Genomic DNA, 57,671 nt, shown 5'->3' with positions numbered 1-57,671 from the left:
GTGTGCGATTTACGCCATCTGAGATGATGCAACACCATGTCGCGCACTGGACCGGCCTGAAGGCCGTCGTCACCGCGACGCAGCGAGAGCCTTTTACCTATCACTTCAAATCGAAATTCCATCTGCTGATTGCCGCAGAGCATGTCGAGCGCGAGGACGGCGAAACCGAGATCGAGGGCTTGCCGCGCTCGCGCCTGCGCAGCTTGAGCGGCAAGCTCACATTCGTTCCGGCCGGTCGCGAGCTCAACGGCTGGCAACAGCCCTTGGTGCCGGCACGGGTGGTTGCCTTCTACATCGACCCGCAGGAACTGAGGCTCGACGACGAACTGCACTTCGGCGAGATCGAGTTTCAGCCGCGGCTCTTCTTTGCCGATGCGGAACTTTGGCGCATCGCCATGAAACTGAAGGACGAGGTGCTCAAAGGCGAGAACGGCATGCGCCAATACAGCGAAGCGCTGGTGGTGCTGCTGGCGCACGAGCTCGTGCGTCTGAACAACAGCGGCGATACCGCGGCGCCGGTCGCGCGGGGCGGACTTGCCGGCTGGCAGCAGAAGCGCGTCGCCGACTATATCGAGGCGCATCTCGCTCAGAACGTGCCGCTGGCCGATCTCGCCTCGCTGGTCGACTTCAGCCCGTTCCACTTCGCGCGTGCGTTCAAGCGTTCGTTCGGCGTGCCGCCGCACCGGTATCACGTCAAGCGACGCATCGAGCGCGCCAAGGAGTTGCTGGCGTTGCCGACGAGTTCGGTGACCTCGGTGGGGTTGGCGGTCGGCTTTGCCGAAACGAGCTCCTTCTCAGCGGCGTTCCGCAAGGTCACGGGCCGCGCGCCGAGCGATTATCGCCGCGAGGTGATCGCGGCGACACGCGTCCGCATGTTGCCCGGGCAGCCGATGCCGGCCGACATGCGCGAGCCGCCGCAAGGCCTCAGCAACTGACCGCGCGCATGCGCAACGACATCCCGACTTTCCGCCCTCACTCGCAGTATTTGCAGGGCGGAAAGTCGCGGCTGTACACTGGCTGCTTGAGGAAGGTGGCCTTGTCGTAGGTCCAGAACTGGCTGACGGCGGGATAGGTCTTAATCACCGTGTTCCAGAGTTCGTCCTTGTCGTAACCGAACATCTTCTTCTTCTCGACCTTCTTGATGTAGATGTTCTCGATCGGGCTCTTGGTCGCAAGGTCGAGCTGCACCGGTCCGCGCACGGCGTCGAGCTTGATGCTGGCCATGGTCTTGATGAATTCGGTGGGGCCGGGGAACTGGCCTTTGTGCTTGGTCATGACCTCGTCGATCCATTGGGCGGTCGTGTAATTGCCCTCGGAATAATACGACGGCACCTTGCCGTACTTGGCGCGGTAGCGCTTGACGAAGTCCTCGTTCTTCGGCGTCTCGATCGCGGCGCTGTACATCAGCGCGGAAACGTCGCCGATCACTTCGTCGCCCATGAACGGCAGCACGAACTCATCGTAGCTGGTGCCGCCCGCGACGATCGGCTTCTTGTTGCCGGCGGCGCGCAGCTGCTTGGGGAATTGCAGCGACATCGGTCCGACCATCAGCGTGAAAATGGCATCGATGTCCGACTTCATGGTCGGGATGTACGGCCCGAAATCCTTGGTGCCGAGCGGCGTCCAGATCTTCTGTACGATCTTGCCGCCGCAGTCCTCGAACGTCTGCTGAAAGCCGCCGAGCTGTTCGTAGCCGAAGGCATAATCCGCGACGACCGCGCTGATGCGCTTGTAGCCCTGATCGCAGGCCCATTGACCGAGCGGATGATTGGGCAGCGAGGGTACCCAGTTCGAGAACGCGACGTAGGGGTATTTGTCGACCTGCCGCTGCGCGAGATCGTCGGCGGTGGACGACGTGCCGATATAAAGAACCTTTTCGGCTGTCGAGACCGGACCGAGCGCGTAGGCGCTGGAAGCGAGCAGGGCGCCGACCAGCATGTGCACCTTGTCTTGCAGGATGAGCTTCTTGGCCTTGGTGACGTCGATGTCGGGTTTGCCCTGGTCGTCCTCGACGATGAAGTTGACTTTGACGCCGCCGAGCATGCCGTTGTGCTCGTCCAGATACATCTGGAAGCCGTTGAGCATGTCGGTGCCGATGGCGGTGTAGATGCCGGTGCGTGGCGCGAGGAAGCCGATGCGGAGGTCTTCCGCTTGCGCGCGCGGTTGCGAAAGCGTCAGTGCGCCGCCGACGATGAGCAGCGCCAGCGCGGTCGATCGAGCTGTGGACATGGCCGTTTCCCCTGGATGAGGGCGGCGTCCATTCTGTCGCGGACGTCACGCCCGGTGCAGCACTTCCGAGATTGAGGCTAGCGCGAGTGACGCACGGGAGGAAAGCGCGTTCTTGCCAAATCGGCGAGAGCGTCGGCCCGCCGGAAACGAGGGGCGGCCGGCACATCCTCGCCGCGGCCCGCCGCGGCGATTGGCCGTGCGGTGGCGGCTTCGGCTGCAATGCGCGAATCCATGGCGCGGCCCTTTGACAACGATCAAAGCAGGTTGGCGGCGGTAGATTATGCATGTGCAACGGTTCTAGGATTGGCTGGAGATACGCGCGGTGAAACGTCTTGTTGGATATGGCGTTGCCGCCGTAGCTGTGTTGGGGCTCGCGTTCGCGGGATGGGCGAGCTTCTTGCGGCCTGTGACCGTCAAGGTGGCGCAGCCCGCGCGCGACGTTGCGGTGCAAGTGTTCGGCCTCGGTACGGTAGAGGCGCGCGTCTCATCCAAGATAGGTTTCAAGGTGGCCGGTGTTCTGATCGATTTGCGCGCCGATGTCGGCGACCGCGTCGACAAAGGAGCGGTGCTGGCCCGTCTTGACGATCGCGAGCAACAGGCGCGGGTGGCGCGTACGAAAGCGGCGACGCAGCAGACCGAAGCCACATTGCAGCGGGCGCTTGCCGGTCTCGAGAAGGCCAAGGCCAATTACGTTAATGCCAAGAACATCAACGAACGCCGGCAAAAGCTCGTGCAAACGAGCACCACCTCCGTGGAAGCGGCCGAGACCGCGAAGACCGCGGAAGAGGCCGCCTTGGCCGATGTGAATCTGGCGACGGGTGACGTCGCGGTGGCGCGCGCCTCGATCGGCGACGCCAAGGCGCAGTTACAGCAGGAGAGCGCCACGCTCGACTTCCACACGTTGACGGCGCCCTTCGACGCGATGGTGACGGCGCGATTGAAGGAACTCGGTTCCGCGCTCGGTATCGGCGAAGCTGTGTTCACACTGATTGATCCGAAGACAGTGTGGGTTCTGACTTATATCGACGAGAGCAAGGCCGGTGAGATCGCCGTCGGCCAGCCGGCCGAAATCGTGCTGCGCTCGCAGCCCAGCCGGCGTATCGCCGGCAAAGTTGCGCGCATCGAGCCGGAAAGCGATCGGGTCAACGAGGAGCGTCGCGTCGCGGTGGCGTTTGACGCCATTCCGGAGAACTTCAATCTCGGCGAACAGGCCGAGGTCTATATCACCACTGTGCGCCTGCCGCAGGCTTCGCTGGTGCCGGAGGCGGCAATCATCGGGCTAGGCAAGAATCGAGGCACGGTCTGGACCGTGGAAGACGGGGCCCTGCAACAGCGCGTCGTGACGCTCAGCCATCGGCTGCTCGATGGCCGCTTCGAGATCACCGGCGGTGTGCCGGTCGGCGGTGCCGTGGTTACCGAACTGCGCAGCGGGATGCGGGTCGGCCGCTCCGCCACGATTACGGATGGGCGAGCTAAATGAATCTCGCCTACCGCGACATCAAGCACAATCTCCTACGTTTCGTGCTGACCAATTTCGGCCTGAGCCTGCTGCTGGGCATCGTCATCATGATCACCGGCGTCTACGGCGGGCTGATCGACGACGCGCTCAAGCAGGCGCGCGCCGCGAATGCCGACCTCTGGGTCGTTGAGGCGGGGACCAATGGGCCTTTCGCGGAGTCTTCACGCATTCCCGGCGACACACGCGAGCTGGTCAGTCGTGTCTATGGCGTCGCGCGTGCAGGTTCCGTGACCTATCAGTCGGTGCAGACCGAGGTGAACGGCCGGCCCTTACGCATGTATCTCATTGGCTTCGAACCCGGACGCCCCGGCGGTCCGCACCGTCTCGTTGCCGGGCGCGAGATACTACGCAGTCATTACGAAATGGTCGCGGACCGCTCCACCGGGCTCAACCTCGGACAGGAGGTGGCGCTCGGCACGCGCGGCCACCAATTCACGGTGGTCGGGCTGATGCAGAACGAGGTCACGTCGTCAGGCGATCCGGTCGCCTATATCACGCTACGCGACGCTCAGCAGCTCCAGTTCGAACTGGCCCCGCCGGCGTCGCGGCGCGAGAAAGCGCGCGGGAGCAATGGCGAGACCAACGACCAGGTCAACGCCATCATCGCCAAAGTCTCGCCGAACGTGAAGGTCGACGAGGTCGCGGCTGCTTTGTCACGCTGGAAGCACCTCACCGCGTTGACGCAGGATCAGCAGGAGACGCTGCTCAGCAAATACGTCATCGAGCGAGCGCGCAAGCAACAGGGCCTGATCATGGTCCTTCTGGTGATCGTCTCGGCGGTGATCATCGCGCTCATCGTCTATACGCTGACCATGGATAAAGTCCGTTCGATCGCGACGCTCAAGTTCGTTGGTGCGCCAGACCGCACCATCGTCGGCCTCATCGTACAGCAAGCGCTGTCGATGGGCATTTTCAGCTATTTTGCAGGCCTCGCGCTGGTGCTCGTCTTCAAGCCCTATTTCCCGCGGCGGCTGGTGCTCGACCCCGAGAGCATCATCATCGTGTTCTTTATCACCATCGGCATCTGCCTTGCCGCCAGCACGATGGGTATTCGCCTTGCGCTGAAAGTGGATCCGGCCGAAGCGCTGGCCTCGTCGGGGTAGTGCATGGCCGAAGTCAACTTACAGCCCGTCGTCCGCGTTGAGCACCTGTCGAAGTCCTTCGGTGAAGGCACGGCGCGCGTCGAAGCGCTGCGCGACATCAATATGGAAGTGTTTCCGGGCCAGGTGGTCGGGCTGATGGGGCCGAGCGGCTCGGGTAAAACCACGCTGCTACACTGCATCGCTTGCATTCTGGAGCCGAGCAGTGGCCGTCTCACGCTCGATGGCGACACGGTTTATGACGGCCATTGGCTCAAAGCCGACTTGCGGCGGCTACGGCTCGACAAGATCGGGTTTATCTTCCAGTATCCAAACCTGCTGCCGTTTCTCGATGGCACCGATAATGTGGCGGTGGTGCTCGATCTTGCCGGCTATTCGTCGGGCGCCGCGCGCAAGCGCGCAATGGAATTGCTCGAATACCTGGAGGTCGGTCACCGCAAGCATGCTATGCCGCGGCAGCTCTCGGGTGGCGAGGCACAGCGCGTGGCGATCGCGCGTGCGCTTGCCAACAGGCCGCGTATCATCCTTGCCGACGAACCGACGGCGCCGCTCGATTCGGCGCGCGCGCGCATCGTGATGGATTTGTTGCGAAGGATCGCGGTTGACCAGCAAGCCGCGATCATCGTCGTCACCCATGACGAGATGATCCTCGACCGCTTCGACCATATTTTCCGGCTGCGCGACGGGCGGTTGGAAACAGAGGCCGCGCCGAAAGCGGCCGCGCTGCCCGTCTAGGCTCGCGCGGCCGCTATCGGTTACTTGATGAACGTGCCGTTGCGCAGCTCGCTCACCGCCTGCTGCAGCTCGGCCTGCGTGTTCATCACGATCGGGCCGTACCAGGCGACGGGCTCCTGGAGCGGCTTGCCGGACACCAGCAGGAAGCGGATGCCCTTGTCGCCGGCCTGCACCGTGACCTCGTCGCCGCGGTCGAACAGGATGAGCGAGCGATCGCCGGCCGGTTCGCGGAACACGATCTCCTCGCCGTCGATCTGCTTTTCGGTCAGCACGCCTTGCGGCTTCGAGGCGGAGGCGAACTTGCCGTCGCCTTCGAACACATAAGCGAAAGCGTGGCGTTCGACTTCGACCTTCAGCGTCTTGCGCTGTCCCGCCGGCACGAAGACGTCGAGATAGCGCGGGTCGGCGGCGACGCCCTCGACCGGACCTTTCTTGCCCCAGAACTCGCCGCAGACAATGCGCACACGCGTGCCGTCGTCGTCGACGATCTCGGGGATCTCGGCTGCTTTGACGTCCTGATAGCGCGGCGCGGTCATCTTCAGCGAAGAGGGCAGGTTCGCCCAGAGCTGGAAGCCGTGCATGCGGCCTTGGGCGTCGCCCTGCGGCATCTCCTGATGCATGATGCCGCGGCCGGCCGTCATCCATTGCACGTCGCCGGCGCCGAGCGCGCCGCGATTGCCGAGGCTGTCGCCATGCTCCACCGTGCCATGCAGCACATAGGTGATGGTTTCGATGCCGCGATGCGGATGCCATGGGAAGCCGGCGAGATAATCGTCCGGCCGGTCGTTGCGGAAATCGTCGAGCAGAAGGAACGGATCGGTCTCGGACGTCTCACCGAAGCCGAAGGCGCGGCGGAGTCTCACCCCCGCGCCCTCCATGGTCGGCTTCGACTGAACGATCCGCTTCACGGGTCGGATCGACATGAAAAAATCCTTTCGGGTACTTGTCGGTTATTTGGACTCTATTTCGCCGCGAGCTTGCCAGCGAAGCTGGCGAAGCTGTCGACATAGGCCTTGAGGAAGCCGGTGACGTTCTCGTCGGTGACGTTGCCGTCGGCATCGATGAGGTCGGGCTTGAACTGGATGTAGGCTTCGCCGCCCATCACATGCACGCCTTGCGTCCCAAGCACGGCGCGCAGCGCATGCTGCGCCAGCGCCGAGGAGATCGCGCCGCCCGAGGTGCCGATGACGGCGCCCGGCTTGCCCGGGAACGAGTTCTTGCCCCACGGCCGCGCCGCCCAGTCGAGCGCGTTCTTGAGCACGGTCGGGAAGGTGCGGCCGTATTCCGGCGTGACGAAGAGCAGCGCGTCGGACGCCTCGATGTCGCTCTTCAAACGCTGGGCCTGCGCCGGATAGGCGGCCTCGTCGTCGGGGTTGTACAGCGGCAGATCGTCAATCTGCAGGAATTTGACCTCGAAAGCATCGCTGCCCAGCTTCGCCAACGCGTTCGCCAGCTGCCGGTTGATGGATTCGCGGCGGTTCGAGCCAACGATGACGCCGAGCTTGAGTTTAGCCATGGGAGTGTTTACCTCTGGTCCGCTTAGGTTACGGTTTGTTACCAGGGCTAGATAAATGACTAGGCGAAAGAAGCAAGAAGGCACACCTGTGTTACCCGGTAAACTGCATGAGCCCGGCGACTGCCGCGCGATCAGCGAAGTGTTGTCGCGCGTCGGCGACAAGTGGACGGTGCTGGTGGTGTCGACGCTGGGGCAGGGGCCGAAGCGTTTCAACGAATTGCGCAAGGCGCTCGGCAGCATTTCGCAGCGCATGCTGACGTTGACGTTGCGCGCGCTGGAGCGCGACGGCCTCGTCACACGCACGGTCTATCCGACCATCCCGCCGCGCGTGGAATACGAGCTCACGTCGCTCGGCTGCTCGCTGCTCGATCCGGTCAACAGCCTGAGCACCTGGGCGCGCAAGAACCGGCCGGCGATGGAAGAAGCGCGACGGCGCTTCGACACGGCGGAAGGCAAGTCCGCGGCGTAAGCGTTACGCCGCCGTGACGCTTGCGCCGCGACGGTAGTCCAGGGCTCCGTGCTTGAGCGCGCGCATTGCCTTGGCGCCGAAGGCCGGGCGCGGTCGTAAAATATGGCGCTTATTTTCGCTGCTTTTTGGTGTGGTCGTTAAACACCGCGTCGTGCGCGGCCGGCGCTTGACAATAACCACGATCGAGCGCCTGCTAATAAAGAGCCCATCGTGGATAGAAAGGCAGCACTGCCGATCACAAGCGATCGCGCTTTGCAGTGAGCCTGCACAAAAAGCCTCAGCGACCGGACGATGGACTCGCGAGTGATCGCTGGCGCCGCGCTCCCGTGCGACGCAGGTGTTGCATTGTGCGAGGAGGCTCCGGTGGATACAGCGACGTCGCCGTCTTTCCTGTCGCCAGCTTCTTATGTGTCGACCGGCCGTCTGCCCGATCCCGACATGGTGCAGAAGCTCGTGTCGGATGCGCATGCGCGCTTCAAATCAAACACGGACGGCCAGAACTCGCAGGTTTATCCCGCGCTCGCGCGCGTGCCGTCGGATCTGTTCGGCATCTGCATCGCCGGCACGAACGGCAGTGTCTATTCGGCGGGCGACGTCGATTACGCATTTTCGATCATGAGTGTGTCGAAGCCGTTTGTGTTCGCATTGATCTGCGAGCAGATCGGACCGGAGGAGGCACGCAAGAAGATCGGCGCCAACGCGACCGGCTTCCCTTTCAATTCGCTCACGGCTGTCGAGAGGATGGGGGACGGTCGCACGAATCCGATGGTGAACGCCGGCGCGATCGCCACCACCAGCCTGGCGCCAGGCGAGACGGTCGCCGATCAATGGGATTTCCTCTACGAAGGCCTGTGCCGCTTCGCCGGACGGACCTTGCCGCTGAATGAGGAAGTCTATGCGTCCGCGTCGGCGACCAATTTCCGCAACCGCAGCATCGCCAGGCTCTTGCAGAGTCTTGATCGCATCTACTGCGATCCCGTGCGGGCGACCGATCTCTATACGCGCCAGTGCTCGCTGAACGTCAGCGCCACGGATCTGGCCGTCATGGGGGCGACGCTCGCCGATGGCGGCGTCAATCCGATCACCAGGGAACGCGTCGTCGACGCCTCGGTCTGCCATTACGCGCTCGTCGTGATGGCGACGTCGGGCTTGTACGAGACGTCGGGCGATTGGCTGTACGACATCGGCGTTCCCGGCAAGAGCGGCATCGGCGGCGGTATCGTCGCGGTGTCTCCCGGGAAAGGCGGACTGGGCACGTTCGCGCCGCGGCTCGATGCGGCCGGCAACAGTGTCAAAGGCCAACTCGCCGCCAAGTTCATCTCGCAGAGCGTGGGAATGGATCTCTTCGTCTCAGCCGCGGAAGGCTAGCGCGCCGCGGCTTTGCCGGCGCAAAGGTGGAGGTAAGGCATGTCGGTCCAAGTCATTCATACCGCCGGCGTCCGGTCCGAGCCGCACGCGTCCTGGGTGCCGATGATTGCCATCGCGCTCGGCCAGATGATCATGTCTTTCAATGTGGCGTCTCTGCCGGTCGCGCTGGGCGGGATGGTGAAGAGCTTCGGCGTGCCGCCGACTACGATCGCGACCGGCATCGTTGCCTATTCGATGCTGGTCGCCGGCTTCGTCATGCTCGGCGCCAAACTCTGCCAGCGTTATGGCGCGACGCGCGTCTTCCGCGCCGCCGTTGTCATGTTCTGCCTCTCGCAGATCGTGATGACCTTCAGTCCGAGCGCGGCCTTCATGATTTTCGCTCAGGCGCTGTGCGGCGCGGCCGGCGCGGTCATCGTGCCGTCGCTCGTGGCGCTGATTGCCGAGAACTATAAAGGACGGCAGCAGGCGACGGCCGTCGGCGCGTTGGGTTCGGCGCGCGCCGCCGCCGGCGTCCTGGCCTTCGTCATCGGCGGCATCCTCGGCACTTATGTCGGGTGGCGGCCGGTGTTCGGGATTCTGATCGCCGCATCGGCGATTGTTTTTCTTCTGAGCTTCCGCCTGAGGCCGGACGAGGGGCGGGAGGATGTGACGATTGACGGTGTCGGCGTCGTTCTCGCCGCCGCCGCCATCATCTGCATCAGCTTCGGCTTCAACAATCTGAACGGATGGGGGCTCGCGGTGGCGACGCCGAACGCGCCGTTCAGCCTCTTCGGCCTGTCGCCGGCGCCGGTGCTGATCGTGGTCGGCATCGTGCTCGGACAGGTGTTCCTGATGTGGACGCACAGGCGCCAGGCAGCGGGCAAGACGCCGCTTCTCGCGCTCGAGGTGATCGACTCTCCGGAAGAGCGCGCCGCCGTCTACGCGATGTTCTCCGTCGTCGCGCTGGAGGCCGCGCTCAACTTCTCGGTGCCGCTCTACATTCAGATCGTGCAGGGCCGCAGTCCGATCGCGACCGCGGTCGCGATGATGCCGTTCAATCTCACCGTGTTCGTCACCGCGATGCTCATCGTGAAGCTGTACGACAAGCTCACGCCGCGGCAGATAGGCCGCTACGGTTTCACGCTCTGCACGGTCGCGCTGTTGTGGCTCGCCTTCGTCGTGCACAACGACTGGAGCGAGGTGCCGGTGTTATTCGGATTGATCCTGTTCGGCATCGGGCAGGGCGCGCTCGTGACGCTGCTGTTCAACGTGCTGGTGACGGCGTCGCCGAAGGAGCTTGCTGGCGATGTCGGATCGCTGCGCGGCACGACCAACAATCTCGCGGCCGCGGTCGGGACGGCTGTCGCCGGCGCGCTCCTGGTCGGGCTCTTGAGCGCCATCGCGCTCGGCGGCATCGCCGCCAGTCCGAAACTCACGCCCGAACTGCAGGCGCAGGTCGACCTCGACAACATTAACTTCATCAGCAACGACCGCCTGCGCAGCGCGCTTGAACGCACCACGGCGACGCCGGAGCAGGTCAACGAGGCGGTCCGGGTCAACACCGAGGCGCGCTTGCGCGCGCTGAAGCTCGGCTTGCTGCTGATGGCGATGCTGTCGCTGGTGACCATCGTTCCGGCGGGACGCCTGCCGAACTACCGGCCCGGCGAGATTCCGGCCGATGAACCGAATGAGGCGAAAGGGCGCTGAGGGGCGAAACGCAAACATTGGATGGGCGACTGTGCAGGCGCCCGATGGACCGGCGAGCGCCCGTCAGAAACACCATGGCCGGCGCGTTTGCGCGTGGCATCGGATCTAACCCGGCAAGCGGCGCGGAGCCGGGCCGGCGACGCGGGTTTTGGTCGATCGTTTTTGAAGCAGAGGAGAAAGGTATGTCGGTCAACAATATGTCTGGAACGCCCATGGCCTCGCTTCGTGCGCCGGCGCCATGGGTTTGTGCAACGCTCGGCATCGTGATGATCGCCGCCGGCATTCTGGTGCTCGGCGATGTGGTCGTCGCGACGCTGTTCAGTGTGTTCTTCATCGGCGTCATGGCGATCATCGCCGGCGGCTTCGAGATCATCCACGCCTTCTGGACCAAGGGCTGGGGCGGCTTTGCCTGGCAGATCATCCTCGGCGTGCTGTATCTGGCATTCGGCCTCATGCTGGTGTCGCAGCCGGTGTCTAGCGCTTTGACGCTGACCTACATCTTCGGTCTGCTGCTGCTCGCCTCGGGCGCGCTCCGCATCGGGTTGTCCTTCACGAAGGCGGGCGGCCCCGATTGGATCATGCTGCTGTCCGGCGTGTTCGGCGCGCTTGCCGGCCTCGTCATCCTCAGCGGTTGGCCGGCTTCCGGCCTCTGGCTGCTCGGCGCGCTGCTTGGCGTCGACCTCATCATCCATGGGGTGGCCTGGCTGATCTTCGCCGTTCGGCCGGCGATGCAGACCGCCTGAATGGCGCTGCCGGCGACGGCAGCAGCGCTTCATTTTCGGACATCGCCGCGGCATCGGGCCGCCACGGATAGATATTGTTAAGCACGCGCGGCCAGTCACGCCGGTAGAGGTAGACTTGTACTTGTAACTGCGCTGTCATGCGGTGGTGCTAGGGCGACGGTTCGTTGGGTAGGGTGCCGTGCCGCGTTACTTTTTTCATTTCACCGACGGGCATCGTGTATTCGGTGATACGCAGGGTCAGGACCTGCCCGGGCTGCATGCCGCGCGTGCGCATGCCACGCGGCAGGTGCGCGATCTCAAAGCGGCAATGTGCGATCCTTACATTCAGGATCTCTCCGGCTGGAGCATGACCGTGAAGGATGCCGTGGGCCGGACGGTCTTCGTCATCGGCTTCGATCTGAAGCCGCGCGCGGACGTCGCGCTGCCGCATGCGGCGTCCGGCCAATCCGGCCGCTGATCGAGGCGACCGGGAGGGGACTTGGCACTCGCCCCGCGGCCGTCGGTGCGGTATAAGGCGGCCCATGCCAAAGTCCCTTGTCGTTTTCCTCTGCCTCGTTCTCACCGGCCTTTCGCTCGGCGCCTGCTCGAAATGCGATCCGTTCCCGTGGGAGAGCGGTCCGCAGTCGTGCCATTCCGGCAAGGTCAACTGACGACCGGCCCGGGCACCGCCGCGCCGGTGGCCGCCGAGAAAAAAACCTAAAAAAGAATCCTAATAGGATTGACAGCGTAACGCTGCTCAGGTATGTTTTCCGCATGCTCCCGAACTGGGCCCGAAGCTGCGGGCCGGTCAGGCGGCGCATCCCAACAGTTCAAACAGTTCAAGATGACGCGGTTCCGGCGCGGAACGGCAGTCCATCGCTCGCGTTGGTGTCGAGAGACCGCAACGGCGAGGAATGGACGTCATCATGCCCGAAGTCCGAGGCAACCGCATCGTTGAGAACAAGACCGAAGCGCGCCAGGGCGTCACCGGGCACAATGTCCGTTATGTACTGGTGGCCGGCACGCTCGGCGTGATCGTGCTGTTCGCGATCGTCTATATGGCGTTCTTCTCGGGCGGGTGACCGGCCGGGCGGAGCGTCGCCGTCGTTGTCGTTTATGAGTGCGGGCGTTCACGCTGCGCACGGGGCCTCCGACCATGTTCACACAACTGAAAGCCCTGCTCCGGTCGCCGGAGCGGAAAGCCTCGCGCGTGGGGCGTATCATCGCGCTTGATGGCGGCGGCAGGGTGCGGTGGACGCCGCGCGACTATGCCGCGCTCGCGCGCGAAGGCTACACGAAGAATGCCATCGTCTATCGCGCGGTGCGCCTCGTCGCCGAGAGCGTGGGTGGCCTCAGCTTCATGCTCCAAGACGGCGCGCGCGAACTGACCGTTCATCCGCTTCTCGATCTCATCGCCCGGCCCAACCCGCGCCAGGACGGCGCGGCGTTTCTCGAAAACGTCGCCTCGCATCTCCTGCTCGCCGGCAATGCCTATGTCGAGGCGGTGACGTTGCCGGCGCAGGACGCGCAAGAGGCGCCACACGTGCGTGAGCTGCACGCGTTGCGGCCCGATCGCATGAAGGTCGTGCCGGGGTCGGACGGCTGGCCGCAAGGTTATGAATACACCGTCGGCGGCGCCACGGTGCGCTTCGCGCAGGAGGCGCCGCTGCCGCCGATCCTGCAGCTGTCGCTGTTCAATCCGGTCGACGACTACTACGGCTTCTCGCCGATGGAAGCGGCAGCGGTGGCGGTCGACATGCACAACGCGGCCGCCCGGTGGAACAAGGCTCTGCTCGACAACGCGGCGCGGCCGTCGGGCGCGCTGGTCTATGCCGCCGGCGAGAACGACGTGCTCGCCGACCATCAGTTCGAACGGCTCAAGCGCGAGCTCGACACGCAGTATCAGGGCGCCGCCAATGCCGGCCGGCCGCTGATCCTGGAAGGCGGGCTCGATTGGAAGCCGATGTCGCTGACGCCGCACGACATGGACTTCATGGAAGCGCGGCACGCGGCGGCGCGCGAGATCGCGCTGGCGTTCGGCGTGCCGCCCATGCTGCTCGCGATGGCCTTGGGCTATGCCGACGCGGACGCGGCCATCAATCGATGGCGGTCGCCGCGCGCGCCTGTGGATGAATTCGCGTCGTTCGACGGCTTCGAGGCCTAGATGCTGTGGCGACAGCCGGGCGTCGAACTAGATATGAGCCTGTCGCCTGGGGACCGGGATAACCTCGGCTGCGGCGCTTGAAGAATCAAAACCGCGCGGCCCATATCGGCCCCCCTTGAGCCGGCGGCGCATTCAGGCTGGCTCGTCAGTGCTGAGGTGCTTGCTTTGTTACCGTCCATTCAGGCTCGCATTGCCACGGAACTCGGGGTCAAGGAAGCGCAAGTCGCGGCCGCGACCGAACTGCTCGACGGCGGTGCCACGGTGCCGTTCATCGCGCGCTATCGTAAGGAAGTCACCGGCTCGCTCGACGACGCGCAACTGCGCACGCTCGAAGAGCGGCTGCGTTATCTGCGCGAGTTGGAAGAGCGGCGCAAAGTCATCCTCGATTCCGTGCGCGAGCAGGGCAAGCTCGACGACAAGCTGGAAGCGGCGATCATGGCCGCCGACAGCAAAGGCCGCCTCGAAGATATCTATCTCCCTTACAAGCCGAAGCGCCGCACCAAGGCCGAGATCGCCAAGGAAGCGGGCCTCGAGCCGCTCGCCGATCTGTTGCTGACGGAGCCGCAGCACGATCCGGCGGCGAGCGCCGCGCCTTACGTGTCCGCCGAGAAGAATGTCGCCGACGTCGCGGCGGCGCTGGACGGCGCGCGCGCCATCCTCGTCGAGCGCTTTGCCGAGAACGCCGACCTCATCGGTGCGCTGCGCGAGGAGCTGTGGGCCAATGGCCGGCTCAAGTCGACGGTGCGCGAGGGCAAGAACGAAGCGGGCGCCAAGTTCAGCGACTACTTCGATTTCGCGGAAGCGTTCACCAAGCTGCCGTCGCACCGCGTGCTGGCGCTGTTCCGCGGCGAGCGCGAGGAAGTGCTGAGCATCACCGTCGAGCCGGACGATCCGGCGACGCGCAACGTTGTCAGCGCCTATGAGCTGCGCATCATGCGCAGCTACGGCATTTCGGATCAGGGCCGGCCGGGCGACAAATGGCTGGCCGAGACCGTGCGCTGGGCCTGGCGCACCAAGATCTTCGTGACCTTGTCGATCGATCTGCGGCTGCGGCTGTGGGGCGCGGCCGAAGAAGAAGCCGTGCGCGTCTTCGCCTCCAACCTGCGCGACCTGTTGCTGGCGGCGCCCGCCGGGGCGCGGCCGACGCTCGGCCTCGATCCCGGCTTCCGCACCGGCGTGAAAGTCGCCGTGGTCGACGCGACCGGCAAGGTCGTGGACACGACCGCGATCTATCCGCATGAGCCGCAACGGCGCTGGGATGAATCGCTGGCGATCCTGACGAACCTCGTGCGCAAGCATAAGGTGGAGCTGATCGCCATCGGCAACGGTACGGCCTCGCGCGAGACCGACAAGCTCGCCACCGAGCTCGTCAAGGGCCTCGCCGATCTCAAGCTGCACAAGATCGTCGTGTCGGAGGCGGGCGCGTCGGTCTATTCGGCGTCGGCTTATGCGTCGGAAGAACTGCCCGAACTCGACGTCACCTTGCGCGGCGCCGTGTCGATCGCGCGCCGCCTGCAGGATCCGCTCGCGGAATTGGTGAAGATCGATCCGAAGTCGATCGGCGTCGGGCAGTATCAGCACGATCTCAGCGAGTTCAAACTGTCGCGTTCGCTCGGCGCCGTGGTTGAAGACTGCGTGAACGGCGTTGGCGTGGATTTGAACACGGCGTCGGTGCCGCTGTTGTCGCGCGTGTCGGGCATCGGCCAGGGCCTCGCGCACAGCATCGTGTCTTATCGCAACGAGCACGGGCCGTTCCGCTCGCGCAAGGCGCTCAAGGACGTGCCGCGGCTCGGACCGAAGGCGTTCGAGCAATGCGCCGGCTTTCTGCGCATCACCGGTGGCGAGGATCCGCTCGACGCCTCGGCCGTGCACCCCGAATCTTATCCGCTGGTGCGCCGCATCCTCGAAGCCACCAAGAGCGACATCCATACGATGATCGGCAACGCCACCGCGCTGCGCGCGCTGTCGCCGAAGTCCTTCGTCGACGACAAATACGGATTGCCCACCGTCACGGACATCCTGCGCGAACTGGAGAAGCCGGGCCGCGACCCGCGCCCGGCCTTCAAGACGGCAGAGTTCAAGGAAGGGGTCGAGACGCTCAACGACCTCAAGCAGGGCATGGTCCTCGAGGGCGTGGTCACCAACGTCGCGGCCTTCGGCGCCTTCGTCGATATCGGCGTGCACCAGGACGGGCTCGTGCACGTTTCGGCGATGTCGAAGACCTTCGTGAAAGATCCCCGCGAGGTGGTGAAGCCGGGCGATATCGTGCGCGTGAAGGTGCTCGACGTCGACAAGCCGCGCAAGCGGATCAGCCTGACGTTGAGGCTCGACGACGAGGTCGGCAGCCAGGCCGCGCGCACGTCTGGCGCCAGCCGCGACGCGGTGCCAAAGCAACGCAGCTTCGGCGGGCAGGGTCAAAAGGCTGCCGCGCAGGGAGGGGCCCTGGCCGATGCGCTGCGGCGGGCGGGCCTCGGCACGCGGTAGCGACGTGTGTGGGGCGGGCGCGGGCGCGGTAATGTGACAGCGATTGGGCGATTCAACGCCGCTCGTTCAGACGACGTTCACCGGGGGCCGCCTATATCCCGCCACATGGTGGCCCTCCGCGCGCTCATGATTGCCGTTTGCCTGCTCGGCGCGACGCCGACGATGGCGGCCGAATCGTCGGCCTTCCGCGGCGCTTGCCTGACGAAAGCCGAACAGCGCGCCGCGGTCGCCGCGCACCGCGCGGTTCCCCTGGCCGAGGTGATCAAAGGGTTGCGCGCGAAAGGGCATCGCGGCGAGGTGGTGCGCGTCCGGCTCTGCCGGCGGGGCGAGGGGCTCGACTACGTGCTGACTCTCCTGGCCCGCAATGGCAAAGTGATCAGCCTGACCGTTGACGCGGCCAATGGCGAGCTTATGAACGGTCGTTGACCGGAGAAGACTGCTTTGCGCCTCCTCGTTGTCGAGGACGATCCAGACCTCAATCGCCAGCTCACGACCGCGCTCACCGAAGCCGGTTACGTGGTCGACCGTGCCTTCGATGGCGAGGAAGGCCACTATCTCGGCGAATCGGAACCCTACGACGCGGTGATTCTCGACATCGGGCTGCCGAAAATGGACGGCATCTCCGTGCTCGAGGCGTGGCGGCGGGCCGGCCGGGCGATGCCTGTGCTGATGCTGACCGCGCGCGACCGCTGGAGCGACAAGGTGCAGGGCTTCGACGCCGGCGCCGACGACTATGTGGCCAAGCCGTTCCATCTCGAGGAGGTGCTGGCGCGCGTGCGGGCGCTGCTGCGCCGCTCCGCCGGCCATGCCAAGAGCGAGTTCACGTGCGGTCCCGTGCGTCTCGACAGCCGCACCGGCCGCGTCTCGGTGGACGGCAATCCGGTGAAGCTCACCAGCCACGAATACCGGCTGCTGGCCTATCTGATGCATCACGCCGGCCGCGTCGTCTCGCGCACCGAATTGGTCGAGCACCTCTACGATCAGGATTTCGACCGCGATTCGAACACCATCGAGGTGTTCGTCGGCCGCATCCGCAAGAAGCTCGGCGTCGATATCATCCAGACGATGCGTGGGCTCGGCTACATGCTCGCGCCGCCCGGCGGTTGACGCATCGTCATGCGCGCCAACTCGCTCGCGCTACGCCTGTTTCTTTCGGCCTCGGCCTGGGCCGTCGTCATTCTCGCCATCACCGGCGTCATCCTGTCGTCGCTCTATCGCGACGGCGTCGAGCGCGCCTTCGATCGCAGGCTCGGCGTCTACCTGCGCACGCTGGTGGCCGATCTCGCTTCGCCCGAAGACACGAGCGGCAAGTTTCCGCAGTCGCTGGGCGAGCCGCTGTTCGAACTGCCGCTGTCGGGCTGGTACTGGCAGGTGACGCGGCTCGATCCCGGCAAGACCGATGTGCGCGCGTCGCGCTCGCTGTGGGACGGCGGCTTGCCGCATTTGCAGGATCTCGGCGTCACGCCGGGACCGGATGGCTCGCGCCAAGGCTATGTGTCGGGTCCGGAAGATCAGCGGCTGCGGCTCGTCGAGCGCAACATCGATCTCGGCGACGAGGGACACTATCTCGTTGCCGTTGCCGGCGACGCCGCCGAGATCGCCGACGAAACGCGGTCGTTCGATCAGGCGTTGATCGTGACGTTCACCTTGCTCGCGGTGGTGTTGTTGCTGACGACGATGTTCCAGGTGCGGTTCGGCCTCGCGCCGCTCAAGCGCATCACCACCGGCCTTGCCGCCATCCGCGCCGGCACCGCCGAACGCCTCGCCGGCACATTCCCCGAGGAAATCGCGCCGCTCGCGCGCGAGACCAACGCGTTGATCGAAGCCAACAAGGAAATCGTCGAGCGCGCGCGCACGCATGTCGGCAATCTGGCGCATGCCTTGAAGACGCCGCTGTCGGTGATGGTCAACGAGGCGAATGCGCGGCCCGGCGATCCTCTGGCGCAGAAAGTGCGCGAGCAGGCCGACATCATGCGCGACCAGGTAACGCGCCATCTCGAGCGTGCGCGGCTTGCCGCGCGCCTGACGGTGGTGGGCTCTGTGACCGACGTCGAGCCGGTCGTGACCGCGCTCGCCCGCACGATGGAGAAGATCTACCGCGACAAGAACCTGGCGATCGACGTGCGCGCCGATGCCGAGGCTCGCTTCCGCGGCGAACGCCACGACCTCGAAGAGATGGTCGGCAACCTCGTCGACAATGCCTGCAAGTGGGCGTCGTCGCGTGTGTCGATCGAAGTCGTGCGCGACGAGCCCGATCCGGCCAGCGAAGAGCGCCGCATCCGTGTCATCGTCGACGATGACGGCCGCGGCCTGTCGCCGTCGGAACGCGAGCAGGTGGCCAAGCGCGGCCGCCGTCTCGACGAGACCAAGCCCGGCTCCGGTCTCGGCCTGTCGATCGTGGTCGAACTCGCCGCGCTCTATCGTGGCGCGCTCAATCTCGGCAGCGCGCCGCTCGGCGGTCTGCGCGCGGAACTGGTGCTGCCGGCGGCGGGCTAGAGTCCGCGCATGCGCATCCAAAGGAAGACGGCGACGCTCGAGAAGAGGATGAGTCCCAGCGCGAAGGGATAGCCGTACGTCCAGTTCAGCTCCGGCATGCCCTTGAAGTTCATGCCGTAGATGCCGGCGATCACCATCGGCGGGGTCAGAACGGTTGCCACCAGCGTCAACACGTTCATCACCTTGTTCTGCAACAGCCCGATATAGCCGACGACGGCATCGAGCAGAAAGCCGGCGGTGGTCGAAAGATCGCTTTCCGCCTCGGCGATCGATTTGAGGTCGCGTTCGAAGGTGTCGAGGTTGGCGCTCAGCTTCTTGTCGAGCTCCTGCTCGCGCAGGAACGCGATCATGCGGCGGAAGCTGAGCACGCTGCGCCTGAGCTTCACCAGAATCTCGCGGCTTGGCCCAAGCGCGGTCAAAATGCTTTCGAGCTGGCGGTTGCGCAGACGCGGCGAAGCCTGCAACAGCCGTCGCCGCTTGGTCGTCAGGTGATGCTGGAAGACCAGCGTATTGATGCGATCGAGATCGTGGCCGACCTTGTCGAGGATGTTGTCGGTGTGATCGACGATCATGTCGAGAAGCATTGCGAAGATGTCGTCGCGCCCGGCGCGGTTGGACAGGGCGCCTTCGCATTCCTTGACCATGTCGGCGGCGCCCGGCGCGCCGCTCTCCGAGATCGTGATCAGGACATTCTTGGTGCGAACGAAAGTGATCTTGACGAGGTGCGGTTCGCCGTCCGGCGTCACCGACAGCAGGAGCCCGGTCAGCGTGACCTGCTGCTCGGTGACGCTGAAATGGCTGGAGACCTGGAATGGTTCGTAGTCGTTGACCGGTGAGGTCTCGATCCCGAGCGCGTGCTCGACCAGCGACTTCTCCTCTTCCGAGGCGTGGCGCAAATCGACCCAGGCGGCCTCGCGCAGAGCCGCGGCATCGACGACGCCATCGACTTCACGCAATGAGCCGTCGTTCACCGTATATGCCTTCAGCAAGTCGCTCATCCCTGAACTGTTGCGGCGGTCAACGCCAAAGCCGGGGATGGGGTTGCGGCGAGCCGCCGTTTTGCCTCAATCCTCCCTTCAAGCTAGACTTCAACAAAAGGAATTCCATCCTCTAAGGGGGCTCTCGATGCCGGTTCGTCTGTCCGCCACGCGGATCGCTGTTGCCTTGGGTTTGGCGGCTACGCTCACCGCTTGCGCCGGCAGCCCGGACGGAACAGGCCCGGGGCCGCGCGAGAACACCGGCACGCTGCTCGGCGCCGGCTCCGGCGCGCTGCTGGGCGCGGCCGTGGCGGGCGGCGGCACGGGCGACCGGCTGGCGGGCGCCGCCATCGGCGGTCTGCTGGGCGGCTTGATCGGCAACCGCATCGGCGCCTCGCTCGACGACGCCGACCGGCAGCGCGCTTATGCCGCGCAGATGGATGCGCTCGAGCGCAGCCCGTCGGGCACGGCGGTGTCGTGGCGCAATCCCGACTCCGGCCGCTACGGCACGGTGGTGCCGGGACCGGCCTATCAGCAATCCGGCCGCAACTGCCGGTCTTACACGCATACCATCTACATCGACGGCCGGCCGGAAACGGCGCGCGGCACGGCCTGCCGCAATCCGGACGGTTCCTGGACGCCGCTCGGCTGAGCGCATCGCCTTTCGACATCCTTAAAACGTTCTTAACGTCGCTGCGCTATCCAGGTCCCAGTTCATAACATCGGGACCTGGATGGGAATGGCGGGCGTCATGACGACCGTCGAACGGCTGCGGCGATTCCTGCGTGAGCTCACGCCACAGGCGCGCGCGCTTCTCATCAACGAGTTCGAGCGCAGCATGCTGCGCGGCGACGAAGTGATCGGCGCCGATCTCGTGCTCCAGGAATTACGCGCGATCGTGCGCGAGCAGCGCGAAGGCGCGCCGCGCATTTCCAACGCCGCGCGCTTGTTCTTCAAGCCGCTCGAGCCTTTCCTCGTCGACGATCGTCCCGATCACACGCATCCCGGACGCGTCGCGCGCGCCTCGCTCGAACTGCTGTGGACCTGGGTCGGCCGCGACCTGATGCCCGCGGCGATGCCGGCCTTTATCGAAGAGGTCAACAAGGCGTTGCTGGCGGACGACGATGCGCGGGCCGAGCAGTTGGCGCGCGCTTTCCAGGATCGCGCGGTCGCCGCGATCGACATCGCCTTCGCCGCCGCCGACGAGACCAAGACGCGCCGCCGGCTGAAAGCGCAGATCGGCACGCCGCGCGCGGAGGAAGACGCAACCGCGTTGAAATGCGTGCTGAAGGCGCGCGATGCACTGGCCGCGATGGCGGCCAACCTGCCGCTGCGCATCGGCAATCTCTCCGACGATCAGCTCAACGAATGCCGCAGCTGGACCGAGGCCGCGGCGGCGCGTCGCGACGGTTCGTTCCTTTATGCCTTGCTGCTCGTGCGGGCGCGTCTCACCGCGCCCTGGCAGTTAATCCGCTTCGGCGTCAGAGCGGCGGGCAGCGACACGGCCGCGCGTGTGGCGGAAACGCCCTACGGCATCACCGTGAATATCGTGCTCGCCGAACTTGATCGCATGGTCGGCGAATTGCGCAACGATCTGCGCAGCGGGCAGGGCGTCGCGGTGGGCGCGTCCTTGAAGGCGATCCACGACGCCGCGCGCGGTCTGCGCACGGAATTGGACCTGCCGGTCGACAGCACCTGGGGCCGCGCGCTCGCCGCGCAGCGCGCGCAGATTTCGGAATTGTTGCGCGCGGAGATCGAGTCGGTGCCGGGCCGCGTCCGCCGTCTCCTGCGCCCGCGGCCGTCGTCCGAAATCCGCGCGCAGTCGGCGGTCGATGCCGAGGAGGTGACCGAGGTCGAGGCGCTCGTCTCTTTCGTCGGCGACTGCCGCTATTTCGCCGGCGAACTCGCGATCAACGAGATGACGCAGCGGGCCTTCGGCGACCTGCAGTACTTCCTCGACACCAACACCCGTGCGCTGCTCGACGGGCTGCGGCACGCCGGCGCCGCCGACCTCGGTTTCCGCCAGTCGCAGGTCGATGCCGCGGTGCGGCTCTGTGCCAAGGTGTTCGGCAAGGACTATGCGGCCCTCCTGAGCAAGGCGGCCGAAGTCGCCGCGACAGCGGACCGCAAGACCGCCCGCGCCTGAGCCGGTCTGATCCGCTCAGGTGGCATTTGATCTTGCGCATTGCCGCCATCATTCGTCGTGATGTATGCCCCTGACGCGCCACGCCCCCCGGTGGCGGCGGCAGACCGATCGAAAGGCTCCATGACCCTCTGGCTGGCGTTTGCGCTGATGACGGCGGCGGCGATATTCGCCGTGCTGTGGCCGCTCTCCCGCCGCGTCGAGGCGCGGGGCGGCAGCGATCTGGCGGTTTATCGCGATCAACTCGACGAGATCGCCCGCGACCGGGCCGCCGGCCTGATCGGCGAGCGCGAAGCCGAGGCTGCCAAGGTCGAGGTGTCGCGGCGGCTGATTGCCGCAGCCGATGCGGCCGACATGGAACCGGCCGTGACCGGAACGGCGCCGCTCTGGCGGCGGCGTGCCACGGCCGTCGCGGCGCTCGTGCTCCTGCCGCTGGGGGCCGCGGCGTTTTATCTGTCTCTCGGGTCGCCGCAGATTCCGGGCGCGCCGCTCGCCGAGCGCATGGCGCAACAGGCGAACCAGAGCCGCTCCATCGCCAGCATGGTGTCGCAGGTCGAAGCGCATCTCGAGCGCAATCCGAACGACGCGCGCGGCTACGAGGTGCTGGCCCCAGTCTATATGCGGCTCGGCCGCTTTGCCGATGCGGTGACTGCGCGGCGCAAGGTGATCGCGCTGGCGGGTGACAGCGCGCAGCGCCAATCCGATCTCGGCGAAGCGCTGGCCGCGGCCTCGAACGGCATTGTGACGGAAGAGGCCAAGGCCGCGTTCGACCAAGCGCTGAAGCTGGACAGCAACGATTTGAAGGCGCGGTTCTTTCTCGGCATCGCCGCCGAGCAGGATGGCGACAAAACGAAGGCGGCGTCGATCTGGCGCGGCATGCTCGACGGCGCGCCGGCCGATGCGCCTTGGACGGCGATGGTGCGCGAGGCACTCGCGCGCGTGGGCGGCTCGGCGCCGGCAACCGCGCCCGGTCCGAGCACCGCCGACATCAATGCGGCCGCGGGCATGAACGAGCAGGATCGCGGCGAGATGGTGCGTGGCATGGTCGCGCGCCTTGCCGATCGCCTGAAGCAGAACGGCGACGATATCGACGGGTGGCAGCGGCTGATGCGCGCTTACATCGTGCTCGGTGAACGCGACAAGGCGCAGGCCGCGGCGGGCGACGCCAAGCGCGCCTTTGCCAGCGATCCGGAGAAGCTCAAGCGCATCGAGGATACGATCAAGGAAATGGGACTCGAAGGGTGAACGGGACCGCACCATGACGCGCAAGCAAAGGCGGTTGGTTCTGATCGGTGGGAGCGTCGGCGTGTTGGCGCTCGCGCTCGCGCTCGTCCTGTTCTCGCTGAGCGACTCCATCGTGTTCTTCAACTCGCCGACCGACATCGCCGAGAAGCATCCCTCGCCCGGAACCCGCATGCGCATCGGTGGGTTGGTGAAGCCGGGAAGCCTCGAACGCGGAAGCGACCTGCGCATCCGCTTTGCGGTGACGGACGGCAATCACGACGTTACCGTGCGCTATCAGGGCATCGTGCCCGACCTGTTCCGCGAAGGGCAGGGCGTGGTGGCGGAAGGCAAGCTCGAGCCGGATGGCACGATTGTCGCCGACACGGTGCTCGCCAAGCACGACGAGCGCTATATGCCGCGCGAGGTGGTCGACGCATTGAAGAAAAGCGGCCGCTGGAACGAAGGCGAGGGCCACATGCCGGCGAGTACGACGCAATGATCCCCGAACTCGGCCATTACGCACTGGTGCTGGCGCTGGCGCTGGCGGTGGTGCAAGCCTTCGTGCCGCTGATCGGCGCGCTCTATCGCGATGCGACGCTGATGCGGCTGGCGACGTCGACCGCACTGGCGCAGTTCGTGTTCGTTGCCGTCTCGTTCGGCGCGCTGACCGCCTGTTACGTCACGTCGGACTTCTCGGTGGCGAACGTCTTCGAGAACTCACACTCGATGATGCCGCTCGTCTACAAATTCACGAGCGTGTGGGGCAACCACGAAGGCTCGATGCTGCTGTGGGTGCTGATCCTGTCGCTGTTCGGCGCCGGCGTTGCGGCGTTCGGCGGCAATCTGCCGGTGCGCTTGAAGGCGCTGGTGCTGGCGGTGCAGTCCTGGATTGCCACGTCGTTCTATCTCTTCATCCTGCTCACCTCGAACCCGTTCCTGCGTTTGCCGCAGGCGCCGTTCGAGGGCCGCGATCTCAATCCGATCCTGCAGGACCCCGGCCTCGCCATCCATCCGCCGCTGCTCTATCTCGGCTATGTCGGCTTCTCGATCGCCTTTTCGTTCGCCATCGCGGCGCTGATCGAAGGCCGCATCGACGCCGCCTGGGCGCGCTGGGTGCGGCCGTGGACGCTTGCCGCGTGGATGGCGCTTACCGTCGGCATCGCCATGGGGTCGTACTGGGCCTATTACGAACTCGGCTGGGGCGGCTACTGGTTCTGGGATCCGGTGGAGAACGCATCGCTGATGCCCTGGCTCGCCGGCACCGCGCTGCTGCACTCCGCGGTGGTGATGGAAAAGCGCAACGCGCTGAAGATCTGGACGCTGCTGCTCGCCATCCTCGCCTTCTCGCTGTCGCTGATCGGCACCTTCCTGGTGCGTTCGGGCGTGCTCACGTCGGTGCACACCTTTGCCAACGATCCCTCGCGCGGCGTGTTCATCCTCGCCATTCTCGTTTTCTTCATCGGCGGCGGGCTGACCTTGTTTGCCTGGCGCGCGCCGCTGCTCAAGCAAGGCGGCCTGTTTGCGCCGATTTCGCGCGAAGGCGCGCTGGTCTTCAACAATCTCTTCCTGACCACGGCGTGCCTCACCGTCTTCGTCGGCACGCTTTATCCGCTCGCGCTCGAGGCGCTCACCGGTGAGAAAATCTCGGTTGGCGCGCCGTTCTTCAACCTGACCTTCGCGCCGCTGTTCGTGCCGTTGCTCATCGCCATGCCGTTCGGGCCGTTGCTCGCCTGGAAGCGTGGCGACGTCTACGGCGCGGCGCAGCGGCTGGTGGCCGCCTTCGGCGTGGCGCTGGTCGGCCTTGCCGCTACCTTCGTCGCGCATGGCGCGCACGGCGTGCTGGCGCCGTTCGGCATCGGCCTGGCGTTCTTCGTCATGGTCGGGGCCTTGGTCGATCTTGCCGAACGCACGGGCCTGTTCCGGCTGCCGCTCGCGACCGTCAAAGCCCGCGCGGCCGGTCTGCCGCGCTCGGCCTGGGGCACGGCGGTCGCGCATTTCGGTGTCGGCGTGACGGTGCTCGGCATCGTTTGCGTGACGTCTTGGGCGAGCGAGCGCATCGTCTCGCTCAAGCCGTCGCAGCACGTGTCGCTCGCCGGTTACGACGTGACCTTCGACGGCGTCGGGCAGCGCAACGGGCCGAACTTCCGCGAGATGGTCGCGCATTTCACGGTGCGCCGCGGCGGCGTCGTGATCGGCGCGATGGATCCGGCCAAGCGTACGTTCGCCACGCGCGCGATGAGCACGACCGAGGCGGCGCTGATGACGCGCGGCGTAAGCCAGCTTTATCTGTCGCTCGGCGACACCAACGAGGACGGCTCGGTCGCAGTCCGGCTTTATCACAAGCCGTTGGTGCTGCTGATCTGGCTCGGTGCCGTCGTGATGATGCTGGGCGGCGCGCTGTCGTTGTCGGACCGGCGCTTGCGCATCGGCGCGCCGAAGCCGGCGGCGAAGTCCGCGCTGCAGCCGGCGGAGTAGGGACATGCGGCGCCTGGCCACCATCGCTCTCGCGCTTGCGCTTGTCGTGCCGGCGGCGGCTTTCGCCGTGCAGCCGGACGAGATCCTGAAAGATCCGGCGCTCGAGGCGCGCGCGCGCGACCTGTCGCGCGAATTGCGCTGCATGGTTTGCCAGAACCAATCGATCGACGACTCCGATGCGCCGCTCGCGCGCGACTTGCGCCTGCTCGTGCGTCAGCGGCTGCAGGCCGGCGACAGCGATCAACAGGTGCTGGACTTCCTGGTCGCGCGGTACGGCGAGTTCGTGCTGCTGAAGCCGCGACTCGAGTGGCACACGCTGCTGCTGTGGGGACTGACGCCGGCGGCGCTGCTGGCCGGGGGATTCGCGCTGGTGCTGATGGCGCGCCGCCGCCGTGCGGTACCATTGCAAGCAACGCCATTGACCGCCGACGAAGAAAAGCGGCTTGCGACTTTGGTTGACCCGGCCGCGCCCGAGCGCTGATTGCGTAGGGTTTTCGCGGGTTTTTGCGCGTCCGTCGGGCCTATCTTACCAAACTTTAATGCCCCCGACAGGACGCTGTAAGGCATGAAGCTCCATCTTCGGATTCGAACAGAGCGCATCCCGCTCACGAACATCCGGAGATGGAGTTTTCGACATGCAGCCCAGCGACACTTCTGCACCTCAGAAGCGGCGCGCGTTTTCCGCCCGCAAGGCCATTCTTCTCGCCACCACCATCGCCGGGCTCGGCGCGGCGGCATTCGTGGCAACCCCCAACTTCGACCTGTCGATCGGTTACCCCGCTGCGCATGCGCAGAACCTGACCGAGCAGGCGCGTAAGACGCAGGCGCCGGTCGGCTTTGCCGACATCGTCGAGAAGGTCAAACCGGCGGTGATGTCCGTCCGCGTCAAGATCGACGGCGGCGACCAGACCACCGGGATGAACAGCAACGAAATTCCGCCCGGCGTGCGCGAGTTCTTCCGCCGCTTCGGTATGCCGGACATGCCGGAAGGCATGCCGCGCGGTCGCGGTGGCCGCCACCAGACCATCACCGGTCAGGGCTCGGGTTTCTTCATCTCGGCTGACGGTTACGCCGTGACCAACAACCACGTCGTCGACAAGGCCGAGAACGTCGAGGTCACCACCGACGACGGCAAGACCCACAAGGCCAAGGTCATCGGCACCGATCCGCGCACCGACCTCGCGCTGATCAAGGTCGAGGGTGGCCCGTTCCCCTATGTGAAGCTCGCTGACGGCACGCCGCGCATCGGCGACTGGGTGCTGGCGGTCGGCAATCCCTTCGGCCTCGGCGGCACCGTGACCGCCGGTATCGTCTCGGCGCGTGGCCGTGACATCGGCGCCGGCGCTTACGATGACTTCATTCAGATCGACGCGCCCGTGAACAAGGGCAACTCCGGCGGTCCGACCTTCGACACCGAAGGCAATGTCATCGGCGTGAACACCGCGATCTTCTCCCCCTCCGGCGGTTCTGTCGGCATCGCCTTCGCGATCCCGGCGAGCACCGTGAAGACCGTGGTCGAGCAACTCAAAGACCATGGCTCCGTGACGCGCGGTTGGATCGGCGTGCAGATCCAGCCGGTGACGCAGGACATCGCCGACAGCCTCGGCCTGAAGAAGCCTGAAGGCGCGCTCGTCGCCGAGCCGCAGAAGGACAGCCCGGCGCAGAAGGCGGGCATCGAAGCCGGTGACGTAATCACCGCCGTCAATGGCCAGCCGGTCAAGGACGCGCGCGATCTCGCCAAGAAGATCGGCTCGCTGTCGCCGAAGACGAACGTGCAGCTCTCCGTCCTGCACAAGGGATCGGAGAAGACCGTCAGCCTGACGCTCGGCGAGTTGCCGAACCAGCGCGAGGCCAAGGCCAACACCGACGACGAGGGCCAGGCCGAAATGGGCAAGCTCGGCCTCACGCTGGCCCCGGCCAGCGGCGTGGCCGGCGCGGGCAGCCAGGGCGTGGTGGTCACCGGCGTCGACTCCTCGGGCGTGGCCGCCGACCGCGGCTTCTCGACCGGCGACGTCATTCTCGAAGTGGCCGGCAAGTCGGTCGCTTCGCCTGGCGACGTGCGCAAGGTGATTGCCGACGTCCGCGCCAGCGGCAAGCGCAGCGTGCTGATGCGTGTGAAGTCCGGCGACAACACCCGCTTCGTCGCGCTGCCGGTCGGCCAGGGCTGATCAAGAGCTTTGGGGACGTCCCACCGGCATCCGTCGCCCCCGCCGGTGATCGCCCTCAACGGGACGGGCTTCGGCCCGTCCCGGCAAATTCGGGAAGTGTAGGCCCTCGGGCCGGCGTTTTCCGACCGAACTCCAACCCCGGCATCCGTCGCCCCCGTCGGGGTGGGGTCGTTGAGGGGGTGGCGGGCCCGCCCGCCACCCCCTCGCGTACGACAAAGGGGAGCACTCAACCGGCCGTCGCGGCTATTTCGAAAATCTGGGGGCGGAAAAAGCCGGGCGATTTGACGCGCCTTTGATTTAGCGAGAAATGGTGTAACCCATGCCCAGTGCTGCAGATATTCAAGGGCATCGTGCTTTCGGCGTAGGCGCCGAGGCGCAACCGGACCGGGTCACCATGCGCCTGCTGATCATCGAGGACGATCGCGACGCCGCCGATTATCTCGTCAAGGCCTTCCGCGAGGTCGGCCACGTGGCCGATGCCGCCTACGACGGCGAGGACGGGCTCGCCATGGCGCTCGACGGCCAGTACGACGTCCTCATCGTCGACCGGATGCTGCCCAAGCGCGACGGTCTGTCGGTCATCGGCACGCTGCGCGGCAAGAACATCGAAACCCCGGCGCTGATCCTGTCGGCGCTCGGCCAGGTCGACGACCGCGTCAAAGGCCTGCGCGCCGGCGGCGACGACTACCTGCCCAAGCCCTATTCCTTCTCCGAGCTGCTGGCACGGGTCGAGGTATTGGCGCGCCGTCGCGGCGCCCGCAGCGAGGAGACCGTGCTGCGCGTTGCCGACCTCGAGCTCGACCGGCTGTCGCACCAGGTGCGGCGCGGCGAGGAGGAGATCGTCCTGCAGCCGCGTGAATTCCGTTTACTTGAGTATTTGATGCAGCACGCGGGGCAGGTGGTGACGCGCACCATGCTGCTCGAGAACGTGTGGGACTACCATTTCGACCCGCAGACCAACGTCATCGACGTGCATATCTCGCGCTTGCGCTCGAAAATCGATAAGAATTTCTCCCAGCCGCTCCTGCACACGGTCCGCGGCGCGGGATACATGATCCGTGACGGCGCTCGGTAAGCTTTTTCGCACCACCACGTTCAAGCTGACGCTGGTCTATCTGACCGTGTTCGCCTTGTTCGCGGCCTTCCTGCTCGGCTATTTCGCGCTCAACACCCGCCGTCTGATCACCGAGCAGATCACCGATACCGTCAACGCCGAAATCACCGGCCTGTCCGAGCAATACCGGCTCGGCGGCATCCGGCGGCTGGTGATCGTCGTGGATGCGCGCGCGCGCCGGCCGGGTTCGAGCCTCTATCTCGTGACGACCTATCAGGGCGAGTCGCTCGCCGGCAACGTGACCTCGTTGCCGCCCGGCACGCTCGACAATACAGGTTGGATCGAGACCAGCTATCGCCGCCTCGATGAGTCGGAGGCGAGCGAGCGCGGCGATCACGAACATCATGCATTGGTGCGCGTCTTCCAGTTGCCGGGCGGGTTCCGGCTGCTGGTCGGCCGCGACCTCGAAGAGCGCGAGCGGCTGTACACGATCGTGCTGTCGGCAGGGCGCTGGTCGGTGTTGATCGTCGTGGTGCTGGGCCTGGCCGGCGGTCTGTTCGTGACGCGCCGCGTCCTGCGCCGCGTCGACGCGATGACCGAGACCACGCGCACGATCATGGCCGGCGATCTCGGCGAGCGGCTGCCGGTCGCGGGTTCGGGCGACGAAATCGATCGCCTGGCCGAGAACCTCAACGAGATGCTCGAGCGTATCGAAGCCTTGATGAACGGCCTCAAGGAAGTGTCCGATAACATCGCGCACGACTTGAAGACGCCGCTGACACGCTTGCGCAACCGTGCCGAACAGGCGCTGCGCACATCCGGCAGCGAGACCGAGTATCGTTCCGCGCTCGAGACGATCATCGAGGAGTCGGACGATCTGATCGCGACCTTCAATGCGCTGCTGATGATCGCGCGGGCGGAATCGGGCCAGGCGCGCGACAACATGAGCGAGTTCGATGCCGCTGAAATCGCGCAAGACGTCTGCGAACTCTATGAGCCGCTCGCCGACGAGAAGGGAATTGCGCTGAAGATCGACGCCGGTACGCCGGCGCCGGTGAAGGCCAATCGCGAATTGGTGAGCCAGGCGCTCGCCAACCTCGTCGATAACGCCATCAAGTACAGCGAGCCGAAGGAGGGCGCGCCGGGTGTCGCGCCGGAGATCGTGGTGAGTGCGCGCCTGGAGGGCGAGCGCGTGCTGCTGGCGGTGGCGGACCGCGGACCGGGCATCCCGGAAGCGGACCGGGGCCGCGTCGTCGAGCGATTCGTCCGGCTGGAGTGCAGCCGTTCGCAGCCGGGCTCGGGGCTCGGCTTGAGCCTCGCGGCGGCCGTCGCACGGCTGCATGGCGGGGAACTCGTCCTTGAAGATAATCAACCAGGTTTGAAGAGCATCATTGCGCTGCCGCGGGGAGGGCCGGTACAGAGTGCAGGATGACTCCGCCGGGTGGTCAACACGTCACGTCCGATCCTTTTCGCGCTGCCGCTTCCGCGGCCGGCGATAATTTGTCGTTGGCAGCCCGTATCGTCGCGGCGCCGGAACTCAGCGATCCCGTTACCGCCCGCAGCCGTGTGGACGGCTGGCTGGCGGACAACCCATCGGCGGCGAGCGAAGTCGGCACTCTTCTTACGCGCTTTCCGCTCGTCCGCACGCTGATCGAGAGCTTCGCCGAGAGCGCGCCATTTCTGTGGGAACTGGCGAGCAACGATCCGTCCCGCTTGCTGCGGCTGATGGTCGCCGATCCCGATACCCATTTCGATGATCTTCTCGCCGCGACGATGCGCGCGGTTGCCGCCACCGCCGATGAGGCGGAGGCAATGCGGCTACTGCGGCGCATGAAGGCGGAAGCCGCGCTGCTCATCGCCGTGGCGGACATCGGCGGCGTCTGGCCGATCATGCGCGCCGCCCGGGCGATCACCGCACTTGCGGATACTGCGGTCGAAGCGGCGTTGAGTTTCGCCTTCAGCGAGGCGGCGCAGGCTGGCCGCATCAATCCCGCCGATGCCGCGGCACCGGCGCGCGACAGTGGCTACATCGTGCTCGCCATGGGCAAGATGGGCGCTTTCGAGCTCAACTACTCGAGCGATATCGACCTCATCGTCTTCTTCGAGCAGACCGCGCCGATATTCCCCGATCCGGATCTCGCGACCAAGACGACCGTCCGCATCACGCAGCGGATGGTGAAGCTCCTGCAGGAGCGCACCGGCGACGGCTACGTCTTCCGCACCGATCTGCGGCTGCGGCCCGATCCGTCCTCGACACCGATCGCAGTGTCGACAGCGGCCGCCATGTCCTACTACGAGAGCGTGGGCCGCAGCTGGGAACGCGCCGCGATGATCAAGGCGCGGCCCTGCGCCGGTGATATCGCGGCCGGCGAGCGCTTCCTGACCGAGCTTTCGCCCTTCGTCTGGCGCAAGTACCTCGACTTCGCCGCGCTTGCCGATGTGCATGCGCTCAAGCGCCAGATCAATGCCTATCGCGGACACGGCGAGATCGCCGTCGAAGGTCACAACATCAAGCTCGGACGCGGCGGCATCCGCGAGATCGAGTTCTTCGCGCAGACGCAACAGCTGATCGCCGGTGGGCGCAATCCGAGCCTGCGCGACCGCGATACGCTGACGACCCTCGTCAAGCTGTGTGAGGATCGCTGGATCGACGAGGCCGCGCGCGACGCGATGTCCGCCGCCTATCTTTTCCTGCGCACCGTCGAACATCGCCTGCAGATGATGAACGACGAGCAGACGCAGACGCTGCCGGCCGAGCGCGCGGAGATGGAGCGCTTCGCGCGTTTCCTCGGCTTTGACGGGCGGGATGCCTTCGCGAAAGTGCTGCTCGGCCATCTCACGAAGGTGCAGCACTATTACGCGCGGCTATTCGAGAAGATGCCCGGCCCGGAGCGGCCGGAAATGCGCTTCCCGGCCGAGGCCAACGATCACAAGACGCTCGATCGCCTGATGGAGCTCGGCTTCCGCGCGCCGCTCGAGGCCTCGCACATCGTGCGTCATTGGCTCGACGGCGGACATCGCGCGCTCAAGGGCGAGGTGGCGCAAAATCACCTGCGCGAGCTCGTGCCGGTGTTGTTGGAGCAGATCGGCCGTACCGACAATCCCAACGCCACCTTGGTGCAGTTCGATCACTTCCTCGCCAACCTGCATGGCGCGGGACGTTTGCTGTCGCTGCTCCGGCAGAACCCCGAGCTGATCGAACTGACGACCTTGGTGCTCGGCATCGCGCCGCGGCTTGCCGACATTTTGGCGCGGCATCCGCAGGTGATGGATGCGTTCGTCGATCCGAGCTTCTTCGGCGCGCTGCCGGATGCCGACGAACTCGGCCGCCGGCTCGACGCGGTACTGGCGCAGGCCAGCTACGACGAAGATCTGCTCGACCGCATCCGCATGTTCGGCCTCGAATACATGTTCCTGATCGGCGCGCGGATTCTCTCCGGCACGGTTACGGCGCGTCAGGCCGGCGAAGCGTTCGCCCGGCTGGCCGATGCCGTGATCCGCGCCGTGCACCGCGCGGTGGCCGACAATTTCGCCGGCACCTATGGCCATGTTCGCGGCGAAGAAGCCGCCGTTCTGGCGATGGGCAAGCTCGGCGGCTACGAGATGACGGCGTCGTCCGATCTCGACCTGATCCTGGTCTACGATTTCGACGCGGCGCAGCCGGAATCGGATGGCGGGCGCTCGCTCTATGGCGGCCAGTATTTCGCGCGGCTGACGCAGCGTTTGATCAACGCGCTGACGGCGCAGACGAGTTACGGCGCGCTCTACCAGGTCGACATGCGCCTGCGGCCGTCCGGCCAATCGGGACCGTTGGCGACGCAGGTCGGCAGCTTTGCTCAGTATCAAGAGAACGAAGCCTGGACCTGGGAGCACATGGCGCTGACGCGCGCGCGCGTCGTGTCGGCGCCGCCGGAATTCGCCGCGCGCGTCCAGGACGTCATTCAGGGCATCCTGCGCCGTCGCCGTGATGCGACGCTGATCGCCGGCGATGTCGTGGAGATGCGTTCGGCCATCGCCACGGAAAAGGGCGACAGCGAGCGCTGGGACCTCAAATACGTCGCGGGCGGGCTGATCGACATCGAGTTCATCGCGCAATATCTCCAGCTCGTGCATGCGCACGACAAGCCGGGCATCCTGGACACGTCGACCGCGCGCGTGCTCGACAAGGCCTGGGCTTTGAAGCTGCTGGCGGTCGAAGACGCGGAAGTGCTGCGTCCCGCCGTGCAGCTCTATCACGACCTCACGCAGATCCTGCGGCTGTGCCTGCCGGGCGGCTTCGATCCTAAGACGGCGGGCCCGGGGCTGTTGCGTCTTCTGGCGCGCGCGGCCGGCGTGCCGGATTTCGCCACGCTCGACGTCACCGTCGCCGACATGCAGGCCAAAGTGCGCGAGAGCTTCGTGCGGATCTTGGGACAGGCGCCGTAACGGCGTCGAATTCCGCTCGTCCCCGCGCACAGACATCGAGTTTACCCGATGTCTGTCGTCATAGTGCGCAAGTCGGCTACAGCCGACTTGCGACGGGACCCAGACTTTGCAAAACGCTCAATCGGCGCTGGATTCCCGCTTTCGCGGGAATGAGCGGTGTAGAAACTACGCCGCCTGATCCTTCGGCATCGCGCATTGCGGCGCGAGCGGCAGGCGCACCATCACCATCGTGCCTTTGCCCGGCGTCGAACGGATGCGCATGGCGCCGCCATGCAGTTCGACCAGCGACTTGGAGATGGCAAGGCCGAGGCCGGAGCCCTGATGCCGTTTGGTGAGCTGGCTTTCGACTTGCTCGAACGGCCGGCCGAGCCGGGCGAGGGCGTCCTTGGCGATGCCGATGCCGGTGTCGGCGATCGACAGGACGATGCAGCCGTCGGCCTGGCGCCCGCGCACGGTGACGCGGCCGCCTTGCGGCGTGAACTTGACGGCGTTGGACAAGAGATTGAGCACGATCTGCTTGAGCGCGCGGCGGTCGGCGCGCAAGCAGAGCTCGCGGTCGATCTTGGCGCTGAGTTCAAGCGCCTTGTCCTGCGCCCGGGCGCCGACCACGCGCATTGCCTCGTTGAGCACCGGATCGAGCGCCAGCTCCTCGAATTCGAGGCGGATGCGGCCGGCCTCGATCTTCGACATGTCGAGGATGTCGTTGATGACGTCGAGCAGGTATTGGCCGCTGCTGCGGATGTCGCTGCAGTATTCCTGATATTTATCGGCCCCGAGCGGGCCGAACATGCCCGACTCCATGATCTCCGAGAAGCCGATGATGGCGTTGAGCGGCGTGCGCAGCTCGTGGCTCATATTGGCGAGGAACTTCGACTTCGCCTGGTTGGCTTCCTCGGCGCGGGTCTTCTCGACCGCGTATTGCCCGGCGAGCTCTTCGGCGCGCTGCTGCGAAGCCTGGAGGTCGGAGACGGTGGCAATCAGCTTCTTCTCGCTGTCCACCAGCCGCTCTTCATGGGTCTTCAGCGCGGTGATGTCGGTGCCGACCGAGACATAGCCGCCGTCTTTGGTGCGGCGCTCGCTGATATGCAGCCAGCGGCCGTCCTCGAGCTGCGCCTCGAAGGTACGCGCGCCGGGGACGTTGGTGCCGTTGGAAATGACCTTGTTGCGCACGACCGGCTGGCTGCCCGCCGCGACGACGGACTCGTAAGAGGCGCCGACGGTGATCGCTTCGTCCGGGAGGTTATGCAGCTCCTGGAAGTTGGAGTTGCACAGCACCAGCCGGTTGTCGGCGTCCCACAGCACGAACGCTTCGGGGATGGTCTCGATGGCGTCGCGCAGCCGCATGTCGGCGGCGACGGTCTTCTCGACCAGACTCTTCTGCTCGGTGATGTCGACGGCAATGCCGATGAGATGCAGGCCCGGCTCGCCGGCCTGGCGCACGAGTTCGCAGCGCGCGCGCAGCCAAACCCAGTGACCGTTGGCGTGGCGCATGCGGAAGGCGTGATCGATCGAGGTCACCTTGGCTTCGGCGAGCTCGCTGGCGAGTTCGTAAAGCTGCATGTCGTCAGGGTGCACGCGGCCGCTGACTTCGCCGAAGGACAGGAGGTCGTCTTTGGATTCTAGGCCGAGGATGTCGAACATCGACTGCGACCAGTAGATGCGGCCGCGCGCCAGATCCCAGTCCCACAGCCCGCAGCGGCCGCGGTTGAGGGCGGTGTCGATACGGCTGCGCACCGTCTCGTAGATGATGTCGGCTTCGCGGGCGCGCGTCGCCTGCCAGTGGAAGGCGAAGCCGAGGATCAGCACCACGAAGCCGGTGGTGGCCGACAACGTCACGGTCAGCGCGGTGATCGAGCGCCAGTTGGCGAGCGCGCCTTCGCGCGGCTGCACGATGGCGAACTGGCCGAACGGCGCCTTGAGCATGCGCACGGTGCCGAGCGCAGACGACTCGTCTGGCAAGGTGATCTCGAGCACGCCGGCGCTGGCGCCGAAGGTGGTGAGCGGCTGCGTCGGCCCGAGCAGATCGATGAGGCGGCGACCGATCGCGCCGTCGATCGCCGGCGTCGCCGCGACCACCACGCCGTCGGTATTGGTCAGGAAGAAACGCCGGTCGCCGGCGGTGGCCCAACCAGGCAGCGCCATGGTCAGCAACTCTTGCGGCCGCGTGATCGCGTCGGTCGGCTGCTTGAGCGGACGGTTGAGATACTCGGCGGCGCGGTCGGCAACAGCGTCGACCGTCGTCATGTTGTAGATGAGCGTTTGCCGGCGCTGGTCGAGCACCTGCACCAAGGCACCGACGCAGATGGTGACAAGGAACGCGATGATGAGCACCGGGACGGCCCGGCGAAGAAGCGGTTCGGCCGTCAGCAGTCTGCGATAGGCCGGTTTGGCTATCGACTGCGCGAGGCCCTTGATAGAGTCGGTACGTGCGGACGCACTCGCCGCATCGGCGCGCGCCATGAAGGCCCCCGTTCGGAATTGTCCCCTGTCATCCCTGAAACGGAAGGATGTGCCGCATCTCTCCGAATCACTGCCGATTGGAATCGATGCGCACTGATTTGTCGAGAGTCATCGAGTCAATAATTGAGAAATCGTTACCCACAAATAGCGTTGATACCACAATGCATAAGCGCAATTAAAAACGGCGCGGCATTTCCCGCCGCGCCGCTTCTGTTCTGGTAATTGACAGCGGCTCAGACCGGCGCCAGCGCACGTTCGACGATGTCGGCAAGGTCGCGCGAGAGCTCGCCGCCTTCCTTGATGCGCTTGAGGGCGGCTTCAGCCTTGCCGCGCCGGCCTTCCTCCAGCGTACGCCATGTGCGGAACGCCGTCGCCATGCGCGCGGCGACCTGCGGGTTCTTCGGATCGAGCGCCAGCAACGTCTCGGCGAGGAAATCATAGCCGGCGCCGTCGGCGCGGTTGAACTGCGTCACGTTGCTCATGGCGAAAGCGCCAATGAGCGCGCGCACGCGGTTCGGATTGCCGAACGAGAAGGCTGCGTGCTTGGTCAGCGCCCGCACCTTGTCGAGCGTGTCGGCCTGCGGGATCGTCGCCTGCAACGAGAACCACTTGTCGATGACCAGCGCATCGCCCTCGAAACGACTGTAGAAGTCGGCCAGCGCGCGTTCACCCTCCGGTCCGCCGTGCAAGGCCAACGTCGCAAGCGCCGCCATGCGGTCGGTCATGTTGTCGGCCGCATCGTACTGCCGCGCGGCCCACGTGATCGCGGACGCGTCGCCGCCCGCCGCCATCAGATCGAGCGCAACATTGCGCAGCGCGCGGCGACCGGCGCTGGTGGCGTCCGGCGTATAGCCGCCGGGCACCGTCAACCGCTCGTAGAGCGTGGAGAGGGCGGCGCCGAGACGCGTGCCGATCTCGCGCCGCAGCGCCGTGCGGGCCTGGAAGATGGCGTCCGGGTCGATGTCGCTGCCGATCTCCCGAGCGATGTCGCCTTCGCCGGGCGGTACCAACGCCAACGCGACGAAGGCCGGCTCGAGTGCTGGATTCTCCAGGAGGGCGGCGAGCGCCACCATCAGTTTGTCGTCGCTGCGCGGTGCCTTGCCGGCGCGGATCGACGCTACGTTCTCGATCAGAAGCCGCATCGAGATGGTTTGCAGGGCCTGCCATCGGTTGAACGGGTCGCTGTCATGCGCCGCAAGGAAGGCGAGGTCGTCGTTAGAGAGGTCGGTGACGAGCTCGATCGGCGCCGAGAAGCCGCGATTGATCGACAGCACGGGGCGCTCGGTGATGCCGGTGAACGTGAAGGTCCATTCGGCCTCGTGCAGGACTAGAACGCCGCGTCGGACGACGCCGCCGTCCGCTAGGACGAGCGGCAGGTCGCGACCGTCCGGGCCGATGAGCCCCGTCACCAGCGGAATGACCATTGGCGATTTGGTCGGCTGGTTCGGCGTCGGCGGTACCGCTTGCTTGAGGCTGAGGGCATAGGTTCCGGCGGCGGCGTCATGATGCGTGCTCACCGTGACCCGCGGCGTGCCGGCCTGACTGTACCAAAGCATGAATTGCGCGATGTCGCGGCCGGTTACATCGGCAAAGCACTGGATGAACTGCTCGACGGTGGCCGCTTCGCCGTCATGACGTTGGAAATAGAGATCCATGCCGGCCCGGAATTTTTCCGGACCGAGCAAGGTGTGCACCATCCGCACCACCTCGGCGCCCTTCTCGTAGATGGTGGTGGTGTAGAAGTTGTTGATCTCCTTGTAGGCCTCCGGTCGCACCGGATGGGCGAGGGGGCCTGAGTCCTCGATGAACTGGGCGGCGCGCAAATTGCGCACATCGCTGATGCGCTTCACCGGGCGCGAGCGCATGTCGGAAGAGAATTCATGGTCGCGGAAAACGGTGAGGCCTTCCTTCAAGCACAGCTGGAACCAGTCGCGGCAGGTGATGCGGTTGCCGGTCCAGTTGTGGAAGTACTCATGCGCGATGACCGCTTCGATATGCGCGAAGTCGGCATCGGTCGCGGTCTCCGCGCTGGCCAATACGTATTTGTCGTTGAAGACGTTGAGGCCCTTGTTCTCCATCGCGCCCATGTTGAAGTCTGACACGGCGACGATCATGAAGATGTCGAGGTCGTATTCGCGGCCGAAGGCCTCTTCGTCCCAACGCATGGAGCGCTTGAGCGAGTCCATCGCATAGGCGCAGCGGTCCTGCTTGCCGTGCTCGACATAGATGCGCAGCGTCACGTCGCGGCCGGACATCGTGCGGAAGCTGTCCTCGACGCAGGCTAGATCGCCGCCGACCATGGCAAAGAGATATGACGGCTTGGGATGCGGGTCGTGCCAGACGGCGTAGTGACGACCGTTGTCGAGCGCGCCGCTGTCGACCAGATTGCCGTTGGCGAGCAGCACCGGCGCTTCCTGGCGGTCCGCTTCGATGCGCGTCGTATAGACCGCCATCACGTCCGGGCGGTCGGGGAAATAAGTGATGCGGCGGAAGCCTTCCGCCTCGCATTGTGTGCAATAGGTGTCGCTGGAGCGGTAGAGGCCGGAGAGCTGGGTGTTGGCGGATGGGTCGACCAGCGTCTCGATCTCGAGCGTGAACGGGCCGTTCGGCGGCTGTGGAATGGTGAGCTGGTTCGGCGAAGCGACGAAATTGGCCGCAGGCAGCGGCGCACCGTCGAGCTTGAGCGACATCAAAGACAGCCCGTCGCCGTCGAGCACCAATGGCGCGGAGGCCGACTCTGGATTGGGCTTGAACGCGAGCTTGGCCCGAACTCTGGTTTCCGAGGGATGCAGAGACACGTCGAGATGGACGGTCTCTACCAGCCACGCGGGCGGCAAATAGTCTTTAAGGCGGATCGTGTGGGCAATGTCTGTGCGCATGGCGTTCGATCTAAAGCCTGGGAGCCGGCATTGGAAGTGGCCTCGTGGGCGCGGGCGCGACGATTGGCGCTTCAGGCCAGTTCCCCCCGCTCGCGCATCGATGATATCAGTTTCACAACAGAAACCGGAATCGCATCCGGACATACCAAGGGAGAAGAAAATGACCTTTACGTGGAGGACGCTACGCGGCGTTGCGGTGGTAGCTGCCGGCCTGCTCGGGTTCGCGGCGCCGGCCGCCGCCCAAAGCTACCCCAGCCAACAGCCGGTCCGCATCATCGTTCCATTTTCGGCCGGCAGCGCCACCGACATCCTGGCGCGCATCGTTGCGGAAAAGCTGACCGAGAAGTGGAAGCACAATGTCGTCGTGGAGAATCGCCCGGGCCTGCCGGGGACGACGGCCGTCGCCAAAAGTGCACCGGACGGCTACACGCTGATGTTGACGTCGAACGGGCACACCATCGCCGGCGTCGTCAACAAGAGCCTCACCTTCGATCCGGTGAAAGATTTTGCGGCTGTGACGCCGGTCGCGTCGGTGCCGGTGGTGATGATCGTGCCGCCGGATTCGCCTGCGAAATCGGTGAAGGAGTTCATCGCGCTCGCCAAGGCCAATCCCGGGAAGCTCAATTTCGCGTCGCCGGGACCCGCGAGCGCGACCTTCATCGCCGCCGCGATGTTCAAGGACGCGGCACAGATCGATCTTCTGCATGTGCCCTACAAAGGCGCGCCCGAGGCGGTGACCAGCGTCGTGCGCGGCGACACGCAGTTGTACTTCACGCCGATCAATGTCGGCGTCGAACTGGTGCAGGCCGGCAAGGTCCGCGATTTGGCCGTGGCGACCGCCACGCGCAACCCGACCATGAAGGACCTCCCCACGATTGGGGAAGACGCTCTGCCGGGCTTCAAATACGACTCCTGGTTCGGCCTTCTGGCTCCCGCGGGAACGCCGCGCCACATCGTCACCAAAGTGCATGGCGATGTCGCCGAGATCATCATGACCGACGACATCAAGGCGAAGTTCGCCGCGCAAGGCGTCGAAGCCCTGTCGATGACGCCGGAAGCGTTCGACAAGACCATCGCCGACGACACCGCCAAGCTTGCGTCGATCTTCAAAGACGGCATCAAATGAAAGATCCCGCCGCATGAGCGAAGCCTCGGGCATCCCGCCGACCATGCGCGCGACGGTGCTCGAGGCGCCGCATACACCGCTTGTGTATCGTGAGCGGCCCGTGCCGGTTCCCGGCGCGGGCGAACTGCTCATCGCGGTGTCGGCCTGCGGTGTCTGTCGTACCGACTTGCATGTCGTCGATGGCGATCTGACCCATCCCAAACTGCCCATCGTACCCGGCCATGAGATTGTCGGGCGCATCATCGCCATTGGCACGAATGTGACCGGCTTCATTCTGGGCGAGCGCGTCGGCGTGCCGTGGCTCGGTGCGACCTGCGGTGTCTGTCCATATTGCCGCGCCGGCCGAGAGAACCTGTGCGATGCGCCTTTGTTCACCGGCTATACGCGCGACGGCGGCTTTGCCTCGCACACCATCGCGGATGCGCGTTACTGCTTTCCGCTCGGCGAGGCGGGCGACGACGCCGAGATCGCGCCGTGGCTCTGCGCCGGGCTCATCGGGTGGCGCAGCTACCGCATGGCGGGCGAGGGCATCAATCTCGGCATCTACGGCTTCGGCGCCGCCGCGCATATCCTGGCGCAAGTCGCGCGCTGGCAGGGGCGGCGCATTTTCGCCTTCATCCGCGCTGGAGATGATACCGCGCAGGACTTCGCCCGCTCGCTCGGTGCGGTGTGGGCCGGCGCTTCCGAGGACACGCCGCCGGAACCGCTCGATGCCGCCATCATCTTCGCGCCGGTCGGGGGCCTGGTTCCCGCGGCGCTCAAGGCCGTGAGAAAGGGCGGCCGCGTCGTCTGCGGCGGCATCCATATGTCGAACATACCGAGTTTCCCTTACGCGCTGCTGTGGGAAGAGCGGCAGCTGATGTCGGTCGCGAACCTCACACGCGATGACGCGCACGAGTTCCTGGCGCTCGCGCCCAAGGCCGGCGTTCACTGCGAAATCACGCGCTACCCGCTTGCCAAGGCGAATGATGCGCTGTCGGATTTACGCGACGGCCGGCTGCAGGGCGCCGCGGTTCTGCTGCCCTAGTGCCGCCGGCGGCGTGACACAAACATTCCCCATCTGCGCCCGGAACTAAAGCAGGCCCGCGCGGTTCGCGATAAGGCTGCTCCTGTGGGGATTCAATCTATGGCGAAGGCGATGCGGTTCGAGGCTTTGGACTCGTGGCGGGGCATCTGTGCCCTGTGCGTCGTCATGTTTCATTTCATCGGCATGATGCCAAGTTCGCTCGAGACGTCGCCCTTCCTGCGCAACAGCTATCTGTTCGTCGACTTTTTCTTCGTGCTGAGCGGTTTCGTGCTGTGCCACAGCTATCGGGGCAAGATTGTCAATCCGAGCGACATGCTGCGCTTTGCCATCCGCCGGGCCGGCCGCGTCTGGCCGCTGCACGCGGTTGTCCTGGCGAGCTTCATTGCCTTGGTCGTGTGGATCAACCGCCTGCCGCATCCGGAAGATCTCGACCTGACGGTCAGCGGCACGGTCTATTCCATCGACGCGATCATTCCGAGCGCGCTGTTGCTCAATGCCATGGGACTGGTGCACGGCAATGTCTGGAACGGTCCGGCGTGGAGCATCGGCGCCGAGTTCTATGTCTATCTGCTCTTCGCGCTGCTGTTGCTGTTTTCGGGACGTCGTCTGGTGCTGCCGTGCCTCGCGCTGGCGGTCGCCGGCCTGATCCTGCTGCACCGCTGGGCGCCGGCGCTCATGAACTCGACCTGGGATTACGGCATCATCCGTTGCATCGCCGGGTTCTTCGGCGGCGTCGTCGCTTTCCATGTCCATGAGGTGACGGGACAGCGGGGCTTCTTCCGCGCGACGATGTGGGAATTGGGCGCGATCGTCGTGGCGGTCCTGTTCGTCATCTTTGCCGGCGACGGCGCCGACGCCGTCTCGCCGCTCAGTCTCGCGGCGCCCGTGGTGTTCGGCGCGGCGGTGATCATTTTCGCGGGCCAGCAGGGCTTGATTTCGCTCGTGCTGCGGGCGCGGCCGTTCAAGGCCTTGGGGCGCTATTCGTTTTCCATCTATATGATCCACCAGCCGCTGCTGATCATGCTCTGCTACGGCTTGTGGTCCGGCGGTTACTACACGAAGGCCTTCGAAGGCGCAGTGACGCAGCCTTGGATGGGCTCGGTCGACCTGGTGATGGTGGACTTCATGTTGGCGGTCGTCGTGCTCGCCGCCGCCAGCTATCGCTTCATCGAAGTGCCGGCGCGCCGCGCTTTCAACCGGTTGGCGGATCGGCCCTTCGCGTTCCGCTTCTCGCGCAAGGATCGCCTCGCCTACGATCGAAGCGCGCGCCTACCGTACAGGCTCGGCGTGGCCGATCACGCGCTTGATCGAGGATGAGCGCTCCCGCAAAGCGCGCTCCAGCGCGTCGACGTTCTCGTGCACCGTCTGCACGCTGAGCGCCGGGTCGACGCGGCAATGGAAGTTGACGATCTCGCCTTCGTCGGTCTCGCGCACGCGGACGTCGTGGACGTCGCGAATGATGCGGCCGGCCGCCGCGAATTCGGCCAGCGCCATCGCGACCGCCTGCACCCGCTCTGGCGGCGCTTCGCGGCCCAATAGATGCTGCGCCTGCAACGGCTCGATATGCGTTTCGACCTCGACCTCGGCGCCCAGCTCAGCCTCGATCGCTTTCTCCAGGTCGTCCGCTTTCTCGTGCGCGGCGCCGAGCGACATCTTGCCGTTCACTTCGAGATCCAGCGAGATCGACAGCCGGTCCTTGATATCGGACACCGTGACGTGATGCACGGCGAGCGCCCGGTTGCGCGCGATCACCATCACGCGGTCGAGCACGGTCTCGTTGTCCAGCGCCACCGGATCGGTGGTGACGATCGGCTCGGCGCCCGGCATGCCCGCGCGTAGCGCATCGGCGACCGCGGCCTTGATGGCGTTGACGCGGTCGAGCGGCAAAGTGCGGCTGACCGCGACGGCCATATCGATGAAGGTCGTTTCGCCGACGGCGCGGGCGCGCACGTTTTCCACCGCGACCACGCCCGGCACCTTGCGCGTGATGGCATTGATCAGCTCGGCGGCGCCGGTCGGCGCTGTGTCCGTCAGGGTGTCGATGGTGCGGCGGCCGAGCCGCCAGCCGGCGACGCAGACCAGAAGGGCAACGAGCAGCGCCGCGGCGGAGTCGGCCCAGGGATAGCCGAGCGTGACGCCGGCAAGACCGAGCAGCACGGCAAGCGACGACCACAGGTCGGAGGAGAAGTGCAGCGCATCGGCCTCCAGCGCGTGGCTTTGCGTTTCCTTGGCGACGCGCTTCAAGGCGCGGGCGCGGAAATAATCGACCACGACCGACAGGATCATCACGCCGAACGCCCAGATCGTCGCTTCGACGACATGGCCTTCGTGCTCCACCAGCCGCTTGACGGCCTCCCATATGACGATACCGGAGAGCAGGAACAGCAGCGCGGTTTCGGCGAGCGCGGAAACGGCCTCGACCTTGCCGTGGCCGTAATGATGCTCTTCATCCGCGGGCTTTCCCGAGATGCGCACGGCGATGTAGGTCATCACCGTCGCGCCGAAGTCGATGAGCGAGTGGCCGGCTTCCGACAGAATCGCGAGCGAGCCGGTGCTGATGCCGACGATCGCCTTCGCAATCGTCAGCGCGGCCGACGCGGCCATCGACGACAACGCGACTTGTTCTTTCTCATTCTGCATGCAGGGGCCTTTCGCGCCCGCGGATGTAGCCTAATCCTGCCGGAATTTCGAGCCCGCGCGACGTCGCATTTTGCTGCTGCGATTGATTATTAGCTGCGTTCCAGATGCTCGACGCGGCTGTAGTTACGGCCGATGAACATCTGGTCGTAGTGCCGCCAAGACACCGAGTGGTCGAAGGCGAGCACACCGGCCAGCGTGACGGCGTACACGGCGCATTTCATGTCGCGCTCCGCGGAGCCGAGATTATCCGGGCGGCTGCCGCTGGCATAGCCGACATGGTGGTGCCATCGCGCGGGCTGGCCGCGCCACGCCTCTCGTACGGCGAGGGCGGTGGTGACGTGGTCGGAATGATCGTTCGGATTGAGCGCGGCGTCGGTCTCGGGGATGTGGAGATCGACCGCAAGCTCGCCCTGGCGTTCGTATTCGATCAGGGCGCGGAGCGTCTCGCAAAGCGCCTCCCAGTCGCGATAGACGGCGGCGCCGTCAATTGTGGTCATGCCATCGATGTCGCCGCCGCGCAGCCGCTTCAGTGACTGGCGGCCGGTGGTTTCGTAGCCGTCGCCGCTGGGGCTGCCGTCCGGCAGGCGCAGAAAATATGTCGCTGTGTTGCGATAAGCGGTGCGCTGCAAGCTCTGTCCATTGCACGACACAGCGCCGGTCTGTGCCTCGATCGGCGACCGCTCATCGGCGTCCGCCATGAAACGGATGGCGGCCTCGGCGCCGTGCTCGCGCGCGAGATAGAACGGATGCTTGCGGCCGCCATTGCCCAGGCCGAGCCCGGCATCGCCGGCCGTCATATGGACGAAGACCGCGCGGCAGGCGGCATCGAGCACGTCCGTGAAAGCCGGCGGATTCATGAACAGCTGCCAGTCGTCCTCGTGCGGCGAGAAGTAAAAGGCAACGTGTTCGATGCCGTCTGTCATGATCAGATGCACGCGCGGATATAGGGCTTGTTCACCTCCCACAGCTCATCGAGCAGCTTGACAGCGGCATCGGCCGAATTCACCACCGGATCGATCAGCAAAGCCTGGAGGGCGATCTCCTTCGAGCCGTGCACCGCGGCTTCGACGGCCAGCTCATGCACTTGTACCGGCGTGTGCAGCAGCTTGGCGACCGCATCGGGCAACGGCCCGAGCGAGATCGGATGAATGCCGGCGGCGTCGGCCATTACCGGCACTTCAACGGACGCGTGATAGGGCAGGTTGGGAATCGTGCCGTGGTTCGGCACCACGCCAGACTCGATGACACGCTTTTTGTCGTGCAGGATGCCGCCGATGGCGGCCGCGCCGCGTTCGCCCGAAGGGGTCAGCCAGTCGCTCGGGATCGATCCGCCGCCGAGTACCGTATCGATCTGCGCGGCGAATGCGGTCCGCTCGTGCTCATCCTCCTCGAAATCGTAGCCGTCCTCACCGGCTTCCCAGCCGAAGGCGAGATATTCCCCTAAATGATCGTCGCTGCAGGTGAACCAATAGCCGAAGGCTCGGAACAGTTGCCGCGTCAGCGGCGCGAAATCGGGGTCGAGCGTCTTTTCCTTCTCGCGCAATAGCGGGTAGAGGTCTTCGCCTGTCTTGCGGTGGCGGATCTGCGTCAGGCATTGGAAATGGTTGATGCCGGCGCCGGAGACGTCGACATCCTCGGAAGGCAGGCCGAGGATTTCGGCGACATCGCCCTGGCCCATGAAGATGCCGTGGCACAGGCCGAGCGAGGCGATCTTGCTGTATTTGCCGAGCGCTAGAACGATGCGGCTTTCCGGATTGGAGAAGTTGAGGAAGTGCGCCTTCGGGCACAATTCTTCCATGTCGCGTACGATGTCGAACACCAGCGGCAAGGTGCGGAGCGTGAAGAACAGCCCGCCTGGGCCGCCGTTTTCGCCGAGCGTGTGGCGGATGCCGTATTTGCGCGGCACCTCGAAGTCGAGCTTCCACAGCCGGTTGCGGTCGATGGCCGTGGCGTTGACGACAAAGCCGGCGCCATCGAGCGCAGCGCGGCGATCGGTCGTCTGCTCGATGACAAGGCCGGCGCCAGTCTTTTCGTTCAATAGGCGCGCGAGCGCCGTCATCTTCTCCAAGGGAGCGCGGTCCAGCCCGACCAAGGTGAGCGTCGAGCCGCGCAACTCGTCGCTCGAGAATACGTCGCGGAACATGCTCAAGCCGAACGACATGCTGGTCGCGCCGAGGAAAGCGATCTTGGTGTGATGGCTCATGCGATGGCCTCCGCGCTGGCGTGGATGGTCTCGGCTTGCGTGTTCAACGTCGTCATCGCCTCGGTGAGCGTCTCGTAGACGTTGTCGTCGATGCTGACGGTGCCGAAGTTGGAGTTCTCGCCGTCGAACCGGCCCTCGGCCGGCTGATCGGCGTGTTCGAACCAGTGATAGCCGACGACGCGCGGATGGCGCAGCGCTTTCGTCGCGTAGCGCTCGAATGCCGCAGCGCGCTCGGTTTGTGTCGCGACGACCGGGCCGGCGCCATTGGTGTTGGGCAGGCCGGCGTCGGCGCCGCGGAAAGAGAACTCGCCGATCAGGCACGGTTTGCCGGTCGGCGCATAAGCGGCGAGGGCGCCATCGGGGTCGGGGCCGTAGCAGTTGAACGAGATGACGTCGACGTGACGCGCCGCGGCTTCGATGACCGTGACGGGGGGCGGGAAGGCGAAGCGCGAGCCGAGCACGAGATGGTGCAGGTCCGCGGCTTTGATCGCGGCGGCCGTCAGCGTGAAATAGCGCTCCGCGAGCAGCGCGAGAAAATCGTCGCAATCGGCGAAGAAGGCGGCGCGATGCGGGTCGGCGACGTTGGCGATGATCTCATCTCTCGCATTGCGGTCGTAAGGCGGCTTGCGGCGGTAGGCCGGCTCGATAGGGTCCAGCGCTCCGAGCGCATCCCACGTCGTCGCCCGCGTGCGCCACACGGCATTGAAGGCGGCCATATCGCCGTAGCGTCCGCGCAGGAAGTCGAGCGCCGCGCCACGGCCTGGCGTGGTCGGTGAAAGATTGAGAAACAGCGGCAGGAGATCGTCCGGCCCGCGCCAGTCGGGACACCAGCGCAGTTCATTGTCGATGAACCAGCCGACGATATTGGCGTCGCCGCTATGTTGCGAACACTTGTCGCGGGCCCGCCGCATGACATGTGCTTCGAAGGCCGGATCGAACACATCCGGGAATTCCTGTCTGGGGCCACCCCGCTCATTGGCCTGCCAGGCGAAGGACATGCCGAGGTCGATGTTGGGCGTGAGCACCAGTTGCGCATGGGCGGCGACCCCTTCATCCGACCAGGAACCGAGCGTGTTGAAGCCCCAGCCGGTGAGCCGCTGCGCAATCGCGCTGCGCCAGGCCGGCTCGCTCCCGTACCTACGAAGGCAGGCGTCGGCATAAGGAACACGTTTGGTGCCGCGAACCTCGTCCTGATCGAAGCGCACCGTGTTGACACCCTTCGAGAGAAAGCGGCCGCCGTCGGGATCGACCAGCCAAAAGATGCCGCCGCTTTGCGCCAGCCGGAAAAAGCCGTTGGGCCTGAATTGGCCGTCGGCCAGACCGCCCCAACGGGTCCTCACACATTTGTCCAGCATCGGCTGCTCACGGCGGATGGTTTTTGCGTAGACTGACGCATTGCCGGTGCAATCTATTGACATGTCTCAATAAAGTCGTGAGCCGGCGACACAATATCGCGACGACGTGCAAGGAGCGACGGCAAGTGGACAAAAGCGCAGGCGACACGAACGGGCCCGAGCCGACTGCCCCGGGCGCGCCGCGCATTGCGGCCTTGCGTCCGGAGTTCATCTGGGGTGCCGCGACCTCCAGCTTTCAGATCGAGGGCGCGACGCGGGTCGATGGGCGCGGTCCGAGCGTGTGGGACACCGACGGGCGGCGCGGCGTCATTCCCGGCAAGGACACCGGCGACGTGGCGTGCGATCATTATCATCGCTATCCCGAAGACATTGCGTTGATGCAGAAGCTCGGCGTGCAGGCCTACCGGTTCTCGGTCGCCTGGCCGCGCGTTTTGCCGCAGGGGCGGGGGCAGGCAAACGAACCGGGCCTAGCCTTCTACGATCGGCTGATCGACGGCTTGCTCGCGGCCGGCATCGAGCCGTGGCTGTGTCTCTATCATTGGGATCTGCCGCAGGCCCTCGACGACCTCGGCGGCTGGACCAACCGCGACAGCGTCGGCTGGTTCTCCGACTATGCCGCGCTGGTGGCGGATCGTTACGGCGACCGGGTCAAGCGCTTCGCGACCTTCAACGAGCCGGCAATCTTTACGCTGTTCGGCTATGGCTTCGGCCGCGGCAACCGCGACGAGACGCCGATCGAGGAACTGCACCACGCCATCCACCATGTGAACCTCAGTCACGGCGCGGCGGTAGACGTCTTGCGCGCGCGCGTCGGCGGATGCTCGCTCGGGTCGATCCACAACGTGCAGCCATGCCGGCCGTCGTCGCCGGCCGATGCGGACGGCGCGCGCTGGGCGGACACCTATTGGAACAGAGCCTACCCCGACCCGCAGTTTCTCGGCCGCTATCCCGAACTGCTGGGTCCGGCGATGGAGGCCATCATGCGGCCAGGTGATCTCGAGCGGATTCATCGTCCGGTCGATTGGTTCGGCCTCAACCACTACAGCCCGATCTATGTGCGCACCGACAACGCCGCACGCTTCCGGTTCGGCTTCGGCGATCGCCCGCCGGGCATTCCGGTGACGCCGATGGACTGGCCGATCGAACCGGACGGCTTTCGCGACAGCCTCCTGCGCGTGACGAAAGACTATGGTCTACCCGTCTACGTGACCGAGAACGGCTTTGGCGGCCATGACAAGCCGGATATCACCGGCGCCGTGATCGACAACGACCGGATTGCCTTTCTCAAGGGCTACATCAACGCGATGAACGATGCCGCCGCCGAAGGCGCCGACATCCGCGGCTATTTCGTCTGGTCGCTGCTCGACAATTTCGAGTGGGACAGCGGCTATGCCGCGCGCTTCGGACTCGTCTACATCGATTATCCGACGCAGAAGCGCACGCCGAAAGCGTCCTTCGACTGGTACAAGGGATTGATCAAGGTTGCGCGGGCCCAGGCTTGGCATTTTCCTTGGCCTCCAGCTCATCGAGCGCGATGAGCAGGCTGCCGACCCGGTGCACCGATGAGCGCCAGTCGGCGAGGCGCTGGTAGTTGTCGACCAGCCAGTTGAACGCGCTTTGCACCGTGACGAAGGCGGCGGCGGATTGGGTCAGCTCGCCGAGCGTCATCGCGCCGCTCAAGTATTTCGGCACGCACAGGAGCCAGGCCACGACCGGCGCCAGCAGGAAATTGCTGTGCGAAATGAGCGTGGTGCGCACCAGCTGCCAGCAAAATTCGCGCCACCACAGCAGCACCGCCTGCAGCCGCAGCCATAGCGCGTTGCGCTTCTCGCCGTCGATCGGCTTGGCGTCTTCGGCGACCTTTTCGCCGCGAAAGGCGTCGGCGGCGGCGCGGAACTCCGCTTCCGACTGGTTCATGCGCTCGATGACTCCGGTCATGTGATGACCGACGAACATCATCAATGTCGACATCGCGCCCGAATAGAGGATGACGCCGATCACCAGATAGCCGGGGATAGTGATCGTGACGCCGAAAACGGGCACGGCGAGGCTGCCGCCGATGGTCCACAGCACGCCGAAGAACGTGAAGGCGGTCAGAAGCGACGTCACGAAGGCCAGCAGCAGATCGATCGGCGCGTCGGTGGCGACACGGATGTCGACCGCGATCCGATATTCGGGGTTCTCGGTGCCCTTCACCATGCCGTTGAGATGGCGGAAGCGATCGTTCTGCAGCCATCGGCCGACGACGCGGCGCGTGAGAGCCTCGCGCCAGCCGCGTTGCGCGGTCATGCGCGCCCATACCGACGTCGCCGCGAGCAATACGCTGAAGGCGGCCAGCGGGACGAACATCTTGGCCTGATACCAGAGCGTGGCCGCATCGCGCTTCTCGAGCGCGTCGAAGAAGTTACGGTTCCAGAGATTGAGCAGCACCTGCACCACGAGTTGGAGCAGGACGATGATGAGGAGGCACGTGCCGAGCGCAACGGCCCAGCTTTTGCGGTCGCGCCAGAGCAGCAGGGCCGAATGCCAGAAGCGCTCCGTCAACTCCTTATGGTTGAACATGAAGGCGCTGAAATCGAAGAACCGCATAAGGGGCGCCTGGTTTGCCGGCGGATACCGCTAGCGTCTGCGCCATATGAGGCGGGAGGGCCCGTTCCCGCCTTGATCTGTATCATGTGCCGGATGACGGTCGCCCGCCTCAGGGCACCACGACCACCGTACACGGGGCGAGATTGGTGACCTTTTGCGAAACGCTGCCGAGCAACAATTGGCTCAGGCGGCTGCGGCCACGCCGGCCGACCACGACAACATCGGCCTTCTCGCGCCGCACGAAATCGAGGATCGTTTCGGCCGGGTCGCCCCAGCCGCACCGCAGGATCGGGCTTTTGATGCCCAGCCGCCGGGCGCGTCGCGCCGCCTGCCGCAGGACGCGGTCCGCCTTCGTCTCAAGCGTCTTCGACAGGTCGCCGTCGGTGCTCGCCAGCCGTCGCAACTCGGCGCCGGTCACGTTGCCGCCGACGGTGGCGATGACGAGGGTGGCGTTGGTCGTCTTGGCCAGTTCGGCTGCGGCGTCGACGGCGCGATTGCCGCCATCCGAGCCGTCGGTCGCAACGAGGACGCGTTTCATCCGGCTGATGCTCATCGTGGTTCGGCACCATCAAAGGCGGAACCAGCAGTCGCGGTCAAGAACCAAAGCCCGACGCGGCCTTTGACTGACATCAATGCCGCGGTGGCCCGGCGCGTTCGTATAAGCCTACCATAAGAAGGTGACTCATGCCGCAGGATTGCATTCGCTGGTTCGCCGATATCCGCGTTGCCGATGTCGGCCAAGTCGGCGGCAAGAACGCATCGCTCGGCGAGCTCTATGCGACGTTGGCCTCCGCGGACGTGCGCGTGCCCAATGGCTTTGCCGTGACCGCTGACGCCTTCCGCGACGTGCTCACCGAGGCCAAGGCCTGGGAACCATTGCACCGCCTGCTGGACGGCCTCGACAAGCGCGATATCGCACGCCTCGCCGCGGCCGGCGCGGAAGCACGCCGCATCGTCTATGCGGCGGCGGACAGCGGCTGGCTCAACGAACAGGTCGTGCGCGCCTATCGGCAGCTCGAGGCCGAATATGGCGCGAACGTCGCGGTCGCGGTGCGCAGTTCGGCAACCGCCGAAGACCTGCCGAATGCCAGCTTTGCCGGCCAGCACGAAAGTTATCTCAACGTCAGCGGGCCGGACGCGCTATTCGAGGCGACGCGGCGATGCCTCGCCTCGTTGTTCACCGACCGCGCCATCTCCTACCGGATCGACAACGGCTTCGATCACTTCAAGGTCGCGCTGTCGGTCGGCGTGATGAAGATGGTGCGAGCCGGCAATGCCGCCAGCGGCGTCATGTTCACGCTCGACACCGAGTCCGGTTTCCGCGATGTCGTGTTCGTCTCCGGCATTTACGGTCTCGGCGAGAACATCGTGCAGGGGGTCGTCGATCCGGACGAGTTCTATGTGCACAAGCCGACCTACCGCGCCGGCAAGCGCGCCGTGCTATCGCGCGCGCTCGGCCGCAAGCATCTGCGCATGATCTATGCCGAGGATGGTGGCACGCGGAACGTGCCGGTGCCGGAAGACATGCAGGCGCGCTTCTGTCTTGACGATGACGAAGTGCTCAAGCTTGCGGGCGATGCGATCGCCATCGAGCAGCACTATTCGGCCAATGCCGGGCATTCGATGCCGATGGATATCGAATGGGCGAAGGACAGCGAGGACGGTCAGCTTTACGTCATCCAGGCGCGGCCCGAGACGGTGGTGTCGCAACGGGCGCAGACGGGCTTCGAGACTTATGCGCTCGGCGCGCAAGGCACAGCGCTGGCAACGGGCCGGGCTGTTGGCGAGAAGATCGCATCCGGCGCGGTGCGCATTGTCACCGATGCGCGGCAGTTGACCGACTTCAAGCCGGGCGAGGTGCTGGTCGCCGAACAGACGACTCCGGATTGGGAGCCGGTGATGAAGATCGCCGCGGCCATCGTCACCGAGCGCGGCGGGCGCACCTGCCATGCCGCCATCGTCGCGCGCGAGCTGGGCGTGCCGGCGGTGGTTGGAGCCGAAGACGCGCGGCGGAAGTTGACGGGTGGCGCACAGGTGACGGTGTCGTGCGCCGAGGGTGAGGTCGGCCGCGTCTACGACGGTGCGCTGCCGATCAAGACCACCAAGGTCGAGTTCGCCGCGCTGAAAAAGCCGCGCACGGCGATCATGCTCAACCTGGGCAATCCCGATCTCGCCTTCCGCTCCGCCATGCTGCCGAGCGACGGCGTCGGCCTTGCCCGCATGGAGTTCATCATCAGCGAGCATATCCGCGTGCATCCGATGGCGTTGGTGCACCCGGAGAGGGTGACATCGCCGGCGGCGCGTGAGGAGATCGCCAAGCTCGTGCGTGGCTACGCGAGCCCGTCCGACTATTTCGTGCGCAAGCTGTCGGAAGGCATCGGCACCATCGGCGCGGCGTTCTACCCCAAGCCGGTGATCGTGCGCCTGTCTGACTTCAAGACCAACGAATATGCCCGGCTCGTCGGTGGCGAGGGCTTCGAGCCTCGGGAGGAGAACCCGATGCTGGGCTTCCGCGGCGCGGCGCGCTATGCGCATCCGGCCTACCGGGAAGGCTTCGCGCTGGAATGCGCGGCGCTTCGCCGCGTGCGCGAGGACATGGGCCTGACCAATGTGCTGGTGATGGTGCCGTTCTGCCGGCGCGTCGAGGAGGCCCGGCGCGTGATCGAGACGATGGCGGCGAACAGTCTCAAGCGCGGCGAGAACGGTCTCGAGATATACGTGATGTGCGAGATCCCCAACAACGTCATCCAGATCGATGCTTTCGCAGAACTGTTCGACGGCTTCTCCATCGGCTCCAACGACCTGACCCAGCTTACGCTCGGCGTCGACCGCGATTCCGACATCGTCGCTTTCGATTTCGACGAGCGCGATCCCGGCATGCTGGAGATGCTGCGGCTCGCCGTCACCGGCGCCAAGCGCAATGGCCGTCATGTCGGCATCTGCGGCGAGGCGCCGGCCAATTATCCGGAGATTGCCAGCTTCCTCGCCAAGCTCGGCATCGACTCGATCAGCGTCAATCCGTCCAGCCTGCTGCACACCATCGACGTGGTGGCCGAAGCGGAGGGAAAGACGTAATGGCGACCAAGGTTGCGCGTCAGACGACCGCGCTCGCACCGACGCAGGGGATGGCGTGATCGCGCAAAACGTCGCGCGTGGCCGCGACCGAGCCGGCGATGTCGATGCCGCGGCAGGCATCCTCAATGACGACCGTCGCGAAACCTTCGCGGTGGGCGTCCTCGGCCGAGTAGCGGACGCAGAAATCGAATGCGAGGCCGGCGACGAACACGCGTTTGAGGCCGCGCTCGCGCAAATAGCCGGTGAGGCCGGTCCGCGTGGCGCGGTCGTTCTCGTAGAAGGCCGAATAGGAGTCGATCTCGCGGTGGTAGCCCTTGCGCAGCACGAGTTCGGCCTGCGGGATATCGAGATCGCCGCGGAAGGCAGCGCCGGATGTGTTTTGAACGCAATGGTCCGGCCACAGAACCTGCGGTCCGTAAGAGACCGTGATCATCTCATACGGCTGTTTGCCCGGATGCGAGGAGGCGAATGACAGGTGTCCTGCCGGATGCCAGTCCTGCGTCAGCACCACATGGGCGAAGCGCCGCGCCAGCGCATTGATGACCGGCACCACCGCGTCGCCTTCGGGCACCGCCAGCCGTCCGCCGGGGCAGAAGTCGTTCTGGACGTCGACGACCAGCAGCACGTCGCTATCGCCGACAGTGAAGCGTTCGGTCATTGCCACCGCGATCCCTCGTTCAGCGTGACCGTTCATCCTCCTCGTTCGCGCTGAGGATGTTGACGATCGCGGCCGCATTGCCCTTCAGCGGCTCGCCGGCGCCGAACACGTCGTCGTCGCCCGATAGCCACAGCGAAGCAGCCTCAACTTCGGCCATTGTCGGTCTCAAGTCGACAATGGCAAGGACCTTGTCCTGATCGATATCGCCAAGAATGGCAACGATATCCTCGAACATGGCATTCTTGATGGGCGTGGGTGTGGTTGCCATTTCAACACCTCCCTCTGGTTCTGCCGACAACCGCATTCAAGAAACAAAGACTATGCCGGCGGGAGAGCGTGACGGTTTGACCCGTATCAAGCGCGGGCAGGGCTGATCCGTTAAAACCGGCAGGCTCATAATAGCACATGGCGGCGGAGCAGCGGGTGCACGGACATCAGGCGGCCGGCGACGCGCCGACCCTGGACGCCAAGGTCTCGTTTCTGAGCCGCCCGGAGACGTACCGGCCGGTTCCCGCCGCGGTCGCATGTCGCGAAACGCATATGTCCTGGGTCTTTCTCGCCGGGGACCGCGTGTACAAGCTCAAGAAGCCGGTGCGGTTCCCTTATCTCGATTTCTCGACCTTGGCGCGGCGCGAGCGGGCTTGCCGAGCGGAATTGGCGCTCAATCGCCGTCTGGCGCCGCAGGTCTATCGCGATGTCGTGCCGCTGGTGCAGTCGCACGGCCGTTTGTCGCTCGGCGGCGAGGGGACCGTCGTCGACTGGCTGGTGTGCATGGAGCGGCTCGACGAGCGCTTCATGCTCGACCGGCTCATCGCCGACGGCCGGCTGACGGCGGCGCAGGTCGCGCGGCTGGTCGATGCGCTGGCGCGCTTTTATCGCATGGCTGAGCCGACGCTGATTGCGCCGACCGTTTATCGGGCTGAGCTGCTGCGCAGCCTCGACTACAATCGTCGTGTCCTGCTTGACGGCCGTTTCTCTCTGCCTTCTGGGCTTGTTTGGCGTATCGATCATGCGCAGCGCCGGTTTCTGCGCCAGTGCAGCGGTTTGATCGATGCCCGCTTCCGGCATCGCCGCGTCGTCGACGGCCACGGCGATCTGCGGCCGGAGCACATTTGTCTCGACGACGACGTACGCATCATCGATTGCCTCGAATTCAACGCGCGGCTGCGCGTGGTCGATCCGTTCGACGAGGTCGCGTTCCTGAGCCTCGAATGCGAGCGGCTCGGCGCGGCCTGGGCTGGAGAGTTATTGCGCCGCCGCTTGATGCGCGAGCTGCGCGACGGTCCAACGGACCTGCTGTTCACGTTCTATCACTGTTACCGCGCGACGTTGCGGGCGCGGCTCGCGATCGCCCATCTGTACGAGCCCCATCCGCGCACGCCGGAGAAATGGCCGCGCGTAGCGCGCGAGTATCTGGCCCTGGCGGCGAGGAGTGCGCGGAAGTTGGAGGCGTTCCTTAAAACGCCATCAAGTCGGTGAGGTCGCGGGCCTCGTTGAGACGGCGGATGGTTTCGGCGAGCAGTGGCGCGGACGGAAGAACGACGAGTTTCTTGTTCGCGTCGGGATGATCGAGCCGGAATGGTGCCGCCGTGTCCGTGACGATGATCTGGTCGATGGCGGCATCGGCAAGAACATCGGCCGCGCCTTTCATGAACAACCCGTGCGAGACGAGCGCCAGCACACGTTTGGCCCCGGCGGCGCGCGCCGAGCGCGCGGCGCGCAGCAGCGTGCCGCCGGTGCTGATGAGATCGTCGACGATCAGCGCCGTGGTGCCGGCGACATCGCCGACGAACAGGTCGCCGGAGACGACACCGGCGCTGCGGTGTTTCTCGGCGAGGCCCTTGCCGACGGGACGCCCGAGCGCGGCTTCCAGCGTCTCGCGCAGCATTTCGGCGCGCTTCATGCCGCCGGCATCGGGCGAGATCACCGACAGCGGTCCGGCGGCCAACGCGTTCTTGAGGTAATCGACGAACAACGGTGTGCCGGTCAGCGCGACCGTACGACAGCGGAAGGCGTTTTCGAACGCCGCGGGGTTATGCACCTCCAGCGTCACGACGCAATCGGTGCCGACGGCTTCGAACAGCGCGGCGATGTAGCGCGTCGTGACTGGATCGTGCGGTTTGGTGCGGCGATCTTTGCGCGCGTAACAGAGATACGGCGTCACCGCGGTGACGCGGGCCGCGCCGGCGTCCTTCAGCGCGCCGATGAAGAACAACAGACTGCAGAGCTTGTCGTTGACGCTCTCGGCCGGCCCGCCGTGGAGGCTCTGCACCACATAGACGTCGGCGCCGTCGACCGCGTCGAGCGGGCGCGCCTTATGCTCGCCGTCCTCGAAGTCACGCTCTTCATGGTTCGCGAGCGGTGCGCCCAAGGCTTCAGCGATCGCCCGGCCGAGCGCGGCGCTGGCGTCGAGCGCGAACAGGCGGAGAGGGTGCGTTGCCATGGGCGCGGTCCTGACGGAAGGCCAACCGATTTCCGTTCGTCGCCGCGAAAGCGGGGACCCAGCGCGGCGGTGCGAGTTTGTTAGAGCCTACTCGGTTCCCGCTTTCGCGGGAATGAGCGGAGAACCACCATAGGATGATGGGACTCGCGTTCGCTTGATCTGCCGCAAGGGCGCGGTCGCGCGACTACGGGCGGCTCTTGATCAGCGCGTCGCAGGCCATGGCGGCTGTATCGGCGACACCGGCGTCGCGGGTGACAAGCGCCGCGACGATGGCGCCGTCGATGATCAGCCCCAAGGCATGCGCCACCTGCGGCGGCTGCGCGAAGCCGGCCTCGCCGCACAACGTCGACAGCCGCTCGAGCACCACCTTCTTGTGCGCAATGGCGAGGTTGCGCATGCGATCGTCGGCCTTGTCGCTTTCGCCGACGGCGTTGATGAAGGGGCAGCCGTAGAAGTTCTCGCGTTCGAACCAGAGCTTGAGCGTCGGCGCGATGCGGCCGAGCCGTTCGCGCGCCGTGCCGCCCGGCCCATCGATCTCGGCGAGGAACCAATCGCGCCAGGCGCGGCCTTCGCGTTCGAGCACGGCCTCCACCAAGCCGTCCTTAGAGCCGAAGCTCTTATAAAGAGTGGTCTTCGCCGTGCCGGCCGCATCGACGATGGCATCGACGCCGACCGAGTTGATGCCGTAACGGCAGAACAGCCGCGTTGCCGCCTCGATCAATCGCTCCTGCGGCGATGACACCGGGACTGGTGCCGTGTCGATCGGCGCGTCGAGGGCAGGGCTGGCGGTGGCGGCGTCCATATCTCCAGTTAAAGCGCGTCGCGGCGGAGCGCAATAAAAAGTAGAACGACCGTTCTGTCTCTGCACTCCCTGCGGGCAACCTGCCTTGGCGCGATGATCAGAAATTGAGCGTTCGGGCCGTTCTCGCCGGCCCGCGCGCGCGCGATGTCTGATTCACCACGGTTTTTCCGGCTGGCACGTCTCCTGCATAATACAGAACGTTCTGTATCCTAACCGCAGAGAGGAAACCAATGACCCAAGCCGTCGCCAAGACCGCCCTGACCGGGTGTCTCGCTCCCATCGATAAGGCGGGCCTCGACGAACTGATCGCCAAGGGCAAGGCCGACCCGAAGGTCATCAAGACGCTCAAGTGCAAGACTGTTGCGGAGGGGCGCTTTCGCCACCTCAATTTCGTGCGCACGCTGCCGCCCTATATCGTTGACGAGCCGCCGGGCCTGCTCGGCGACGACACCGCGCCGAACCCGTCCGAGGCCTCGCTCGCGGCACTTGGTTCGTGCCTGGCTGTCGGCATTCATGCCAATGCGGTCGCGCGCGGGATCACCGTTTACAAGCTCGAGATCGAACTCGAGGGCGATCTCAACATCACCGGCGTCTGGGGCACCGGCGACCTCTCGGAAAAGCCGGTCGGCTTCACCGACGTGCGCGCCAAGGTCACCTTTGAAGCAGACCGTCCGCGCGAGGAGCTCGACGCGCTGATCGCGCACGCCAAGCAGTGGTCGCCGGTGGCGAACACCTTCACCCGGCCGGTCAATCTCGATGTGACCTTGGCTTGATCAAGCGGCGCGGGGGCAACCTCGCGCCGTTTCGCCGCCAACGTCGGATGCAATGAGGGGTGCGCAATGCTCGAGAGTTCGGTTGCTCGCAACGAAGACAAGCCGTCCGCCGGCGCGGACGTTATCGCCGCCATGCGGGATTTGTCGGCGCGCGAGCTCGCGCCCCTCGTGCATAAGATCGACGCCGAGGGTTATTACCCGGAAGCGGTGATGCGCGGCTATGGCCGTCTCGGCGGCTATGCCGCGCATCTGCCGGCTGACGGCATGCCGGACATCGACACGGCCGTGCGCGCAATGGCGGCGGCCGGCGAATACTGTCTGTCGACCTCGTTCTGCGTCTGGTGTCAGGACGCGCTCGGTTGGTACATCTTCGCCTCCGACAACGAACATCTGAAAGAAACGCTGCTGCCGCGCGTCGCCGCCGGCGAAGCGCTCGGCGGCACGGCGCTGTCGAACCCGATGAAATCCTTCTTCGGCATCGAAGGCTTGCGCCTTAAGGGCAAGCGCGTCGAAGGCGGCTATATCGTGCGCGGCCTGTTGCCGTTCGTATCCAATCTAGGCGACGACCATTACTTCGGCGCGGTGTTCGAGGTGGAGGAGGGCGGCAAACGCAATGTAATGGCGATCGTGCCCTGCGCCTCCGAAGGTCTGTCGCTTGCCGACAACACCAGATTCGTGGCGCTCGAC

Annotated in this window: 50 protein-coding genes (1 of these 50 cut by a window edge); 34 read left to right on the top strand and 16 right to left on the bottom strand. The window is 65.5% G+C overall.

Going from position 1 to position 57,671, the window contains the following annotated elements; genetic code table 11:
- The first annotated feature begins 23 nt into the window (after positions 1 to 23).
- On the top strand, positions 24 to 935 hold the full coding sequence (locus DW352_RS10010; RefSeq protein ID WP_162826891.1) for a helix-turn-helix domain-containing protein: 912 nt from the start codon (positions 24 to 26) through the stop codon (positions 933 to 935).
- 37 nt (positions 936 to 972) lie between these two features.
- Here the strand turns inward: DW352_RS10010 and DW352_RS10005 are convergent, their stop codons facing one another.
- Positions 973 to 2,229 carry an ABC transporter substrate-binding protein gene (locus DW352_RS10005; RefSeq protein WP_115690820.1) on the bottom strand — a complete coding sequence of 419 codons (1,257 nt, stop codon included), beginning with the start codon at positions 2,227 to 2,229 and terminating at the stop codon, positions 973 to 975.
- Positions 2,230 to 2,551: 322 nt separating this feature from the next.
- Between DW352_RS10005 and DW352_RS10000 the strand changes: the two genes are divergently transcribed.
- The 3 genes from DW352_RS10000 to DW352_RS09990 are packed head-to-tail and all read left to right on the top strand — an operon-like array spanning position 2,552 to position 5,583.
- Complete coding sequence (locus tag DW352_RS10000; protein ID WP_162826890.1) at positions 2,552 to 3,709, top strand: efflux RND transporter periplasmic adaptor subunit; 1,158 nt, start codon at positions 2,552 to 2,554, stop codon at positions 3,707 to 3,709.
- A complete protein-coding gene (locus DW352_RS09995) occupies positions 3,706 to 4,851 on the top strand; it encodes an ABC transporter permease (RefSeq protein ID WP_115690816.1) in 1,146 nt (381 codons plus the stop codon). The genes DW352_RS10000 and DW352_RS09995 overlap by 4 nt, the downstream gene beginning before the upstream one ends.
- Before the next feature lie 3 nt (positions 4,852 to 4,854).
- Positions 4,855 to 5,583 carry an ABC transporter ATP-binding protein gene (locus tag DW352_RS09990; RefSeq protein WP_115690814.1) on the top strand — a complete coding sequence of 243 codons (729 nt, stop codon included), beginning with the start codon at positions 4,855 to 4,857 and terminating at the stop codon, positions 5,581 to 5,583.
- Between the two features lie 20 nt (positions 5,584 to 5,603).
- Here the strand turns inward: DW352_RS09990 and DW352_RS09985 are convergent, their stop codons facing one another.
- Positions 5,604 to 6,506, bottom strand: coding sequence for a pirin family protein (locus DW352_RS09985; RefSeq protein WP_115690812.1), 903 nt, complete (start codon positions 6,504 to 6,506; stop codon positions 5,604 to 5,606).
- Between the two features lie 38 nt (positions 6,507 to 6,544).
- Entirely contained in the window at positions 6,545 to 7,099 is a 555-nt protein-coding gene (locus DW352_RS09980) for an NADPH-dependent FMN reductase (protein ID WP_115690810.1), read from the bottom strand.
- An 88-nt stretch (positions 7,100 to 7,187) separates the two neighbouring features.
- On the opposite strand from DW352_RS09980, the gene DW352_RS09975 reads away from it, so the two are divergent.
- The 12 genes from DW352_RS09975 (at position 7,188) to DW352_RS09930 (ending at position 18,488) form a co-directional block, all read left to right on the top strand.
- On the top strand, positions 7,188 to 7,568 hold the full coding sequence (locus DW352_RS09975; RefSeq protein ID WP_281011447.1) for a winged helix-turn-helix transcriptional regulator: 381 nt from the start codon (positions 7,188 to 7,190) through the stop codon (positions 7,566 to 7,568).
- A gap of 363 nt (positions 7,569 to 7,931) precedes the next feature.
- The gene (gene glsA, locus DW352_RS09970; protein WP_425374644.1) at positions 7,932 to 8,936 is read left to right on the top strand and encodes a glutaminase A; all 1,005 of its coding nucleotides are present in this window, start codon (positions 7,932 to 7,934) and stop codon (positions 8,934 to 8,936) included.
- A gap of 39 nt (positions 8,937 to 8,975) precedes the next feature.
- Positions 8,976 to 10,622 carry an MFS transporter gene (locus tag DW352_RS09965; protein WP_245434392.1) on the top strand — a complete coding sequence of 549 codons (1,647 nt, stop codon included), beginning with the start codon at positions 8,976 to 8,978 and terminating at the stop codon, positions 10,620 to 10,622.
- 212 nt (positions 10,623 to 10,834) lie between these two features.
- Complete coding sequence (locus DW352_RS09960) at positions 10,835 to 11,365, top strand: HdeD family acid-resistance protein (RefSeq protein ID WP_245434391.1); 531 nt, start codon at positions 10,835 to 10,837, stop codon at positions 11,363 to 11,365.
- Positions 11,366 to 11,543: 178 nt separating this feature from the next.
- On the top strand, positions 11,544 to 11,822 hold the full coding sequence (locus DW352_RS09955; RefSeq protein WP_115690802.1) for a DUF6894 family protein: 279 nt from the start codon (positions 11,544 to 11,546) through the stop codon (positions 11,820 to 11,822).
- Between the two features lie 64 nt (positions 11,823 to 11,886).
- On the top strand, positions 11,887 to 12,015 hold the full coding sequence (locus tag DW352_RS27480) for a hypothetical protein (protein ID WP_281011446.1): 129 nt from the start codon (positions 11,887 to 11,889) through the stop codon (positions 12,013 to 12,015).
- Positions 12,016 to 12,270: 255 nt separating this feature from the next.
- Positions 12,271 to 12,426 (top strand): hypothetical protein, encoded by a 156-nt coding sequence (locus DW352_RS27055; RefSeq protein WP_170153520.1) that lies wholly within the window; start codon positions 12,271 to 12,273, stop codon positions 12,424 to 12,426.
- Positions 12,427 to 12,500: 74 nt separating this feature from the next.
- On the top strand, positions 12,501 to 13,508 hold the full coding sequence (locus tag DW352_RS09950; RefSeq protein WP_115690800.1) for a phage portal protein: 1,008 nt from the start codon (positions 12,501 to 12,503) through the stop codon (positions 13,506 to 13,508).
- Positions 13,509 to 13,673: 165 nt separating this feature from the next.
- Positions 13,674 to 15,992 carry a Tex family protein gene (locus DW352_RS09945; RefSeq protein ID WP_115690798.1) on the top strand — a complete coding sequence of 773 codons (2,319 nt, stop codon included), beginning with the start codon at positions 13,674 to 13,676 and terminating at the stop codon, positions 15,990 to 15,992.
- 105 nt (positions 15,993 to 16,097) lie between these two features.
- Positions 16,098 to 16,418 carry a PepSY domain-containing protein gene (locus DW352_RS09940; protein WP_115690796.1) on the top strand — a complete coding sequence of 107 codons (321 nt, stop codon included), beginning with the start codon at positions 16,098 to 16,100 and terminating at the stop codon, positions 16,416 to 16,418.
- A gap of 15 nt (positions 16,419 to 16,433) precedes the next feature.
- Positions 16,434 to 17,099: a response regulator transcription factor gene (locus DW352_RS09935; RefSeq protein ID WP_115690794.1), complete on the top strand. Its 666-nt coding sequence runs from the start codon at positions 16,434 to 16,436 to the stop codon at positions 17,097 to 17,099.
- A gap of 9 nt (positions 17,100 to 17,108) precedes the next feature.
- Positions 17,109 to 18,488 (top strand): sensor histidine kinase, encoded by a 1,380-nt coding sequence (locus DW352_RS09930; protein WP_115690792.1) that lies wholly within the window; start codon positions 17,109 to 17,111, stop codon positions 18,486 to 18,488.
- Here the strand turns inward: DW352_RS09930 and DW352_RS09925 are convergent.
- On the bottom strand, positions 18,485 to 19,486 hold the full coding sequence (locus DW352_RS09925) for a CorA family divalent cation transporter (RefSeq protein WP_115690790.1): 1,002 nt from the start codon (positions 19,484 to 19,486) through the stop codon (positions 18,485 to 18,487). The two genes, DW352_RS09930 and DW352_RS09925, sit on opposite strands and share 4 nt — an antisense overlap.
- A 127-nt stretch (positions 19,487 to 19,613) precedes the next feature.
- Between DW352_RS09925 and DW352_RS09920 the strand changes: the two genes are divergently transcribed.
- The 10 genes from DW352_RS09920 to DW352_RS09875 all read left to right on the top strand — a co-directional run bounded on the left by DW352_RS09920 (position 19,614) and on the right by DW352_RS09875 (position 32,954).
- Entirely contained in the window at positions 19,614 to 20,117 is a 504-nt protein-coding gene (locus DW352_RS09920) for an RT0821/Lpp0805 family surface protein (RefSeq protein WP_115690788.1), read from the top strand.
- 99 nt (positions 20,118 to 20,216) lie between these two features.
- Entirely contained in the window at positions 20,217 to 21,611 is a 1,395-nt protein-coding gene (locus DW352_RS09915) for a hypothetical protein (RefSeq protein WP_162826889.1), read from the top strand.
- 120 nt (positions 21,612 to 21,731) lie between these two features.
- Positions 21,732 to 22,853 carry a c-type cytochrome biogenesis protein CcmI gene (gene ccmI, locus DW352_RS09910; RefSeq protein ID WP_115690784.1) on the top strand — a complete coding sequence of 374 codons (1,122 nt, stop codon included), beginning with the start codon at positions 21,732 to 21,734 and terminating at the stop codon, positions 22,851 to 22,853.
- A 13-nt stretch (positions 22,854 to 22,866) separates the two neighbouring features.
- Positions 22,867 to 23,331, top strand: coding sequence for a cytochrome c maturation protein CcmE (gene ccmE / locus DW352_RS09905; protein ID WP_115690782.1), 465 nt, complete (start codon positions 22,867 to 22,869; stop codon positions 23,329 to 23,331).
- Positions 23,328 to 25,307 (top strand): heme lyase CcmF/NrfE family subunit, encoded by a 1,980-nt coding sequence (locus DW352_RS09900; protein ID WP_115690780.1) that lies wholly within the window; start codon positions 23,328 to 23,330, stop codon positions 25,305 to 25,307. The genes ccmE and DW352_RS09900 overlap by 4 nt, the downstream gene beginning before the upstream one ends.
- A gap of 4 nt (positions 25,308 to 25,311) precedes the next feature.
- The gene (locus tag DW352_RS09895) at positions 25,312 to 25,788 is read left to right on the top strand and encodes a cytochrome c-type biogenesis protein (protein WP_115690778.1); all 477 of its coding nucleotides are present in this window, start codon (positions 25,312 to 25,314) and stop codon (positions 25,786 to 25,788) included.
- Between the two features lie 154 nt (positions 25,789 to 25,942).
- A complete protein-coding gene (locus DW352_RS09890; protein WP_115690776.1) occupies positions 25,943 to 27,475 on the top strand; it encodes a Do family serine endopeptidase in 1,533 nt (510 codons plus the stop codon).
- Positions 27,476 to 27,869: 394 nt separating this feature from the next.
- Positions 27,870 to 28,550: a response regulator transcription factor gene (locus DW352_RS09885; RefSeq protein WP_162827227.1), complete on the top strand. Its 681-nt coding sequence runs from the start codon at positions 27,870 to 27,872 to the stop codon at positions 28,548 to 28,550.
- A complete protein-coding gene (locus DW352_RS09880) occupies positions 28,534 to 29,961 on the top strand; it encodes a sensor histidine kinase (protein WP_115690772.1) in 1,428 nt (475 codons plus the stop codon). The genes DW352_RS09885 and DW352_RS09880 overlap by 17 nt, the downstream gene beginning before the upstream one ends.
- A gap of 74 nt (positions 29,962 to 30,035) precedes the next feature.
- Positions 30,036 to 32,954: a bifunctional [glutamine synthetase] adenylyltransferase/[glutamine synthetase]-adenylyl-L-tyrosine phosphorylase gene (locus DW352_RS09875; protein ID WP_425374643.1), complete on the top strand. Its 2,919-nt coding sequence runs from the start codon at positions 30,036 to 30,038 to the stop codon at positions 32,952 to 32,954.
- A gap of 165 nt (positions 32,955 to 33,119) precedes the next feature.
- Here DW352_RS09875 and DW352_RS09870 read toward each other — a convergent pair whose 3' ends face one another.
- Positions 33,120 to 35,414 (bottom strand): sensor histidine kinase, encoded by a 2,295-nt coding sequence (locus DW352_RS09870; protein WP_115690768.1) that lies wholly within the window; start codon positions 35,412 to 35,414, stop codon positions 33,120 to 33,122.
- Positions 35,415 to 35,647: 233 nt separating this feature from the next.
- Positions 35,648 to 38,293 (bottom strand): aminopeptidase N, encoded by a 2,646-nt coding sequence (gene pepN / locus DW352_RS09865; protein ID WP_115690766.1) that lies wholly within the window; start codon positions 38,291 to 38,293, stop codon positions 35,648 to 35,650.
- A 160-nt stretch (positions 38,294 to 38,453) separates the two neighbouring features.
- On the opposite strand from pepN, the gene DW352_RS09860 reads away from it, so the two are divergent.
- The 3 genes from DW352_RS09860 to DW352_RS09850 all read left to right on the top strand — a co-directional run bounded on the left by DW352_RS09860 (position 38,454) and on the right by DW352_RS09850 (position 41,763).
- Complete coding sequence (locus tag DW352_RS09860) at positions 38,454 to 39,419, top strand: Bug family tripartite tricarboxylate transporter substrate binding protein (protein WP_162826888.1); 966 nt, start codon at positions 38,454 to 38,456, stop codon at positions 39,417 to 39,419.
- A 43-nt stretch (positions 39,420 to 39,462) separates the two neighbouring features.
- Positions 39,463 to 40,446 carry a zinc-dependent alcohol dehydrogenase family protein gene (locus tag DW352_RS09855; protein WP_115694343.1) on the top strand — a complete coding sequence of 328 codons (984 nt, stop codon included), beginning with the start codon at positions 39,463 to 39,465 and terminating at the stop codon, positions 40,444 to 40,446.
- A 99-nt stretch (positions 40,447 to 40,545) separates the two neighbouring features.
- A complete protein-coding gene (locus DW352_RS09850) occupies positions 40,546 to 41,763 on the top strand; it encodes an acyltransferase family protein (protein WP_115690762.1) in 1,218 nt (405 codons plus the stop codon).
- Here DW352_RS09850 and DW352_RS09845 read toward each other — a convergent pair.
- The 4 genes from DW352_RS09845 to DW352_RS09830 form a co-directional block, all read right to left on the bottom strand.
- On the bottom strand, positions 41,716 to 43,086 hold the full coding sequence (locus tag DW352_RS09845) for a cation diffusion facilitator family transporter (RefSeq protein WP_115690760.1): 1,371 nt from the start codon (positions 43,084 to 43,086) through the stop codon (positions 41,716 to 41,718). The genes DW352_RS09850 and DW352_RS09845 overlap by 48 nt on opposite strands.
- Positions 43,087 to 43,175: 89 nt before the next feature.
- A complete protein-coding gene (locus DW352_RS09840) occupies positions 43,176 to 44,009 on the bottom strand; it encodes a PIG-L family deacetylase (RefSeq protein ID WP_162826887.1) in 834 nt (277 codons plus the stop codon).
- A 2-nt stretch (positions 44,010 to 44,011) separates the two neighbouring features.
- A complete protein-coding gene (locus DW352_RS09835; protein WP_115690756.1) occupies positions 44,012 to 45,289 on the bottom strand; it encodes a family 4 glycosyl hydrolase in 1,278 nt (425 codons plus the stop codon).
- The gene (locus tag DW352_RS09830; protein WP_245434390.1) at positions 45,286 to 46,629 is read right to left on the bottom strand and encodes an agarase; all 1,344 of its coding nucleotides are present in this window, start codon (positions 46,627 to 46,629) and stop codon (positions 45,286 to 45,288) included. The genes DW352_RS09835 and DW352_RS09830 overlap by 4 nt, the downstream gene beginning before the upstream one ends.
- 140 nt (positions 46,630 to 46,769) lie before the next feature.
- Between DW352_RS09830 and DW352_RS09825 the strand changes: the two genes are divergently transcribed.
- The gene (locus DW352_RS09825) at positions 46,770 to 48,182 is read left to right on the top strand and encodes a GH1 family beta-glucosidase (protein ID WP_115690752.1); all 1,413 of its coding nucleotides are present in this window, start codon (positions 46,770 to 46,772) and stop codon (positions 48,180 to 48,182) included.
- Here the strand turns inward: DW352_RS09825 and DW352_RS09820 are convergent.
- Together DW352_RS09820 and DW352_RS09815 are read right to left on the bottom strand one after the other, a co-directional pair.
- Complete coding sequence (locus tag DW352_RS09820) at positions 48,121 to 49,233, bottom strand: SbmA/BacA-like family transporter (RefSeq protein ID WP_245434389.1); 1,113 nt, start codon at positions 49,231 to 49,233, stop codon at positions 48,121 to 48,123. The two genes, DW352_RS09825 and DW352_RS09820, sit on opposite strands and share 62 nt — an antisense overlap.
- A 109-nt stretch (positions 49,234 to 49,342) precedes the next feature.
- On the bottom strand, positions 49,343 to 49,771 hold the full coding sequence (locus tag DW352_RS09815; protein WP_115690750.1) for a universal stress protein: 429 nt from the start codon (positions 49,769 to 49,771) through the stop codon (positions 49,343 to 49,345).
- A 146-nt stretch (positions 49,772 to 49,917) separates the two neighbouring features.
- Between DW352_RS09815 and ppsA the strand changes: the two genes are divergently transcribed.
- Positions 49,918 to 52,308, top strand: a complete 2,391-nt coding sequence (ppsA, locus tag DW352_RS09810) for a phosphoenolpyruvate synthase (RefSeq protein WP_115690748.1) — start codon at positions 49,918 to 49,920, stop codon at positions 52,306 to 52,308.
- Positions 52,309 to 52,327: 19 nt separating this feature from the next.
- Here the strand turns inward: ppsA and pncA are convergent, their stop codons facing one another.
- Both pncA and DW352_RS09800 read right to left on the bottom strand, forming a co-directional pair.
- Complete coding sequence (gene pncA / locus DW352_RS09805) at positions 52,328 to 52,966, bottom strand: bifunctional nicotinamidase/pyrazinamidase (RefSeq protein WP_210209959.1); 639 nt, start codon at positions 52,964 to 52,966, stop codon at positions 52,328 to 52,330.
- A 19-nt stretch (positions 52,967 to 52,985) separates the two neighbouring features.
- Positions 52,986 to 53,234 (bottom strand): hypothetical protein, encoded by a 249-nt coding sequence (locus tag DW352_RS09800; RefSeq protein WP_115694341.1) that lies wholly within the window; start codon positions 53,232 to 53,234, stop codon positions 52,986 to 52,988.
- A 155-nt stretch (positions 53,235 to 53,389) separates the two neighbouring features.
- Here DW352_RS09800 and DW352_RS09795 point away from each other — a divergent pair, with 155 nt between their 5' ends.
- Positions 53,390 to 54,445, top strand: coding sequence for a hypothetical protein (locus DW352_RS09795; protein ID WP_245434388.1), 1,056 nt, complete (start codon positions 53,390 to 53,392; stop codon positions 54,443 to 54,445).
- Here the strand turns inward: DW352_RS09795 and DW352_RS09790 are convergent.
- Together DW352_RS09790 and DW352_RS09785 are read right to left on the bottom strand one after the other, a co-directional pair.
- A complete protein-coding gene (locus tag DW352_RS09790; RefSeq protein ID WP_115690744.1) occupies positions 54,423 to 55,409 on the bottom strand; it encodes a ribose-phosphate diphosphokinase in 987 nt (328 codons plus the stop codon). The two genes, DW352_RS09795 and DW352_RS09790, sit on opposite strands and share 23 nt — an antisense overlap.
- Before the next feature lie 184 nt (positions 55,410 to 55,593).
- Positions 55,594 to 56,211, bottom strand: a complete 618-nt coding sequence (locus DW352_RS09785) for a TetR/AcrR family transcriptional regulator (RefSeq protein ID WP_115690742.1) — start codon at positions 56,209 to 56,211, stop codon at positions 55,594 to 55,596.
- Positions 56,212 to 56,441: 230 nt separating this feature from the next.
- Here DW352_RS09785 and DW352_RS09780 point away from each other — a divergent pair, with 230 nt between their 5' ends.
- Together DW352_RS09780 and DW352_RS09775 are read left to right on the top strand one after the other, a co-directional pair.
- On the top strand, positions 56,442 to 56,984 hold the full coding sequence (locus DW352_RS09780) for an OsmC family protein (protein ID WP_115690740.1): 543 nt from the start codon (positions 56,442 to 56,444) through the stop codon (positions 56,982 to 56,984).
- Positions 56,985 to 57,050: 66 nt separating this feature from the next.
- On the top strand, positions 57,051 to 57,671 hold the 5' portion of the coding sequence (locus DW352_RS09775) for an acyl-CoA dehydrogenase family protein (protein ID WP_115690738.1). Its footprint extends 501 nt past the window's final position; 621 of the gene's 1,122 nt are visible here — the first part of the coding sequence; its start codon is at positions 57,051 to 57,053; its stop codon lies beyond the right edge, outside the window.

Origin of the sequence: Pseudolabrys taiwanensis (genome assembly GCF_003367395.1) — a bacterium.
Lineage (GTDB): Bacteria > Pseudomonadota > Alphaproteobacteria > Rhizobiales > Xanthobacteraceae > Pseudolabrys > Pseudolabrys taiwanensis.
This window is presented reverse-complemented; position numbering and strand designations above follow the sequence as displayed.

Coding starts and splice junctions, on each gene's coding strand:
- DW352_RS09995 (WP_115690816.1), top strand. CDS start 3,706: ATGAATCTCGCCTACCGCGACATCAAGCACAATCTCCTACGTTTCGTG.
- DW352_RS09785 (WP_115690742.1), bottom strand. CDS start 56,211: ATGGACGCCGCCACCGCCAGCCCTGCCCTCGACGCGCCGATCGACACG.
- DW352_RS09990 (WP_115690814.1), top strand. CDS start 4,855: ATGGCCGAAGTCAACTTACAGCCCGTCGTCCGCGTTGAGCACCTGTCG.
- ccmE (WP_115690782.1), top strand. CDS start 22,867: ATGACGCGCAAGCAAAGGCGGTTGGTTCTGATCGGTGGGAGCGTCGGC.
- DW352_RS09885 (WP_162827227.1), top strand. CDS start 27,870: ATGCGCCTGCTGATCATCGAGGACGATCGCGACGCCGCCGATTATCTC.
- DW352_RS09915 (WP_162826889.1), top strand. CDS start 20,217: ATGACGACCGTCGAACGGCTGCGGCGATTCCTGCGTGAGCTCACGCCA.
- DW352_RS09950 (WP_115690800.1), top strand. CDS start 12,501: ATGTTCACACAACTGAAAGCCCTGCTCCGGTCGCCGGAGCGGAAAGCC.
- ppsA (WP_115690748.1), top strand. CDS start 49,918: ATGCCGCAGGATTGCATTCGCTGGTTCGCCGATATCCGCGTTGCCGAT.
- DW352_RS09790 (WP_115690744.1), bottom strand. CDS start 55,409: ATGGCAACGCACCCTCTCCGCCTGTTCGCGCTCGACGCCAGCGCCGCG.
- DW352_RS09900 (WP_115690780.1), top strand. CDS start 23,328: ATGATCCCCGAACTCGGCCATTACGCACTGGTGCTGGCGCTGGCGCTG.
- DW352_RS09800 (WP_115694341.1), bottom strand. CDS start 53,234: ATGGCAACCACACCCACGCCCATCAAGAATGCCATGTTCGAGGATATC.
- DW352_RS09870 (WP_115690768.1), bottom strand. CDS start 35,414: ATGGCGCGCGCCGATGCGGCGAGTGCGTCCGCACGTACCGACTCTATC.
- DW352_RS27055 (WP_170153520.1), top strand. CDS start 12,271: ATGCCCGAAGTCCGAGGCAACCGCATCGTTGAGAACAAGACCGAAGCG.
- DW352_RS09860 (WP_162826888.1), top strand. CDS start 38,454: ATGACCTTTACGTGGAGGACGCTACGCGGCGTTGCGGTGGTAGCTGCC.
- DW352_RS09850 (WP_115690762.1), top strand. CDS start 40,546: ATGGCGAAGGCGATGCGGTTCGAGGCTTTGGACTCGTGGCGGGGCATC.
- ccmI (WP_115690784.1), top strand. CDS start 21,732: ATGACCCTCTGGCTGGCGTTTGCGCTGATGACGGCGGCGGCGATATTC.
- DW352_RS09985 (WP_115690812.1), bottom strand. CDS start 6,506: ATGTCGATCCGACCCGTGAAGCGGATCGTTCAGTCGAAGCCGACCATG.
- DW352_RS09920 (WP_115690788.1), top strand. CDS start 19,614: ATGCCGGTTCGTCTGTCCGCCACGCGGATCGCTGTTGCCTTGGGTTTG.
- DW352_RS09835 (WP_115690756.1), bottom strand. CDS start 45,289: ATGAGCCATCACACCAAGATCGCTTTCCTCGGCGCGACCAGCATGTCG.
- DW352_RS09780 (WP_115690740.1), top strand. CDS start 56,442: ATGACCCAAGCCGTCGCCAAGACCGCCCTGACCGGGTGTCTCGCTCCC.
- DW352_RS09855 (WP_115694343.1), top strand. CDS start 39,463: ATGCGCGCGACGGTGCTCGAGGCGCCGCATACACCGCTTGTGTATCGT.
- DW352_RS10005 (WP_115690820.1), bottom strand. CDS start 2,229: ATGTCCACAGCTCGATCGACCGCGCTGGCGCTGCTCATCGTCGGCGGC.
- pncA (WP_210209959.1), bottom strand. CDS start 52,966: ATGACCGAACGCTTCACTGTCGGCGATAGCGACGTGCTGCTGGTCGTC.
- DW352_RS09890 (WP_115690776.1), top strand. CDS start 25,943: ATGCAGCCCAGCGACACTTCTGCACCTCAGAAGCGGCGCGCGTTTTCC.
- DW352_RS09820 (WP_245434389.1), bottom strand. CDS start 49,233: ATGCGGTTCTTCGATTTCAGCGCCTTCATGTTCAACCATAAGGAGTTG.
- pepN (WP_115690766.1), bottom strand. CDS start 38,293: ATGCGCACAGACATTGCCCACACGATCCGCCTTAAAGACTATTTGCCG.
- DW352_RS09960 (WP_245434391.1), top strand. CDS start 10,835: ATGGCCTCGCTTCGTGCGCCGGCGCCATGGGTTTGTGCAACGCTCGGC.
- DW352_RS10010 (WP_162826891.1), top strand. CDS start 24: ATGATGCAACACCATGTCGCGCACTGGACCGGCCTGAAGGCCGTCGTC.
- DW352_RS09930 (WP_115690792.1), top strand. CDS start 17,109: ATGCGCGCCAACTCGCTCGCGCTACGCCTGTTTCTTTCGGCCTCGGCC.
- DW352_RS09925 (WP_115690790.1), bottom strand. CDS start 19,486: ATGAGCGACTTGCTGAAGGCATATACGGTGAACGACGGCTCATTGCGT.
- DW352_RS27480 (WP_281011446.1), top strand. CDS start 11,887: ATGCCAAAGTCCCTTGTCGTTTTCCTCTGCCTCGTTCTCACCGGCCTT.
- DW352_RS09845 (WP_115690760.1), bottom strand. CDS start 43,086: ATGCAGAATGAGAAAGAACAAGTCGCGTTGTCGTCGATGGCCGCGTCG.
- DW352_RS09840 (WP_162826887.1), bottom strand. CDS start 44,009: ATGACAGACGGCATCGAACACGTTGCCTTTTACTTCTCGCCGCACGAG.
- DW352_RS09895 (WP_115690778.1), top strand. CDS start 25,312: ATGCGGCGCCTGGCCACCATCGCTCTCGCGCTTGCGCTTGTCGTGCCG.
- DW352_RS09965 (WP_245434392.1), top strand. CDS start 8,976: ATGTCGGTCCAAGTCATTCATACCGCCGGCGTCCGGTCCGAGCCGCAC.
- DW352_RS09815 (WP_115690750.1), bottom strand. CDS start 49,771: ATGAAACGCGTCCTCGTTGCGACCGACGGCTCGGATGGCGGCAATCGC.
- DW352_RS09940 (WP_115690796.1), top strand. CDS start 16,098: ATGGTGGCCCTCCGCGCGCTCATGATTGCCGTTTGCCTGCTCGGCGCG.
- DW352_RS09980 (WP_115690810.1), bottom strand. CDS start 7,099: ATGGCTAAACTCAAGCTCGGCGTCATCGTTGGCTCGAACCGCCGCGAA.